The sequence below is a fragment of the Lysinibacillus sp. FSL W8-0992 genome (assembly GCF_038008685.1).
Classification (GTDB): Bacteria; Bacillota; Bacilli; order Bacillales_A; family Planococcaceae; genus Lysinibacillus.
In genome coordinates this window covers 2,765,683-2,823,353 of the sequence record NZ_JBBOZQ010000001.1, presented here as the reverse complement: position 1 = coordinate 2,823,353, position 57,671 = coordinate 2,765,683, and the positions used below count along the sequence as shown (strand labels likewise).

The 57,671-nt window shown below is 36.1% G+C and carries 61 protein-coding genes and 1 riboswitch (2 of these 62 only partly in view); of the genes, 25 read left to right on the top strand and 36 right to left on the bottom strand.

The genetic code is table 11. From position 1 onward, the window contains the following. The 7 genes from NSQ74_RS14075 to NSQ74_RS14045 all read right to left on the bottom strand — a co-directional run. On the bottom strand, positions 1 to 418 hold the 5' portion of the coding sequence (locus tag NSQ74_RS14075) for a hypothetical protein (protein ID WP_340824117.1). 92 nt of this gene lie to the left of the window's left edge; 418 of the gene's 510 nt are visible here — the first part of the coding sequence; it begins with the start codon at positions 416 to 418; its stop codon lies beyond the left edge, outside the window. A 61-nt stretch (positions 419 to 479) separates the two neighbouring features. Continuing rightward, a complete protein-coding gene (locus NSQ74_RS14070; protein WP_340824116.1) occupies positions 480 to 1,457 on the bottom strand; it encodes a helix-turn-helix transcriptional regulator in 978 nt (325 codons plus the stop codon). Positions 1,458 to 1,678: 221 nt separating this feature from the next. Beyond that, a complete protein-coding gene (locus tag NSQ74_RS14065; protein WP_340824115.1) occupies positions 1,679 to 1,996 on the bottom strand; it encodes a YbjQ family protein in 318 nt (105 codons plus the stop codon). A gap of 12 nt (positions 1,997 to 2,008) precedes the next feature. After that, the gene (locus NSQ74_RS14060) at positions 2,009 to 2,488 is read right to left on the bottom strand and encodes a nucleoside 2-deoxyribosyltransferase (protein ID WP_340824114.1); all 480 of its coding nucleotides are present in this window, start codon (positions 2,486 to 2,488) and stop codon (positions 2,009 to 2,011) included. Between the two features lie 10 nt (positions 2,489 to 2,498). Continuing rightward, positions 2,499 to 2,933: a GNAT family N-acetyltransferase gene (locus tag NSQ74_RS14055; protein WP_340824113.1), complete on the bottom strand. Its 435-nt coding sequence runs from the start codon at positions 2,931 to 2,933 to the stop codon at positions 2,499 to 2,501. A gap of 73 nt (positions 2,934 to 3,006) precedes the next feature. Then, a complete protein-coding gene (locus NSQ74_RS14050; protein ID WP_340824111.1) occupies positions 3,007 to 3,555 on the bottom strand; it encodes a hypothetical protein in 549 nt (182 codons plus the stop codon). Between the two features lie 1,035 nt (positions 3,556 to 4,590). Next, complete coding sequence (locus NSQ74_RS14045; RefSeq protein ID WP_340824110.1) at positions 4,591 to 5,571, bottom strand: ABC transporter substrate-binding protein; 981 nt, start codon at positions 5,569 to 5,571, stop codon at positions 4,591 to 4,593. Between the two features lie 113 nt (positions 5,572 to 5,684). On the opposite strand from NSQ74_RS14045, the gene NSQ74_RS14040 reads away from it, so the two are divergent. The 5 genes from NSQ74_RS14040 (at position 5,685) to NSQ74_RS14020 (ending at position 9,746) form a co-directional block, all read left to right on the top strand. Continuing rightward, a complete protein-coding gene (locus tag NSQ74_RS14040; RefSeq protein ID WP_340824108.1) occupies positions 5,685 to 6,716 on the top strand; it encodes a FecCD family ABC transporter permease in 1,032 nt (343 codons plus the stop codon). Then, positions 6,716 to 7,744, top strand: coding sequence for a FecCD family ABC transporter permease (locus NSQ74_RS14035; RefSeq protein WP_340824107.1), 1,029 nt, complete (start codon positions 6,716 to 6,718; stop codon positions 7,742 to 7,744). The genes NSQ74_RS14040 and NSQ74_RS14035 overlap by 1 nt, the downstream gene beginning before the upstream one ends. Before the next feature lie 218 nt (positions 7,745 to 7,962). Further along, a complete protein-coding gene (locus NSQ74_RS14030) occupies positions 7,963 to 8,610 on the top strand; it encodes a cupin domain-containing protein (protein ID WP_340824106.1) in 648 nt (215 codons plus the stop codon). 171 nt (positions 8,611 to 8,781) lie between these two features. Further along, positions 8,782 to 9,072, top strand: coding sequence for a hypothetical protein (locus NSQ74_RS14025; RefSeq protein WP_340824105.1), 291 nt, complete (start codon positions 8,782 to 8,784; stop codon positions 9,070 to 9,072). Positions 9,073 to 9,260: 188 nt separating this feature from the next. Continuing rightward, on the top strand, positions 9,261 to 9,746 hold the full coding sequence (locus tag NSQ74_RS14020) for a DUF3231 family protein (protein ID WP_340824104.1): 486 nt from the start codon (positions 9,261 to 9,263) through the stop codon (positions 9,744 to 9,746). A 57-nt stretch (positions 9,747 to 9,803) separates the two neighbouring features. Here the strand turns inward: NSQ74_RS14020 and NSQ74_RS14015 are convergent, their stop codons facing one another. Both NSQ74_RS14015 and NSQ74_RS14010 read right to left on the bottom strand, forming a co-directional pair. After that, positions 9,804 to 10,097, bottom strand: a complete 294-nt coding sequence (locus NSQ74_RS14015) for a hypothetical protein (protein ID WP_340824102.1) — start codon at positions 10,095 to 10,097, stop codon at positions 9,804 to 9,806. A gap of 79 nt (positions 10,098 to 10,176) precedes the next feature. Further along, positions 10,177 to 11,367: an MFS transporter gene (locus NSQ74_RS14010; protein ID WP_340824101.1), complete on the bottom strand. Its 1,191-nt coding sequence runs from the start codon at positions 11,365 to 11,367 to the stop codon at positions 10,177 to 10,179. Between the two features lie 61 nt (positions 11,368 to 11,428). Next, positions 11,429 to 11,528: riboswitch (purine riboswitch) on the bottom strand. Positions 11,529 to 11,709: 181 nt separating this feature from the next. On the opposite strand from NSQ74_RS14010, the gene NSQ74_RS14005 reads away from it, so the two are divergent. Then, positions 11,710 to 11,910 (top strand): hypothetical protein, encoded by a 201-nt coding sequence (locus tag NSQ74_RS14005; protein ID WP_340824099.1) that lies wholly within the window; start codon positions 11,710 to 11,712, stop codon positions 11,908 to 11,910. A gap of 62 nt (positions 11,911 to 11,972) precedes the next feature. Here the strand turns inward: NSQ74_RS14005 and lepB are convergent, their stop codons facing one another. From lepB to dacB, 6 genes are all read right to left on the bottom strand, one after another. Further along, positions 11,973 to 12,530 carry a signal peptidase I gene (gene lepB / locus NSQ74_RS14000; RefSeq protein WP_340824097.1) on the bottom strand — a complete coding sequence of 186 codons (558 nt, stop codon included), beginning with the start codon at positions 12,528 to 12,530 and terminating at the stop codon, positions 11,973 to 11,975. Positions 12,531 to 12,686: 156 nt separating this feature from the next. Next, positions 12,687 to 12,782, bottom strand: coding sequence for a transcriptional regulator (locus NSQ74_RS13995; protein WP_172771884.1), 96 nt, complete (start codon positions 12,780 to 12,782; stop codon positions 12,687 to 12,689). A gap of 355 nt (positions 12,783 to 13,137) precedes the next feature. Beyond that, positions 13,138 to 14,070: an LCP family glycopolymer transferase gene (locus NSQ74_RS13990; protein WP_340824096.1), complete on the bottom strand. Its 933-nt coding sequence runs from the start codon at positions 14,068 to 14,070 to the stop codon at positions 13,138 to 13,140. Positions 14,071 to 14,352: 282 nt separating this feature from the next. After that, positions 14,353 to 14,787, bottom strand: coding sequence for a MarR family winged helix-turn-helix transcriptional regulator (locus NSQ74_RS13985; RefSeq protein WP_340824094.1), 435 nt, complete (start codon positions 14,785 to 14,787; stop codon positions 14,353 to 14,355). A 29-nt stretch (positions 14,788 to 14,816) separates the two neighbouring features. Next, complete coding sequence (locus tag NSQ74_RS13980) at positions 14,817 to 15,572, bottom strand: SDR family NAD(P)-dependent oxidoreductase (RefSeq protein WP_340824093.1); 756 nt, start codon at positions 15,570 to 15,572, stop codon at positions 14,817 to 14,819. Between the two features lie 90 nt (positions 15,573 to 15,662). Continuing rightward, complete coding sequence (gene dacB, locus NSQ74_RS13975; protein ID WP_340824092.1) at positions 15,663 to 17,099, bottom strand: D-alanyl-D-alanine carboxypeptidase/D-alanyl-D-alanine endopeptidase; 1,437 nt, start codon at positions 17,097 to 17,099, stop codon at positions 15,663 to 15,665. 178 nt (positions 17,100 to 17,277) lie between these two features. Here dacB and NSQ74_RS13970 point away from each other — a divergent pair, with 178 nt between their 5' ends. Next, entirely contained in the window at positions 17,278 to 17,655 is a 378-nt protein-coding gene (locus NSQ74_RS13970; protein ID WP_340824091.1) for a hypothetical protein, read from the top strand. 291 nt (positions 17,656 to 17,946) lie between these two features. Here NSQ74_RS13970 and NSQ74_RS13965 read toward each other — a convergent pair whose 3' ends face one another. Next, on the bottom strand, positions 17,947 to 19,680 hold the full coding sequence (locus tag NSQ74_RS13965; RefSeq protein WP_340824089.1) for an ABC transporter ATP-binding protein: 1,734 nt from the start codon (positions 19,678 to 19,680) through the stop codon (positions 17,947 to 17,949). Next, complete coding sequence (locus NSQ74_RS13960) at positions 19,677 to 21,419, bottom strand: ABC transporter ATP-binding protein (RefSeq protein ID WP_340824088.1); 1,743 nt, start codon at positions 21,417 to 21,419, stop codon at positions 19,677 to 19,679. Before NSQ74_RS13960 ends, NSQ74_RS13965 begins: the two co-directional genes overlap by 4 nt. 567 nt (positions 21,420 to 21,986) lie before the next feature. Between NSQ74_RS13960 and crcB the strand changes: the two genes are divergently transcribed. From crcB to thiD, 5 genes are all read left to right on the top strand, one after another. Next, positions 21,987 to 22,349, top strand: a complete 363-nt coding sequence (gene crcB / locus NSQ74_RS13955) for a fluoride efflux transporter CrcB (RefSeq protein ID WP_340824086.1) — start codon at positions 21,987 to 21,989, stop codon at positions 22,347 to 22,349. After that, positions 22,346 to 22,678, top strand: coding sequence for a fluoride efflux transporter FluC (locus NSQ74_RS13950; RefSeq protein ID WP_340824085.1), 333 nt, complete (start codon positions 22,346 to 22,348; stop codon positions 22,676 to 22,678). The genes crcB and NSQ74_RS13950 overlap by 4 nt, the downstream gene beginning before the upstream one ends. A gap of 27 nt (positions 22,679 to 22,705) precedes the next feature. Beyond that, the gene (locus tag NSQ74_RS13945; protein WP_340824082.1) at positions 22,706 to 23,053 is read left to right on the top strand and encodes a hypothetical protein; all 348 of its coding nucleotides are present in this window, start codon (positions 22,706 to 22,708) and stop codon (positions 23,051 to 23,053) included. A 188-nt stretch (positions 23,054 to 23,241) separates the two neighbouring features. Beyond that, entirely contained in the window at positions 23,242 to 24,438 is a 1,197-nt protein-coding gene (locus tag NSQ74_RS13940; protein ID WP_340824081.1) for a DUF418 domain-containing protein, read from the top strand. Positions 24,439 to 24,701: 263 nt separating this feature from the next. Then, positions 24,702 to 25,520, top strand: a complete 819-nt coding sequence (thiD, locus tag NSQ74_RS13935) for a bifunctional hydroxymethylpyrimidine kinase/phosphomethylpyrimidine kinase (protein WP_340824079.1) — start codon at positions 24,702 to 24,704, stop codon at positions 25,518 to 25,520. 93 nt (positions 25,521 to 25,613) lie between these two features. On the opposite strand, the gene NSQ74_RS13930 is transcribed toward thiD, so the two are convergent. Beyond that, positions 25,614 to 25,925: an antibiotic biosynthesis monooxygenase family protein gene (locus NSQ74_RS13930; protein ID WP_340824078.1), complete on the bottom strand. Its 312-nt coding sequence runs from the start codon at positions 25,923 to 25,925 to the stop codon at positions 25,614 to 25,616. An 88-nt stretch (positions 25,926 to 26,013) separates the two neighbouring features. Between NSQ74_RS13930 and NSQ74_RS13925 the strand changes: the two genes are divergently transcribed. After that, the gene (locus NSQ74_RS13925) at positions 26,014 to 26,703 is read left to right on the top strand and encodes an ArsR/SmtB family transcription factor (RefSeq protein ID WP_340824077.1); all 690 of its coding nucleotides are present in this window, start codon (positions 26,014 to 26,016) and stop codon (positions 26,701 to 26,703) included. Positions 26,704 to 26,913: 210 nt separating this feature from the next. Here the strand turns inward: NSQ74_RS13925 and NSQ74_RS13920 are convergent, their stop codons facing one another. From NSQ74_RS13920 to NSQ74_RS13885, 8 genes are all read right to left on the bottom strand, one after another. Next, on the bottom strand, positions 26,914 to 27,789 hold the full coding sequence (locus NSQ74_RS13920) for a DMT family transporter (RefSeq protein ID WP_340824076.1): 876 nt from the start codon (positions 27,787 to 27,789) through the stop codon (positions 26,914 to 26,916). 206 nt (positions 27,790 to 27,995) lie between these two features. Beyond that, complete coding sequence (locus NSQ74_RS13915) at positions 27,996 to 29,183, bottom strand: MFS transporter (protein ID WP_340824074.1); 1,188 nt, start codon at positions 29,181 to 29,183, stop codon at positions 27,996 to 27,998. A gap of 138 nt (positions 29,184 to 29,321) precedes the next feature. Further along, complete coding sequence (locus NSQ74_RS13910; protein ID WP_340824073.1) at positions 29,322 to 29,783, bottom strand: VOC family protein; 462 nt, start codon at positions 29,781 to 29,783, stop codon at positions 29,322 to 29,324. Positions 29,784 to 29,962: 179 nt separating this feature from the next. Beyond that, positions 29,963 to 30,832 (bottom strand): metal ABC transporter permease, encoded by an 870-nt coding sequence (locus NSQ74_RS13905; protein ID WP_340824072.1) that lies wholly within the window; start codon positions 30,830 to 30,832, stop codon positions 29,963 to 29,965. Next, on the bottom strand, positions 30,829 to 31,701 hold the full coding sequence (locus tag NSQ74_RS13900) for a metal ABC transporter permease (protein ID WP_340824070.1): 873 nt from the start codon (positions 31,699 to 31,701) through the stop codon (positions 30,829 to 30,831). The genes NSQ74_RS13905 and NSQ74_RS13900 overlap by 4 nt, the downstream gene beginning before the upstream one ends. After that, positions 31,695 to 32,444 (bottom strand): metal ABC transporter ATP-binding protein, encoded by a 750-nt coding sequence (locus NSQ74_RS13895; protein ID WP_340824069.1) that lies wholly within the window; start codon positions 32,442 to 32,444, stop codon positions 31,695 to 31,697. The genes NSQ74_RS13900 and NSQ74_RS13895 overlap by 7 nt, the downstream gene beginning before the upstream one ends. Positions 32,445 to 32,452: 8 nt before the next feature. After that, positions 32,453 to 33,367, bottom strand: a complete 915-nt coding sequence (locus tag NSQ74_RS13890; RefSeq protein WP_340824067.1) for a metal ABC transporter solute-binding protein, Zn/Mn family — start codon at positions 33,365 to 33,367, stop codon at positions 32,453 to 32,455. A 650-nt stretch (positions 33,368 to 34,017) separates the two neighbouring features. Continuing rightward, entirely contained in the window at positions 34,018 to 34,182 is a 165-nt protein-coding gene (locus NSQ74_RS13885) for a hypothetical protein (protein WP_340824065.1), read from the bottom strand. A gap of 402 nt (positions 34,183 to 34,584) precedes the next feature. Between NSQ74_RS13885 and NSQ74_RS13880 the strand changes: the two genes are divergently transcribed. Next, positions 34,585 to 35,610 carry an S-layer homology domain-containing protein gene (locus NSQ74_RS13880; RefSeq protein ID WP_340824063.1) on the top strand — a complete coding sequence of 342 codons (1,026 nt, stop codon included), beginning with the start codon at positions 34,585 to 34,587 and terminating at the stop codon, positions 35,608 to 35,610. A gap of 228 nt (positions 35,611 to 35,838) precedes the next feature. Here NSQ74_RS13880 and NSQ74_RS13875 read toward each other — a convergent pair whose 3' ends face one another. The 4 genes from NSQ74_RS13875 to NSQ74_RS13860 all read right to left on the bottom strand — a co-directional run bounded on the left by NSQ74_RS13875 (position 35,839) and on the right by NSQ74_RS13860 (position 40,129). After that, positions 35,839 to 36,888 carry a 2,3-butanediol dehydrogenase gene (locus NSQ74_RS13875; protein ID WP_340824062.1) on the bottom strand — a complete coding sequence of 350 codons (1,050 nt, stop codon included), beginning with the start codon at positions 36,886 to 36,888 and terminating at the stop codon, positions 35,839 to 35,841. Between the two features lie 20 nt (positions 36,889 to 36,908). Beyond that, positions 36,909 to 37,547 carry a GntR family transcriptional regulator gene (locus NSQ74_RS13870; protein ID WP_340824061.1) on the bottom strand — a complete coding sequence of 213 codons (639 nt, stop codon included), beginning with the start codon at positions 37,545 to 37,547 and terminating at the stop codon, positions 36,909 to 36,911. 286 nt (positions 37,548 to 37,833) lie between these two features. Next, the gene (gene ade, locus NSQ74_RS13865; protein WP_340824059.1) at positions 37,834 to 39,579 is read right to left on the bottom strand and encodes an adenine deaminase; all 1,746 of its coding nucleotides are present in this window, start codon (positions 39,577 to 39,579) and stop codon (positions 37,834 to 37,836) included. Positions 39,580 to 39,703: 124 nt separating this feature from the next. Further along, on the bottom strand, positions 39,704 to 40,129 hold the full coding sequence (locus tag NSQ74_RS13860; RefSeq protein WP_340826464.1) for a pyridoxamine 5'-phosphate oxidase family protein: 426 nt from the start codon (positions 40,127 to 40,129) through the stop codon (positions 39,704 to 39,706). 162 nt (positions 40,130 to 40,291) lie between these two features. On the opposite strand from NSQ74_RS13860, the gene NSQ74_RS13855 reads away from it, so the two are divergent. Then, positions 40,292 to 40,918 (top strand): YczE/YyaS/YitT family protein, encoded by a 627-nt coding sequence (locus tag NSQ74_RS13855; RefSeq protein WP_340824057.1) that lies wholly within the window; start codon positions 40,292 to 40,294, stop codon positions 40,916 to 40,918. Positions 40,919 to 40,999: 81 nt separating this feature from the next. On the opposite strand, the gene NSQ74_RS13850 is transcribed toward NSQ74_RS13855, so the two are convergent. The 3 genes from NSQ74_RS13850 to NSQ74_RS13840 all read right to left on the bottom strand — a co-directional run bounded on the left by NSQ74_RS13850 (position 41,000) and on the right by NSQ74_RS13840 (position 43,670). Further along, positions 41,000 to 41,635, bottom strand: coding sequence for a 50S ribosomal protein L25/general stress protein Ctc (locus tag NSQ74_RS13850; protein ID WP_340824056.1), 636 nt, complete (start codon positions 41,633 to 41,635; stop codon positions 41,000 to 41,002). Between the two features lie 277 nt (positions 41,636 to 41,912). After that, positions 41,913 to 42,833, bottom strand: a complete 921-nt coding sequence (locus NSQ74_RS13845; protein WP_340824054.1) for an S-layer homology domain-containing protein — start codon at positions 42,831 to 42,833, stop codon at positions 41,913 to 41,915. A gap of 147 nt (positions 42,834 to 42,980) precedes the next feature. After that, on the bottom strand, positions 42,981 to 43,670 hold the full coding sequence (locus NSQ74_RS13840; protein ID WP_340824053.1) for a YjjG family noncanonical pyrimidine nucleotidase: 690 nt from the start codon (positions 43,668 to 43,670) through the stop codon (positions 42,981 to 42,983). A gap of 378 nt (positions 43,671 to 44,048) precedes the next feature. On the opposite strand from NSQ74_RS13840, the gene yfkAB reads away from it, so the two are divergent. After that, positions 44,049 to 45,161 carry a radical SAM/CxCxxxxC motif protein YfkAB gene (gene yfkAB / locus NSQ74_RS13835; protein ID WP_340824052.1) on the top strand — a complete coding sequence of 371 codons (1,113 nt, stop codon included), beginning with the start codon at positions 44,049 to 44,051 and terminating at the stop codon, positions 45,159 to 45,161. Positions 45,162 to 45,406: 245 nt separating this feature from the next. Here the strand turns inward: yfkAB and NSQ74_RS13830 are convergent, their stop codons facing one another. Together NSQ74_RS13830 and NSQ74_RS13825 are read right to left on the bottom strand one after the other, a co-directional pair. Next, positions 45,407 to 46,399 (bottom strand): LLM class flavin-dependent oxidoreductase, encoded by a 993-nt coding sequence (locus tag NSQ74_RS13830; protein ID WP_340824051.1) that lies wholly within the window; start codon positions 46,397 to 46,399, stop codon positions 45,407 to 45,409. Positions 46,400 to 46,474: 75 nt separating this feature from the next. Next, a complete protein-coding gene (locus tag NSQ74_RS13825) occupies positions 46,475 to 46,900 on the bottom strand; it encodes a hypothetical protein (protein ID WP_340824049.1) in 426 nt (141 codons plus the stop codon). Between the two features lie 216 nt (positions 46,901 to 47,116). Here NSQ74_RS13825 and NSQ74_RS13820 point away from each other — a divergent pair, with 216 nt between their 5' ends. From NSQ74_RS13820 to NSQ74_RS13795, 6 genes are all read left to right on the top strand, one after another. Continuing rightward, a complete protein-coding gene (locus NSQ74_RS13820; RefSeq protein WP_340824048.1) occupies positions 47,117 to 47,884 on the top strand; it encodes a TSUP family transporter in 768 nt (255 codons plus the stop codon). Between the two features lie 119 nt (positions 47,885 to 48,003). Next, positions 48,004 to 48,522 carry a sigma-70 family RNA polymerase sigma factor gene (locus NSQ74_RS13815; protein ID WP_340824046.1) on the top strand — a complete coding sequence of 173 codons (519 nt, stop codon included), beginning with the start codon at positions 48,004 to 48,006 and terminating at the stop codon, positions 48,520 to 48,522. Beyond that, positions 48,515 to 49,405 carry a DUF3298 and DUF4163 domain-containing protein gene (locus NSQ74_RS13810; protein WP_340824045.1) on the top strand — a complete coding sequence of 297 codons (891 nt, stop codon included), beginning with the start codon at positions 48,515 to 48,517 and terminating at the stop codon, positions 49,403 to 49,405. The genes NSQ74_RS13815 and NSQ74_RS13810 overlap by 8 nt, the downstream gene beginning before the upstream one ends. A 108-nt stretch (positions 49,406 to 49,513) precedes the next feature. Continuing rightward, positions 49,514 to 50,638, top strand: coding sequence for an endospore germination permease (locus NSQ74_RS13805; protein WP_340824044.1), 1,125 nt, complete (start codon positions 49,514 to 49,516; stop codon positions 50,636 to 50,638). Then, positions 50,638 to 52,095 carry a spore germination protein gene (locus NSQ74_RS13800; protein WP_340824042.1) on the top strand — a complete coding sequence of 486 codons (1,458 nt, stop codon included), beginning with the start codon at positions 50,638 to 50,640 and terminating at the stop codon, positions 52,093 to 52,095. The genes NSQ74_RS13805 and NSQ74_RS13800 overlap by 1 nt, the downstream gene beginning before the upstream one ends. Beyond that, positions 52,088 to 53,245 (top strand): Ger(x)C family spore germination protein, encoded by a 1,158-nt coding sequence (locus tag NSQ74_RS13795; protein WP_340824040.1) that lies wholly within the window; start codon positions 52,088 to 52,090, stop codon positions 53,243 to 53,245. The genes NSQ74_RS13800 and NSQ74_RS13795 overlap by 8 nt, the downstream gene beginning before the upstream one ends. A 70-nt stretch (positions 53,246 to 53,315) precedes the next feature. Here the strand turns inward: NSQ74_RS13795 and NSQ74_RS13790 are convergent, their stop codons facing one another. After that, positions 53,316 to 55,055 (bottom strand): ABC transporter ATP-binding protein, encoded by a 1,740-nt coding sequence (locus tag NSQ74_RS13790; protein ID WP_340824039.1) that lies wholly within the window; start codon positions 55,053 to 55,055, stop codon positions 53,316 to 53,318. A gap of 443 nt (positions 55,056 to 55,498) precedes the next feature. Between NSQ74_RS13790 and NSQ74_RS13785 the strand changes: the two genes are divergently transcribed. The 3 genes from NSQ74_RS13785 to NSQ74_RS13775 all read left to right on the top strand — a co-directional run. Continuing rightward, positions 55,499 to 56,257 carry a TerC family protein gene (locus NSQ74_RS13785; protein WP_340824038.1) on the top strand — a complete coding sequence of 253 codons (759 nt, stop codon included), beginning with the start codon at positions 55,499 to 55,501 and terminating at the stop codon, positions 56,255 to 56,257. A 205-nt stretch (positions 56,258 to 56,462) separates the two neighbouring features. After that, positions 56,463 to 57,098 (top strand): Bax inhibitor-1/YccA family protein, encoded by a 636-nt coding sequence (locus NSQ74_RS13780; RefSeq protein WP_340824036.1) that lies wholly within the window; start codon positions 56,463 to 56,465, stop codon positions 57,096 to 57,098. A 135-nt stretch (positions 57,099 to 57,233) separates the two neighbouring features. Continuing rightward, positions 57,234 to 57,671: the 5' portion of a ferritin gene (locus NSQ74_RS13775; protein ID WP_340824035.1), read on the top strand. The gene runs 72 nt beyond the window's last position; the window shows 438 of its 510 coding nt (coding positions 1-438); its start codon is at positions 57,234 to 57,236; its stop codon lies beyond the right edge, outside the window.

Sequence of the window (57,671 nt, the reverse complement as noted above, 5' to 3'; positions counted from 1 at the left end):
TTTGGAGATTTTTCGCTCGATTTAACTTTTCAGTTACTTGATCTAAAGCCGATGAAAAGCCATCTTTGTTATATGTAATGATTTGTTGGGATTGTTGAGATTCAATGTCCAACATAATCGATAACTGATCTTCTACATAATTATTTAAATTAATAAAAATACATTCCTCTAAGTCTTTAGAATGCTTGTCGATAGTAATAAACGCTTGCTTATATTGTGCATTTAGCTTTGATGTTGTCACTGTCACTTTAAATCCTTGGCTTTCTAAATGCTTTTTACTACATTCGAAAAAATGCTCAACTTCAGAGGAGATTTTTGGTTCAACAATTGTTATTTTTAATTCATCACAATTTTGATAAATTGCATCGATTTCTTCCTGTTTCTCTACTAGTAATTTAAAATTTGAAAGTAAATACATCTTAAATCCCCCTTTTTACTATAGTCGGCAAGGGAATCGTTTTTTAATCATGTTTTCATGCTTACATGTAAAGATAATTTTGTTGCATGGATTGGATTGTTTCAATCATTTCCTCTCTTAGCTCAAGTGGCTCTAACACTTCAATATTTTCACCTTGACTAAGCAGCCACATTTTAATACCACGCCCAAAAACTTCCGCTTCAAATAAGCATTCCCCAGCTTTATTTGACAAAATTTTGGCTGTTGGCAAACGATCTAAAACTGCTTGCGGTGAGCGCCCTTTAAACATAAATTTAATATGCATTAGCTCACCTGCATCCATAAATTGAATGCGTTTGCGAAATTCTCCTTCCTGAAAGCGCTCTGAGTAAGGGATTTGAAATTTCTTATCTAACTCCAGAAAATGTTGGATGCGGTCGATGCGATAGACAATCGGTAAATCCTTCTCATGTTTACTATCATAAGCAATAAGATAAAAATAGTATTCTGAGAAAATAACACCGAGAGGTTTTAATATTTTTTGTGAAGGGATTGATTCACTTTCACGTAAATAATCAATTTTAATTATTTTTTTCTTCTGAATAGCCTCTGAAATTACCCAAATTAAATGTAAAAGAGATTTTTTATGATTTAAATCAACGTATAAATGCTTTTCATTTAATATGATATTATGAATAAACTCTTGTTTATCCGCTGCAACAATTGAAATTAGCTTATCGATGATGTCGCTCATTTCTGATTTTAAAAGTGCTCTTGATTCGATTAGAATTTTAACAATCGCCAGCACTTGTTCTTTCGATAAAACATTTTCTCCTGTTTTCGTCAGCTTATACAGTTTTTCTGTTCGCACATATTTTAAATGACAATCTAATTTAGCTTTTTCAATATACACTCTTATTTGATCTAAATCCCGTTGTATGGTTTTTTCACCAACCTGATGTGTAAATGCTTCTTGCTTTTTGCTTATGCCTTGGCCATCCATCAATCTATCAAACATCGAAATGACACGATAGCCTTTATTTTGTTGTGAATCCACCATATATCCCACTCTTTCTACATAGTTACCCTCTTATTATACAAAACGAGATGGACATTATTAGTCCTTTTAACTACGAATTTTCTATATATTTGGGATAATTAGTTCATTAATAATTTTACTATTACATACACTTCACAGACAGACAGACCACGTATTTGTTATTATTATCAATATTTAAAACTAAAAGGACTTCAATCTTAGACTGAAGTCCTCTGTTAAAGTCATTTTTTTAATTTTACTGCAGTACCATAGGCTAAAACCTCGGAGGTGCCATCCATTACGGATGATGTCGAATATCTAATTGCCACTATCGCATCCGCACCTAGGCGTTTAGCTTCTTCTTCCATAGCATTTGTAGCAATTTCTCTTGAGCGAACAAGCATTTCTGCATACTCTTTCATTTCGCCACCAACAATATTACGAAGCCCCGCCATCATATCGCGTCCAATATTTCTTGATTGAACTGAATTGCCCTTGACTAAACCTAATGTTTCTTCAATTACTTTTCCAGCAACAACATCCGTTGTTGTTAAAAGCATTTGCAATCCTCCTTATTGTTGGAATTCCTGAACCGCTAATACAGCATCGTTAATAGAGGAAGTAATGACACCGTTGCGTTTTATTAAACCGATGACAAATAAATTACGGTAGACGAATTGATTTTCAATCCCATCACGAATAAGCGCTTCTATTTTCATCATATTTTCACGCCCTTGCTGACGGACATCTGTAAATACCCCAACGATTGGACGGTTGAGCATAGCAAATGCTCCTATTTCAGCTGCAACACCAGAGTCAATTTCGACGCCATCTAATACGGCGACTAATACATCGCTCTTTTGTAACATAGCTAAATCAGCCTCTGCAATTGCCAAACTATCCGCATACGCTGTCTTATCATTTATTGCATCATTCTCCTGTGGTACATATAATTCAATATCCGGTATCGCTTGTCGAATTGCCGATGCTAATCGTTCATTGACTAAACGATCCCCTAAAGAAAATAACCCGTTTGCTAAATATGCCTTCATTATAAACTCCTCAATTCAATAATTTTTCAAATACTATTTTATGTCGTCCTTTTTCATCTACAAAGGTTGAAATAATGTCAAAACCATGTTTTATATTTGTGATGAGCATTGCTTTCCGCTCGTTTCTACCGTATGTACGAACTTTATTAAAGCCAAGCTCTTGCACTTTTTCATGTTGATATCTCATCAACTGACTTGCAATTCCTTGACCTCGCATCTTTTCGTCGACGCCCCCTAGCCAGCTATAAAAAACGCCATCAGGATGTGTATAACCTAGTTTAAATCCGACCAATTCTTCTTTTTCAACTGCAAATAAACAAAGAAGTTCTTTCTTGTCTTCAAGTTTTTCAAGCTTAAGGTGTGCACCATCAAATACATGTGCATGAATTGCTTGTAACTGATGTAGCCAAACATATGGTACACCCTCAACTATAACAATTTGCACTTTTATCACCTCATCTCGTAGTCTAATAAATTATTATATCAGAAAAACGTCAATCACGTCAGATGAGAAAAATTTATCCATACAACATTGCTGGTTGACGAACATCTTGTAAATAATCTGCTAGTTTTCCAGCAAAGATTTCCTCTAAATATGGCAACTGTGCAATACAATCTGGTGTCATCAACGCTGGATTTTGATAAATCTTTAGTCCACCTATTTTTAAAAGTGTAGCTACAAACTGTGAGCAGAAATACGCACGTTCTCTGCGCACTTCTTTTTGCATCATCACACCAAATAGCCCGATAAAATTGTATTTATAACGATCTCGATTGCAATACATATAACGCACAATTCTAATCATTTCTAAGTACTGATAGGACGATACTCGACAGCGATAAATGACACAATCAGCACACTCAAAAAGTCCAGATTCAGCATTTTCTCGTAAAAACCCACCACTTAAAGGATTATTTAGCTGTCTTCGCCCAAAGCTATACATATCAAAGAGTCCATCATCAAAGGCGATCGATGCATGATTCATCTCTTTTCCAGTGTACATACCTATCGCCTTCGATAGTAAAGTACCTGTTTTAGTTAATACTATGTAAATGGTATGTGCCATATCCTCACCTACTTCAATAATGTTCTATTAATACCAATACGTTTTAATTCTTCAAATGGTTTCGTTATTTCCTTTTTTTTATATTATAGAAAATAAATCTTAATTTTTACCTTAGCTGAAACTTAAGAATTTCTTAAGTTTTTTTATTTTTTATGAGTCAATAGAAACTACTAGATATGATTCTATCAATGTTTATAAGCTCGTAGTTTTCCACTACCTTTATTTATATGTCTATACTTGTATTCTTATGTGGGATACAACCGGAGTTCAAAAAATTTTTATTTGAGGAACGAACGTGAAAATATTTACAGACCAGCTCTAGATATGAACAATCTTGTCAATTATATTATATTTTTTCCAAAAAGTACTAATTTAAATTTACATCACAATAAAATATGTCATCGTAGTAATTGTTATCGCAATAAACTTGGTTTTATGGTTAATTTTAAACTCTCAAGTAAATTCTGAAGATGAAAGCGAGGTGATAATCTATACATATCTATATCTTGTTTGGTTTCGCGGAATTATGTTCTCATTTCGCGGAATCGTGCTCTCTTTCCGCGGAATTCCGTTCTCACTTCGCGGAATTGTGCTCTCCTTCCGCGGAATTATGTTCTCATTTCGCGGAATCGTGCTCTCCTTCCGCGGAATTCCGTTCTCACTTCGCGGAATTGTTCTCTCCTTCCGCGGGATTCCGTTCTCACTTCGCGGAATTATACTCTCCTTCCGCGGAATTCCGTTCTCATTTCGCGGAATCGTGCTCTCCTTCCGCGGGATTCCGTCCTCACTTCACGGAATTATACTCTCCTTCCGCGGAATTCCGTTCTCACTTCGCGGAATTGTACTCTCCTTCCGCGGGATTCCCTCCTCACTTCGCGGAATTGTTCTCTCCTTCCGCGGGATTCTCCCTCACTTCGCGGAATTGTTCTCTCCTTCCGCGGGAATCCCCCTCACTTCGCGGAATTGTTCTCTCCTTCCGCGGGAATCCCCCTCACTTCGCGAATCCCCACTCCTTTCGCGGAATCACATTCAAATTTATTTTGTTAAAGCATTGACAATATCATCAACGATTTTCGTATTGGCAATTGCGCCTGTATATAACCAACTAGAATCTTTTGGCAGACTATGTACATTACCAGCTTGGACTGCTGGGATCGTACCCCATAATTTTTCACTTAATGCTTTGACACTTGCATCATCACCGCTATCGATAATAAACAGATGATCTGCATCTAATGTAACAAGCTTTTCAAGTGATATTTCGTTCCAGTTGGCTGTCGCGTTTGCTGAGATTTCTTGTACAACAGATGGCACAGCTAAGCCAAGATCATTGTACATCACATCTCCGCTCGAAAGATTTTGTGAAACGATGAAAAACTTCCCGCCTACAACCCAGATGGCTGCGGCTGAGATATTACCAACCTTTTGCTGAATTTGTTGTTTTGCTTCTTTCACCTTGGCATTATAGTCATCTAACACTTGTTGTGCTTTATCTTTTTGTTCAAACACTTCACCAACACGTAGAAGTTCATCACGCCAGTCATTTTTAACTTCTGCTCCAATGACATAAGTTGGTGCAATTTTGCTATATTGCACATATTTATCACCTTCCACCATAGCGGCAGAGTCCATAATAATCAAATCTGGTGAAAAGCTTTGTACTGCTTCAAACGGTAAATCAAATGGTATTGTTGGAACATCTTTCAAAGTATCTTGTAAGTAATCTTGAACGCTTGCACCATCTCGAACACTCCATTGCGCAACTGGTGTTATTCCAAGCGCGATAAGATGATCCTCTAAGTAAGAAGCTATGACCCGCTTAGGGTGAACCGGAACTTCTACTTTATTGCCTATCGCATCTGTTAGTGTTCGAGTTTCGATAACATGGTCTATTTTATGCTCCGATTTTGTATCATCTTGTGAAGCAGTAATTGTCTCGTTATTGCCACATCCCATTAGCATAAATGCTAAGACACTAGCACATGTTAATCCCCATTTCTTCGTTTTTAAAATCATGTTAATGCCTCCTAACTACGATTATGTTATAATTTAATTGATATTGAAAATCATTCTCATTTAAAAAATAAAATAAAAAATTTATTATGTCAATGCTAGGAGCTTTTACATGGATGAAGAGAAAATCATTAGCTTTCTTTAGACATCATTACCGTGTAACTTATAATATTCTCACTCTATTGCTATTCAGTTGTTTAATTTGTTTAGTAGTTATCATTTCGATTCGATTTGGCGCCAACGAACTAACTTATAAAACAATATGGAATAGCTTTTTACATTATGATGAAACTAATAATGAACATGTTATTTTACATGAGTTGCGTATCCCACGTGCAGTTGCTGGACTTCTCGTTGGTAGTGCCCTCGCTGTTTCAGGAGCAATTATGCAAGGTGTTACGCGTAATGCCCTTGCCTCCCCTTCCATATTAGGGGTTACTTCAGGTGCAGGTTTTATGTTATCTATTGCATACACGCTGTTTCAAACACCTAGTTTCCCTATGCTTATACTTTTTTCATTTATTGGTGCAGGTGCTGGAGCCGCACTAGTATTTACGTTAACTGCGGTTGCAAAAGGTGGCATTACACCTGTAAAACTAGCATTAGCTGGCGCTGCCATTTCTGCTTTTCTAAGTGCACTATCTACAGCAATTGGTCTGAAGTACGATATTGCTAAAGATTTAAGCTATTGGTATGCAGGTAGTCTTTCTTCTATTCAGCCAATACATATAAAGGTCGCTATTCCATTTGTCATCATTGGCTTACTGCTGGCAATGATATTAGCAAAATCAATTTCTGTTATGAGTTTAGGTGAAGAAGTAGCAACAGGGCTTGGTCAACGAACAACAGTTATACGTGTGCTTTGTACAGTTACTGTGCTTTTATTAACAGGTGCAGCCGTTTCCATTGCAGGTATTATCGGTTTTGTTGGTTTAGTTGTGCCACATATCGTTCGTGCAATCGTGGGGGTTGATTATCGTTGGATACTACCTATTTCAGCCATTATAGGTGGCTGCTTATTGTTAATTGCGGATATTGTAGCTCGCATCATCATGAGTCCTTTTGAATCTCCAGTAGGTGCTGTTACTGCAATTATCGGTGTGCCCTTTTTCTTATATTTAGCTCGTAAAGATGGAAGAGGTTTATAATGCATAATTTAATACGTAAACATACACATCGTTTTTCTATTTACATCGTGATTTGTTTGCTACTGCTATTTGTAGTGGCATTCATTAGTGTAAATACAGGGTATATGAAAATTTCAATTTTAAGTTTTCTTCAAACATTGCTAGGGAACGGTTCCCCAGATAATACTTTAACAATCTTTAGCTTCCGCTTCCCCCGTATTTGCATGGCCATCCTTGTTGGGTTTGGTGTTGCTGTGTCAGGTGTCATCCTACAAAGTATTTCAAAAAACCCGCTAGCAGACCCAGGCATTCTAGGCATTAACGCCGGTGCAGGGTTTGCTATTGTGTTGTATACATTCTTTATTCAAGGATTGTTATTTTCTAGCTCATGGATGTCTGTCTTTTTTATGCCCATAATCGCCTTAATTGGTGCACTCTTTGCAGCATCCATCATTTATTTTTTTGCTTATAAAAGAGGACAGGTGTCACCGTCGCGCATGCTCTTAGTTGGAGTTGGCATTAATGCTGCGTTTAGTGCAGGCATCACCATTTTCCAACTTCGCATGGAACCTATCGATTTTACTAGAACTCTCGTCTGGCTATCGGGATCTATTTGGGGCAGTACTTGGACATTTGTGCTCGCGTTACTTCCTTGGATAGTAGCGTTAATCTCCTTTGCTTGTTATAAAGCACGCGTACTGGATATTTTAGCATTGAATGAGATGACCGCTATTGGAGTCGGTATTAACGTAACAAAAGAACGTAAAAGACTTCTAGTATTGGCCGTGCTTCTAGCAGGCGCCTGTGTTGCTGTTGGGGGTGGACTTACATTTTTAGGGTTAATTGCACCTCATATAGCAAAAAAATTAGTAGGCAGTTTGCATTATCGGGTGATTCCATTTAGTGCATTAATTGGTGCTTTGCTTTTGTTAATGGCTGATACTATTAGCCGAATCATTATTGCTCCTGCGGAATTACCCGTTGGCATCGTGTTAGCCATATTAGGTGCACCTTACTTTATCTATTTACTATTAAAAACAAGAGGCTAGTTTCATCATACTCCCTACCACTATCATAGAACTATTCGTTTCGTTACAACGAGTTAACAGAAACGGAGGCTGGATTGACCTCTGCTAACAGATAACGTAAAACCTCTCACAAATAAAAGGGAGAGGTTTTCGTTTATTTAACTAACTCCATTAGGCAATCGTTTAATGCACAAATATCATTTGTCATAAACTGTGATATTGATGAACATGAGAAATATATGAAGGAAGGATGTATTGATTTGCCCAATGATTACACATCTCCATCCACACAGTTTACGTTTGATGTAAATACAAGTCCACTTTTTAGAAAGGATAATCAGAACTACATAAACATTCTTGGTATTGCTCAATTAAATAGTCTAGAAAATGTTTCTCTCCTTGATATTTTTTTAAGTGCGAATAACGTTGTAGAGCCACATTATCATCAAAATGCAGCAGAGCTTGTTTATTGTATTTCTGGGGCTGCTACCGTTTCCATTTTAAATCCTTTCACTAAACAAATTCAAAACTACCCAATAAAACCAGGACAGGTAGCAAACATTCCACAAGGATGGTGGCATTATATCGTCGCGAGTGCAGATAACACGCACATATTAGCAATTTTTGATGCACCTACACCAGAAGTTATTTTAGGTTCGGATATTTTGAAATTTACGCCTTCGAATATAATGGCACACACTTATTGCTTAGATGAAAACTTATGGAAGCAAACAATCGCCCCTGTTGTTCCTTCAACTTATATCGGACCTGCAAATAATTGCAATCAACCTTCCATTACCTCACCAACTTCAATGCAAACACATCCACAATACAACTTTAATCCTTACCATTATCCATACATGTATCAAAATGGTTCCTATTATTAATAAAGTTAGGCTGTATAAGGAAACACCTTTGCGTGTTTCCTTTATTGATTGTTTAAAATTGAATAAAGCTCACTTTGTAAACACCTCAACTACAAGTGCATAAAATTTTTAAGTCTGGGAAATCTAACTATTATTCAGCATTACTTTAATTCGTAAAAGAGGTGTATAAAAATGGACTTTCCAATTATTCATACAAATTTTTGGGATGCTGTAATTGCCGTTCCAGTTGTTATGATTATTACACAATTATTGAAAATATTTTTTCCTATTCAGCCTAAATATGTCCCAGCAATCGCGCTAGTTTTAGGTTTAATTATTTCTATTTTTATTAGCCATAAACATAATTTTTTAGCTGGTGTATTTATGGGCTTTTTTTATGGATACGCAGCCATCGGAAATTATGCTTCCTTAAAGACAACTATTAAGAGCTTTAAAAATAAGAAAAAGAAGGGTGCTCAATAAGGTAAGCTCCTGAGACTTCTGTCAAACAGAGGAACTGCTGGAGCTTCCCCAATGTCAAGACATACATAACTCCACTGCTAAGTCGAATCTATAATTGTATTATTTACAAAAATATGTATAAAAAAATCTTTTGTTTCCCATCCTAATCTCACATTCAACAACTATAAAATGAGTTAGGACGTGCAACAATGAAAATGTCAAAACGAAATATAGATTCTTTACGCTTTAAGGAAGTTTTTACAATTTGGAAACAACTTGGCGTAAACAATGGCTATATTGCAACGAACCATTTCTTTTTCAACTATGCAGTTAACAGAGACTTAAAAGTCATTATTTTGGAATTTATTCAATGTTTAAAAGAGGAAAATAAACAGCTTGAGAAGTTATTAAAAGAAAATGGTGTTCTGGCGCCGCCATTATCAATTGACCAAGGAAATTTACAAATTGCTAAAATGCGTGGAAAGGCAGCTATAAATGATTCTGAAATTAGTGCTATCCTATCCATGAATATTGCATCTTCCTTAATTTCAGTCAGTCAAGCAATGGACATGTCTTTCGAAAGTAGTCTTACGACAAAATATAGTGTTTTTCATATGAAATATGCCATTCTAGGTGCCAAGTTAATTGAGCTTAGTAATAAGAAAGGTTGGCTACTTTCTCCTTCCTCAATATAAAGCCCATAGCTTCTAGTCGTCTCGCTTCAATACGAGACGACCTAAAAGGCTATCTTTTTATTCACTTAGTTCTTTTTCCCTGTTTGTAACTAATAAATAATCGAGTGCACTCATTCTAGTTAGCTTATGTGTAAATTTAATTGCATCTGCCTGTGTGTCAAACATAAAGTTTTCGAGTTCGTCTGTTGGTATATATTGATCAGCGATTTTTCGTTTCAGTTTTCGTACAGATAAAATGTGTGAATCTTCTTCGTATAAAATGATTGCACCAACGTTTCGATAAAGCGTATGATCAACCGTTGCGACAACTTTCACATTCAATCCTTCAAATTCCGTTAAATCTACCTGCATTTATTTACCAGCCTCCCTCTCTACTCTTACATTCTCGCTTCAACAATCATAGTCCTTCTTTTTTTAGTAATTTAAGCTTTCATTGATGAACCCTTTGGATACTTCCATCTAATTGATTGCTGTCTGAAAGTGGCGCTCTCTTAATAGAAAAAATTGCACAACCTAACGCACATAAAACTAAAATTGCACCGAAACTTGATAAATGCATTACAGAGCCTGTAAGAGTAAACAACGCTCCCCCCACTGCTGATCCTATTGAAATACCAATTTGTAAGGCGGCAGTATTTAAGCTTTGTTGAATATCAGATGTTTCGGGATCTGTTTGAATCAAATAGTTTTGTAATGGTGGTGTAAGTGACCAGCTAAGCGCTCCCCATAAAACAGTTACGATTAAAAATAACGGGAAGGCTACGATTGTATACGGTATTACAAATAATACGATAGCAAAAGTTGCAATGATTAGTACGATTGATTTGCCAGTACCAATTTTATCACTTAACCAACCACCAAACGCATTACCGCTTACAGAAGCAAGACCGAATACTAAGTAACAAATACTCACCCAGGAAGAGTTTAAGTTAAATGCCTCTACTAAAAACGGCGTGAAGTAAGCATAAAGCATATAATGACCAGCAAGCATAAATAATGTTGTTAAATGCGCACTTGCAATTTTTAAATTAGCTAATGACTTAATTTGTGTTTTTAATGGGACAACCTCAACAACTGGCATTTTTTCCAGGAGCATAAAAATTAGAATCATAGATATGCTAGAAAGTAATGCAATCCCTAAAAAAACAGCACGCCAACCAAAAGCCTCAGTAATAAAAATACCCATCGGTACACCAATTACTAGTGCTGAACTTACACCTACAAAAATAAGCCCTAATGCTTTAGCACGATGTCTTGGTTCTACTATCTTTGTTGTAATTGTAAGAGACAAAACAATAACTAGAGCCGTACTCATTGCTGTTATGATTCTTGCAATCATGACAATGACAAAGGTAGGACTAAAATAGGTCATGACATTACCTAATGTAAATAAAAGTAATGAAATAAGGTATAGTTTCTTCCGCTCTACTTTAGCTGTTAACGATAAAAGGACAGGGGCAGAAATTGCATATACTAGAGCAAATATCGTAATTAATTGTCCAGCCGTTGCTACAGATACGTTCAAATCTTTAGCAATGTATGGCAATATACCTCCAACAATTAGCTCTACCAATCCAACTGCAAAAGTCGTAGCTGCCAGTATAAAAACTCTCCAATTCATTTAATCACCCTTCTGTTGTACTTCCATCTTATAGTGGGCAACAATAAAAAAATCCTGACTACAAAATGAAAGAAATTTTTGTAGTCAGGATTTTATGGTTCCTGGTAGAGACCCTCAATCCATATTATTGAGGTTATACAGATCATTATTTTACTTTAGCTATAGTAGCATATTGATTTTTACGTTACAACATTTTTCTTCTTTTCAGATTGCCCAACACACATTTATTGCATTGAATGAGTTTTGATTTTAGTTATTATATATTTTTTTGAATTTTTGCTTATATTTTTTGTCTGTCGACCATAAATAATAATAGTACACATATAGTTATGGGGTGATTGTTTGCGTATATTTGGTTTAGTATGCTATTTTTTAATGCTATTTTATGGCGCAGAATTAGTAGTAGAAGAGCTCACAATCGATCAACCATCTCCTAGATTGGACATAAAGCAAAACCCAATAAAAGAAACTGTTGAAAATTCAACAGTTTGCGTCTATTATCCTACTTATAAAATTTGTAAAGATTTGACAGAAAATAATTAAAAAATAAAGAGGCATACTCATAAAATTGGAGCTGCCTCTCTCTATTTTCATTAGTTATTTATCTATTCGCGGCCAACGTGAAAGTGCTTAAATGGATAAACAGTTATTTTAGCTTCACCATAAATAGCATCTTTACCAATTAATCCGTAATGGCGACTATCATAGCTTTTTAGACGGTTATCTCCCATTACGAAATACTTACCTTCTGGCACTTTTTTCTCATTTGTTAAACCTTCTAGTGTGAAATTCTCTGTAATACGTAATTGACTCGGATCATCTGTTTGACGATTTACATAATCTTCTTTATACGCCTTACCATTTACATACAATACATCATCTATCATTTCTACTATGTCCCCTGGAAGTCCTATAACACGTTTAATATATAATTCATCCTCAGTAGGTGATTGAAAGACAATTTGGTCAAAGCGTTCAATTTTACTCGTTTTACTTACAATAATTATGTCCTTATCCTCATATGTCGGATACATAGAAGCACCTTGTACTTTTATCGGTGCAAATAAAAATTGTTTACAGCCTAAAACGACAATTGCTGTAATAACAATAATTTTAATGTAGGATAGAATTTCTTTTTTCATATTCGTTTTTTCTGCTTGCATACTCATACCCCGATACTTTTTTTTATAGTATAGCATTTTCTATTGTATATTGACGAATAATAACACAAATTGTTTCCAAGACATGAAAAAAAGACATAGGCTCAATAGCTTCTGTCTAGGAAATTGCTTTTGTTTTTCACTTTTAGAATGGTCTCTTTATGAAGCAGAGTGATGTTGCTCGTTAAATAAATCTACTGCTAAAACAATACCTACCGGCAACGCGATGGCTAATAAAATTGTTCCAATCATCATCACAATCACTCCCTCAACCATTTCTTAACTCTATTATACACTTAATTTTCTGATATTTCAAACGAAATAAAAAATTGAATTGCATTCATAACTAAAAAAATCATTCAACTAGGCATGCATCCTACCTGAATGATTTTTTTAGCATTACATAAAGATTTTAAAACAAAATAGTTGTAACTGTTTCACCATGAATTTGACTGGACTTTTTCGTACTTTACGTTTAGGTACATAGCTTTGCATGCAATTATTTAATGCTGTATACCTAAGCACCTGGGTCCTCCCATTCATTCATCTCTCTCCCTTCGTCGACATATAATTTACAACTATTGTAGCCAATTTGTTACTTTACAAGCTCTTATTCCAAGTGCGTTTTTAACTCTGTTTTTATTTGTTGTAGCTCTGTTTCATCCGGAATATAGTACCAAATATGATTAATCATTTGACCCTCTCCTGCCTCAAATGATAACTGATCAATATTATTATCCATTTTTTTATAAATACTTTGTAGCTGGATTAAATCTTTCACCGTAAAATTCATACGGACATTGTCTCCGACAACATCAAGCATATCAGTTGCCTTCAACAACATTGAAGGTGTTGAAGCTTTTTTCATAACCGCTTCAATAATTTGTCTTTGACGAATTTGACGGCCAAAATCACCCCGTGGATCTTCATAGCGTATACGTGAAAAAATAAGAGCTTCATCACCATTTAATGTAATTTCACCCTCAGGATAATGATACGAATCATAGGTTAAATCCATATCATTTTGAATAGTTACACCACCAAGTGTATCAATTATTTGTAGGAATCCCTCCATATTTATAAATACGTAATAATCGAGCGGGATATCTAATAAATTTTCAACCGTATCCATTGCCATTGGTACGCCTCCAAATGCATAAGCATGGTTAATCTTATCCACTGTGTCATGCCCAATGATGTCTGTCCGTGTATCTCTTGGAATACTTAACATTTTCATCGTTTGCTTTTCAGGATTTACTGTAATAACAATCATTGTGTCTGAACGACCACTATCGTCCTTTCGTTCATCAACACCTAGCATCAGCACAGAAAAAGGCTCTTTTTTCGTAATTGTTTTTTGCGTTTTGTCGGAAGTATCTGTAGTTTCTACAAGTGGTGTATTTATTTTATTCATCGTCTTTTGGATAGTATAATAAGCAGTACCTATAAAAATTAGAAAAATTGCTAATAGGCTCCCTATTATCCACAGCCAAATCTTCTTTTTGCTCTTTTTTTCTTTAGAGCGTTTCATGTTTTTTTCCATACTTATGTCCTCTCTAGCTTTATAAAAAATTTGCCCATCTATTTGACGTATTAGGTTGGAAAAAAGTTTATATAGTCTACCTATATGCATATTGCACAAAAAAAAGACGTACACTAGTATTTACTAAATATACATCTTTATATTCATTAGTACCTAAAATTAGCACTACTGTTTGAAAGAAGCATGGGCTATATGCCGATTCTACAGAAAAAGACAAAATATCTTGGGAAGTAAATCCTCAAGATATTTTGTCTACAGTTTGAGCCACTTCTTAAAGAAGCGCTATTCAGCTCTGTCGTGAATTCCTTGCACTAACTTTTCTTGAATAGACAAATATTGTGCAATTTCTTCGTCATTCAATACTTCAAAAAGTTGAATAAATACTTCCTTCCCTACCTCTTGCGCTTTGATTAAAGCACCTACACCTTCTTCGGTAATCTGCAAACGAATTGTCCGTCTATCGGCATCATCGTAAAGTCTTTCTGCTAAGCCCAGTTTCACTAATTTTTCAGCAATACTTGTCATAGCACCTTTCGTATACCCAATCGTTTCCGCTAATTCTGCTTGTCTTTGAGGACCTTTTATTTTCAGTTCACTTAAAACTAAAATTGGTGAAATACCTAACGGATACGGAAACGCTTTCGTAAAGCGTATAATATTCGCATTATTCATCTGATCAATCATATGAATGAGTTTAAAAATACTTGTCTGTGCCAAAAAAAATCCTCCTCGAACATCCGAGAATATTAGTGAAGCATAATAGAGCCACCGTCAACCATAAGCGTTTGGCCTGTGATATATTGTGAGTCCTCTGATGCTAAAAATACTGCTACGCGGCCGATGTCTTCTTCAACATCACCAAAGCGTCCCATAGGAATTTTACTTTTAACAGCTTCGTAATATTCTGGTTGTGCTTTTGCCCATGCTTGTACACCTGGTGAATTCGCAATAGGGCTAATTAAGTTTACATTAATACCGAAACGTCCCCATTCATTTGCCGCTACACGAGAAATACCGCGGATTGCTTCTTTTGCAGCCGCATAGGCACCTTGTGTTTCATGTCCAGCAAGACCCGCGCCAGAAGCAAAATTAATAACATTCCCTTTTGACTCTTTTAAATGCGGTAATGCTGCTTGCATTAAATAAAATGTTGGGTAGAAACCAGTATCAAATGATAAATCTAAATCAGCTTGTGTTGTGTCTTCAATAGTTGCTTGTTTAGAAGCATGTGCATTATTAACTAATACATCTAGTTTACCGTATTTTTCAACAACTGTATCGATAATTTTATGCAAATTAGCACGATCCATTAAATTTGCTTGTAAAAACATTGATTTTGGAGAAATTTGTTGCAATTCTTTTTCCATTGCTTTTCCTGTTTCTTCATTTAAATCAACAATTGCTACAATAGCTCCTTCTTTTACCATTGCTTTTGCCATACCACTACCGATACCACCTGCACCGCCAGTAATAATTACGACTTTGTCTTGTAATTTACCCATGGATAAACATCTCCTTTTCTTAAATCCATTCAATAGTTTATCACTAAATTATTTTTAATTAAACTAGTTTGCTCAACTTTTTGAAACCCTTTACATTTCATTTGCAATTTGTTTTACTATTTCATCAATAGTGGTAATAACTGCACCTTTATTGGCTTGTGTTAAAATACTAAAAATATACCATTTACCACTTTTTCCTTGAACATAGCCACTTAACGCATAGGTTCCCGTTATATAGCCTGTTTTAGCTGAAACACTATAACCTTTCAAGCGATTTTCTAATGTAGCACCAACCAACTTTCCTTTTCGGCCTGCATGTGGTAAGGCGTCTAAATAGGAGAAGTACCAGGACTTATTACGAACTTTATATAATAATAAGCTTTCCTGCATACTACTTACACGGTTCTGATGATTTAAGCCAGAGCCATCTTCAAAGTACCATTGATCCATATTCAGTCCAGTATCTATTCCATATGTACGAATTGCCTGTATACCTGCCGACCAACTTCCTTCTCCAAGAAGTTCTCTCCCTATTTGCTTCGTCAACATTTCTCCCATACCGTTAATGCTTAGTTTTAAAAATCGAAAATTGATATCTTTTAATTGTATTGAATTGGATATTCCTATTCGTTGAGCATTATTTGGAACTTTTCCTATGTCAAGAGGCATTTGCTGAATACCTTTTGCTATTAATTTTTCTCGTAATACATCCAGCGTATACAATGTTGGATTATAAACGGTCACATATGTATTTTTCTCTGTACCAGCAGGTAAATTGCCTGTTACAACAATACGATCTGTTCCATATTCTCTCGTAATATTGATCGTCGATTTCCCACCTTTTTTTATTATCTTAGTTTTGTTAACAATTGGTATTGTGCTTGCATGTGGGAAAAGTTGAACACTTGCAGCTTGGCCAATTTTGGTGCCAGTCACTTTAACTTGGACATTACCGACATCGTACTGATCATTTGGAGAAAGAGTCAGAGCCGAAATACGAGATGCATAAGATAATGCCTCCTCCTCAGGAACAATACCTTTTGCTAAACGGTCATCATCAAACCACGTATCATCCGCAATTAATTTTCCTGTAATTTTTGTGATGCCTAATTTTTTTATTCCATTAGCGAATGATTCTAAATGGACAGGTAGCAGTGTAGGATCTCCACCACCTTGTAAATAAATATTTCCTTGTAATACACCATTTTCAACGGGTCCATCGATATACGCCTTCGTTGTAAAGCGATAATCAGGACCAAGTAAATCTAATGCTGCAGCACTAACAAGTAATTTATGTGTTGAAGCAGGACGGATCATTTTATCGCCATTATTACTGTAAATGACGTCCCCTCTTTCCATTTCTCGTACAGTAATACTATACTCATTATTTTTCCAGTTTTTCGTGATGATTGTATTGATTTTAGTCGTCATTGTTTGCTCAGATGCCCAAGCTTGTTCGACATTTATTAATGGAAAACTACTGAACAACATGAATAACATCGTATAAATAATAATTTTCTTTTTCATAGACCCTCCTGTTAGAAAAATATTCACGTATTTACCCTTTATTTTAAGTAAAATTATTTATTTTTTCAATTCCGCATTAATTCCGAATTCTTCAAAGAGGACAGTCATCTTTTTCTTTCGACAAGAATAGACTGTATTAGCTAGCTAAAAACACTTTCAGGAAAGGAGTTGTTTTTCGATGGGGGCAAAATGGATAAAAATTTCTATCTTCTATTTATTACTTGTTTTCGCGTTTGGACTGTTCATGCATTATACAATTCAACTTCAATGGAAGGCGACACATGCTCATATTGGTGTAGTAGGTTGGCTGACTACGGGATTCATAGGTTTAGTTTATTGTAATTTTAAAGAAGCTGCAGAAACAGGGCTCGCGAAGGCTCAGTTTTGGCTTTATAATATCGGTTTACCGTTCCTATTAGTTGGTATGATGATGGTTTATTTAGATGTTCCACATTGGTTATTTGAGCTGTTTGTATCTGGAGGCGGTATCGCGGTTGCACTTTCTGTCCTTTTATTTTTCATCAACGTCTTTCAAAATGTGAAGAGTACATCATAAATTAAAAATAACGGACTACTGTCGTAGATTTCCGCAACTGGCGGACGCTCTCCGTTCCAATCAACTAGAATAATTGTTTGAGTGCCTGTCACTCGCCCTTGGCACCCGTTTTGTCTTTACTCCAATAAACAAAAAAAGGCATCAAGAGTGAGCTATCTTGATACCTTTTGTCGAAACTCTGAGCCCCACTTAGCAAAGTGGGGCTTAAGTTTATTTATTTGCTAAAGACAATTTTGACACAAACGAACCACTCATGTTGAGTATCCTCTAGAAGTGTCGTAATCACTATAATTACTGCAATGAGTTAGCTTGCATTTGATACATTTTTTCATAAATTCCTCCAAGCTCTAATAGCTCCTCGTGCGTACCGCGCTCAACAATCTCCCCACGGTCTAATACAAGAATACGATCCGCATTTTTTATCGTTGAAAGACGGTGGGCAATGATAAACGTTGTTCGACCTTTTTTCAAAACATCCATTGCATGTTGGATAATTTCTTCTGTCTCTGTATCGATATTAGATGTTGCTTCATCTAATATTAATATTGCCGGATCAAAGGCTAGTGCACGTGCAAAGGAAATTAGTTGTCGCTGACCTGAAGATAGTGTACTTCCTTTTTCAATTACAGGTTCATCATAACCATTAGGCAAGTTTACTAAGACGCGATCACCACCAACTGCTCTTAAAGATTCCTCCACTTTTTCACGTGAAATTTTCGGATTATTTAAGCTCACATTTGAAGCAATCGTTCCTGTAAATAAATATGGGTCCTGTAATACAATACCCATATGCTCACGCATTGATTGACGCGCGACCGCTGTAATATCAATACCATCGATTGAAATCTTTCCTTTTGAAGGATCATAGAAGCGGAATAATAAGTTCATAATGGAACTTTTTCCTGACCCTGTATGACCTACAAGCGCAATGGTTTCCCCTTGATGAGCTTCAAAAGATAAGTTTTTCAAAACATAATCATCGTTTTTATAGGCAAAGGAAACATCCTCAAAAACGACATTCCCTTTATATCTCGGAAGACTTACTTCTGATACCGGTTCACCGTCTATATCTAACACCTCAAACACACGCTTCCCTGCAACGAGCGAGCGTTCAAGCTGAGAAAATTGATTGACAATGTTTGTAATAGGATTAAATAATTTCGTCAAATAATCGACAAATGCATATAATGTCCCTGCAGAAATTATTTGTGTTGTCGTCATCGACTGCGTCCCAAAGTAGAAAATAAAAATGGTAAACATTAAAAGTCTTAACGTATTCACTAAATTGAATGAAGTCGCCGAATCTAGCACTAATAATTTACGCTCATAGGCATAATGCTCATTATTCATATCATCAAATTCCTTCGTCATTTGTTGCTCACGGCGAAATGCTTGAATAATGGTCATACCTTGTATTGATTCGTTAATCATCGCATTGATATCGGCAATTTTAGTTCGAATAACATCGTTATACTTCGAAGCAAATTTACGATATAAAATCATCCATACGTAAATGATTGGCACCATTACTAATGCTAAACAAGCCATTTGCCAATTTAAAATGAACAGCGCTACATAGACACCTAAAATTGAGATTAAACTTGTTACGAAATTCGATAGCACCTGTACATATAAATTACGTACTGCCTCTGTATCATTCGTCACGCGTGCCACGATTTTCCCTGCCGGTAAGTTATCAAAATATTGAATTGGCAATGTTTGAATATGCTCAAAAACGTCCTTACGTAATTTTTGAACAACGCGGTTTGCTCCCATTTGTAAATAAATATACATAAAATAACGTAATATTGCTGTTGCAATCGCCAATATTAAATAAAGTATTAACAGCCATGTAATCGGCTTTATTTCTAATTTACCAATCGTCATATAATTATCGATTATATGCTTCGCAATAAAAGGCCCTACAAGCTCGGTAAATACTGCAATTGTTAAGAAAAATAAACCTAGTAATATTGGTTTTTTAAAATACATCGCATAGCGAGTTAATCGTTGACTCGTACTCATGAGGCACCTCCTTCTAGCTGTTGACGGTCAAATTGCTCTTTATACCAGCCTTGTTGTGAAAGGAGCTGTTCATGTGTTCCTTGCTCTACGATTTGCCCTTCATCAAGCACAATAATCATATTTGCATGTTGAATTCCCGACAAACGATGGGTTGTAATAATCGTAGTTCGATCCTGTCGTTCTCGTTGAATATTTTCTATAATCTTCGCCTCTGTTTTAGCGTCTACAGCAGAAAGCGAATCATCGAGTATTAAAATTTCAGGGTCTTTTATTAGTGCACGAGCAATAGATACACGCTGCTTTTGACCACCTGAAAGTGATACGCCCTTTTCGCCAACAAGTGTTTCAAGCCCCATTGGGAGATGGGCTAAATCTTTTTCAAAATATGCAGCATAAATCGCTTGTTTCAGCTCTTCTTCCGTTGCATCTTCTTTCCCAAATAAAATATTTTCTCTAATTGTTCGAGAGAATAACACATGATCCTGCGGGACATACCCAATCCAATCGAGTAATTGCTCCTTTGTTTGTGATGTTATATCAATCCCATCAATCGATAACTGGCCCGTTTCAATTGGATATTCACGAAGTAATTGTCGCAGGAAAGTCGTCTTTCCTGCACCTGTCTTTCCAACAATACCAAGTGTTTGCCCCTTTTTTAGTGACAACGAAATTTGTTGAAGATTCTTTACCTGACTCATTGGATACTGGAAGGATAAATTATCGAATCCAATGGCATGCGGAGCTGCTACCGTTTGAGGTATTGCAATATTTTGCACATCTGCTTCATAGCGCAATGTCTCCTGTACACGGTCCAATGAGGCATTCCCTTGCTGCATTACATTAATAAGTTCTCCGATTGCAAAAATTGGCCAAACTGCTAATCCTAAATAGACAGTAAACGTTACAAGTTGCCCTAACGACATCGCCTCAGTAGATACTAAGTGTGCACCGTAACCGAGTGCCACAACATAACTAATACCTGTACCGACTTTCGTAATTGGTCCGAATAAGGCATTTATTTTCGTAGTATGCATATTTTTTTCATAAACGGTTTCACTCATCTCCGCAAATGTTGCTTCGTCCTTTTTTTCTTGGACATATGCCCGTACAACCCGAACGCCTGCTACAGACTCGAGAACACTATCATTTAATTCGCCAAAGGCATCCTGTGCCTTCATATAACGCTCATGCACAATTTTCCCTAAATATTGTATAAGAATAGCCATAATAGGCACTGGTAACATGGCAAAAATGGTTAATTTCCATGAAATCATAAAGCCCATTGCAAAAATAATACATCCCATATAAATGGTTGAATCAATAAGTGTCATAATCCCAAAGCCCGCAGTTAGGGATACAGCATTTAAATCATTCGTAGCACGCGCCATTAAATCACCCGTGCGATTCTTTTCATAAAAAGTAGGCGTCATCCGTAAAAAATGTTGCATTAAATTGCGTCGTAAAATTTTCTCTAAGTTAATGGCACCTTCAAATAATCGAAATTGCCATACAAAATTTAATACATAGCCACCAACAATAATACCGCTGAAAATCAAAATATACTTCGATAAAATTGCAGTTGTCATTGTGCCTGCTGTTAAAATATCAATTATGTTCCCAAGTAAATAAGGAGGAATAACTTCTAAAGCACTAGCAATCATTAATAGCACAATCGCTACTGTGTATTGCTTCCAATATTGCTTGAAAAACCAGCTTAATTTGCTTAATACATCAAACATTTTTCATAACCTTCTTTCTCAAATTGCGTTAAATCTTCGCTACCCACTATCTAGCAATTCCTTATTGAAAATTAATTTCCTTGTGATGTTACGCATACGACATACACTCCTTTTTTAGTTCACTACAACTTTTTTGCAATAAAAAAAGACACATCCCCTCAAAAGAGCATGTGTCTCTTATAAAAGGTAAGGTGCGCCCATACCTTCTATTGCATAATAAATAACAACGTTAGACATGGACAATGTATGAAGCTGTGCTTTTGTTTTGTACTGTTAAAACCATCATTGTCATGCCCTCCTTTTTTGTTATAGTGTTATTGAAGATTATCATATTATTGAAATAATTGTCAACATTCTAACTGTTATTTTTTATATTTTACAGGAAATAATTAACGCTTTAAAGTAGTGAATTGCTTGAATTGGTAAAAAGGGGAACGTGACGTTAAAACTTACTTTCGAATAGCTACCATCCGACCTACGTCCTTGATACAATACAAAGTAATAGTGAATGTAAATGATGTACTTTACAAACAATAATGACCTTAAAAGTTAAAGGAGTCTTTAATATTGAAAACGTTTTTGGCAATAGGTATAGGTGGATTTTTCGGCGCGATGTCCCGCTATTACCTCAGCGTGTTACTTCCCAACACCGCTAACTTTCCAACTACAACACTTTTTATTAATTTAGTTGGATGCTTTTGTTTAGCCTTTCTTTTTACGACTTTTACTAACCGGACACCACTCGTACTTGGCGTTGGTACAGGCTTTTTAGGAGCCTTCACAACTTTTTCTACCTTTTCTGTAGAAACACTTTTACTCATTGAAAATAACCAATGGGTACAAGCCCTTTCTTATTGCTTAATTAGCGTATTGGGCGGTTTAGCTTGCGCTTGGCTTGGTGCTTTACTTGCAAGGGGGCGAATGCAATGATCCTTGTAGGCATAGGTGGAATTTTAGGTGCATTAACAAGATTTTACTTAGGAAAATGGATTGTCAGTACTTATCCTTGGGCAACCTTCATTATCAACATTACAGGTTCTTTTATCCTTGGTCTTTTATTTGGCAGCCATCCAAGTGAAGCATTATGGCATTTTTTAGGTATCGGTTTTTTAGGTGCTTACACAACTTTTTCGACGTTCGGCTTTGAAATGCTACAACTAGTAGAAAAGAAAAAATGGGGATTAGCTTTAGCCTATATTTGTAGTACAGTATTATTAGGATTACTCTTTGCTGCACTTGGTCTTTACATTTTGGCATAATGTCCTTAACATTCAAGAGGTGATTTTTTGACACAAGCTACAATTGAACAGCTCCAAGCGTTGGAGGCTGAAATAAAACATACTTTATATACATTAATTGACTTAGAACTGGACGAAGCCTATCAAGAAATGACTTCTCACTTTGCGCAACTGCTCGCAAAAGTACAAGCAGCTCATTTAATTGATTATAAACTTACTGTTCTAGTGGAACCTCAAGCTTATGCTACCGAGACTTGTATATTATTAGAAAGTTTACTTGAAGCAAAAAATAGACCAAATAAAAGGCATCAGTTATTAACCCATCGGATTATTTTAAAAATTTGGTTGCGTAAAAATCAACACTTTATAAATGACTTATTACCACAAATGTTTTAAGCACCTTGGTTTTCTAAGGTGTTTTTTTGTTGCCAGTCAGTTCCCCGCTAAATAAAACACATTTATTCTATTTCAATACAATAAAATGCTCATTTTATCGAAACCTTCCTTTTCACTTGGCGTTTATTAATTATGAAAGCTACATGACAATCTATTAATTCTATATAAACTGATAAGAGGTGTTTTTTATGGAGAGAATAAAATTACTAGATGTCGCTAGAGGACTCGCTATTATTGGCACACTTGGAACGAATATTTGGGTTTTTGGATCGTCTCATCATACTGTGGAAGTGGATGAAGTTGAAATTTCGAATATTGGTTCATACATATCGCATTTCACAGATTTTTTGACGAATGGTAAGTTTCTAGGTCTGTTAACGATTATGTTCGGTATTGGCATGCAATTGAAATATACTAGCTTTCAAAATCGTGAACTCCCTTGGTTTCGCCTATATTTATGGTCAATGATTTTACTCTATATTGATGGGCTTCTCCATTTTATATTTGTTTTTGAATTTGATGTACTAATGAGTTATTCGCTAACAGGTATCCTCGTTGCTTTTATCATTCAACGATCCGAGAGAATAATGAAAATATGTATGTTTTGTGCTGGTGCTATTCATGTTCTTTACCAAGTTTGGCAAGGGTTCATTAGTGTGATTATGTCTTCTAAGCTAGTAAGTATGTTATTTCCAAATAATCCTTATGCCAATATTAGTACTGAACGTGATTTAGCTGAACAAGCATTAATACGATATGATAATCAATTGCTTGAAATATCTGGGTTTACTTGGTGGGAGCAAGTCGTTTACAGGATGGAGCATTTTTGGGTATTACGATCAGAAGCCATTATGATTTTACCTATGAATGTTTTTTTATTTTTACTTGGCGTCTTCCTCGTACGAAAAGGTTTATTGAAAATGGATGAACGCGGAATTCGACTGCAAAAGCGCCTGCTATGGATTGGTTTTGGTATCGGCATTCCAATCAATGCACTATCGCTCTTCAATGTACATTTTGTCGCATTTGACCGCTACGTTTTTGCCCCTATCTTATCACTAGGCTATTTAGGCCTTGTTTTCTTAATCGCTCGCCACCATAAGTTTGTCAAAACACAACAATATATTAGTAACGTTGGAAAAATGGCGCTTACATGCTATATCACCCAAAACATCGTATCATCCTTTTTGTTCTACAATTGGGGGCTCGGTCTTTCCAAACACTATAACCCGCTTTTAATATATGCATCTTGGTTAGGCATTTCATTATTTATGATTGGATTTTCAACATTATGGTTACAAAAATATAAACAAGGACCTGTTGAAACAATTTGGCGTAAACTTGGCAATATTCCTGTGAATCGCTATAAACAAAAACTAACATAAGCAAAGCTAATTTGTTTGCATAGACAGATTAAAACTTGTATGTGCTTAGTAAATTACTTAGCACATACAAGTTTTTAATTTGCTTTATTTTTTGTACGCATTCCTTTAATAAATACTAGATGAATAAACTGACATTATAAAAACTTTACTTTCTGGCTATTTCAAAACAATGACAATTATTATTAAAATAAAATAATATTCAAATACTTTTTAACTATCGACAAACTGCCAGCTAAACGCAACAAGAAGAGGAGTACACTATTATGAAAAAAGCATGTACAATTGCTGGTTCTGCCGCGCGTGGTGGGGCTGGTATTCAAGCAGATTTAAAAACTTTTCAAGAACTAGGTGTGTACGGCACTTCTGCCATTACTGCCTTCGTGGCAACACACCCTCATACAAAGCAAGGTGTTTATACACAATCACTAGAAGTTATTGAGGCACAGCTTCATACAATTTCGTCACAAATTGGCATAGATGCTTTAAAAACAGGCATGTTATTCACCAAAGACATTATTGAGCTTGTGGCGGACTGGCTCCCTTCCGCTCAAGTCAAACAAGTAGTTATTGATCCTGTAATGTTTGGTAAAGTAGGGACAGCTTTAATGGAGGAAGGTGCCATGACCTCTTTAAAAGACAAGCTATTACCTCACGCTACCATTATGACACCAAATATGCCTGAGGCTGAGTATTTACTCGGGGGGAGAAGCCTTACTACTATAAGTGATTTACAGGACGCAGCCCGTGATTTACATAAGCTTGGTACGCAATACGTACTTGTGAAAGGCGGACGCCTCGATGGTCCCGCAACGGATGTATTATTTGATGGCGTAAACATGCTAACATTAGAAGCTCCTCGTATTGATACAATTCATACAAATGGTGCAGGTTGTTCATACTCTGCGGCGATTACTGCAGGATTAGCACAAGGTCTTAGCGTTGAGGATGCAGTAATTCAAGCTAAAAAATTCGTTACAGCGGGAATACGACGTGCGATTCCGTTTGAAACAGTTGCTGGTGCAATCGACCACCGCGCATATAAAGAGGTTGGAGAAAGTAACATTACGATTACTAGATGCTAGTTTGATGTCCTTTGATTTGAAGGTAGACTAAGAAAAAATCCGCGTAACCTTTTTATAGGTCCAGCGGATTTTCTTGTTTTCCTTTCGAATTTCTCATTCCCCTTGAAAAGAGTAGGTACGCATAACTTGGCATATTTCTACATGATAATGACTGTACCATTTTTCTTTTCCTAATTGTTGCGCTACAGCATGCTTAGCATTGACTTTCCAATTTCGGATTGCTTCTAGCGATTCCCAGTACGATACCGTAATTCCATGCCCTTCATGATTTCTTGTACTCTCAACACGAAGAAAACCAGGCTGTTGTTTTGCTAAATCCTCAATCGTATCTGCCATTTTTGCATATCCAACGTTGTCATCATTCGTCCGCTGTGATGTGAAAATTACTGCATAATAACTATCCATTTTTAGTCCCCCTTCTTCTATCTTCTCTATTGTAAACGATAAATACTTTCAATATAATCGAACTATGGAATGCAAAGGAGCTGGAATAATGAGTATTAACCCAAATATGGCTGAAGTCGCTTCTTTGCTTGGAGAGACATCAAGAGCAACAATGCTAGCTAGTTTAATGGACGGACGATATCATACAGCTAGTGAATTGGCATATATGGCTAATATTAAACCTCAAACAGCTAGCTTTCACCTAGCTAAGCTAGTAGAAGGTAACCTAATAAAAGTCGAAAAGCAGGGACGTCATCGCTATTTTCAGCTAGCAAATGAAGATATTGCACAGTTTTTAGAAACTTTTCTAGCGATTTCACCCCCACCTGAAGTGCGTTCATTAAAGCAATCAAGCCAAATACAATTACTGCAAGATGCTCGAACTTGCTATGACCATTTAGCCGGTAAATTAGGTGTTCACTTAACTGATTCAATGGTCAACTCGGGTTATTTGCAAAAAGAACAAAATGAATATGTTGTTACACCAGATGGCGTAGCTTTTTTTACACAGTTCGGTATAGATTTAGAAAAATTAAAAAGGAAGCGTCGCTCTTTTTGTCACGCATGTTTGGACTGGAGTGAACGTCGTCATCATTTAGCTGGAGCACTTGGCCACGGACTGCTGACACATTTTTTAGACTTAGAATGGATTACGCGTGTACCAACAATTCGTGCAATTAAAGTTACCGAAAAAGGACGAAAAGGCTTTAAACAAGTTTTTCATATGGATGTGAAATAGTGCCAGTCACTCAAACAATTCTCAAACAATTTACTATGCTTATAGTATTTCAGTAAAAATCCACTGAGACTCCTGCGGGAACCCACGTAATGTAAGATGCAACAGACGGTGCGATAGCAACAGTTGCGACTTACTTACATCGTGCCCCGTGGAAAGGACAGTGGATTTTTACGCTATAGAAGTAGAAGGACTTATAGGGTAGCATCGGTTTTAATAGTTGCCTGTTCTTGCAGAAGTAAAATTTCGATTGACTAAATAAATACCACTTAAAATAAATAGCCCCCCTATCAAAAGCGACGAGTGCAATGGTTCATCTAATAATATCCAGCCTGTTAATACTCCAAAGAAAGGGGCTAAGAATAAGTAAGCACTCGTTTTCCCTGGATCACTATTTTGTAAAAGATAGTACCAGCCAGCAAATTGAATGATTGAAGAAAAAATGCTTAACCATAGTAAAATAACCAATGAATGGCCATTAACGATAAAATGTGGCTGCTCCAGTACAATACTACCTAGTAAGAGCAGTAATCCCCCAAAGAGCATCTGATATGCTGATAGAACCCATGTATCAAACAGTACACCCCATTTTTTTGCTAATAACGTGGCGATGGCCCAAAAAACAGCAGAAAGAAACCCGAAAACTAGACCAATTTTCCACTCGATTTGTGCACCCATTGTAATCATGACACCGATTAAACCGAGAATAACACCGCCCCACTGATACAAACGGTAATGTGCTTTTGTAAAAATAGTTGCCAATACAACGACTAACAGTGGGTTCGTAAATGTTAGAATAGAAGATTCACTAGCTGTAATCGTTCGCAAGCTTAAAAATATACACCCCATCACGCCAGCAGTTTGAAACGTACCAATCAAAAGAATTTTCAACCAATTGGCTTTTGTCGTTGGGTGAGGTCTTTTTAAAAGAAGAACAATTACAGCCATTAATACACCAGCTACGATAAAACGCAATGCCGCTAATAATAATGGAGATGAGTAAGGTAAACCCAATTTTACAATGGCAAACGAAGAGCCCATTAAAAAAGTTGTAAGTAGTAATAAAGCGATAAATTTAATATTATTCATACAAATTCCCCTAACTTTTGGTAAAAACTATTTTATAGCCATTATAAACATAGAATAATTCAACGCCTATCGAACTATGGAATACACTGCAATAAAAAAAGCTACCTCCACATTTAGTGGAAATAGCTTTTCATTTAAATTAATAAAGAGAAGGCAATAAATTTTTTGGAAATATCTATTGCCGTGTTCAGTATGATTATGCTTCGTTATTGTGCATGCATAATTACATTCTTTTTCTTTGAAAAAAATAGAAAAGACACGGTTAAGCTTAGACTAATGATACCAAATACTAGACCCATTCCATTTAAGCCGATTAAATCAAGCATCATTCCTGTTGATAGTAGAACGATTTGGAAGACGACAGAGTCAATCATATTGCGGAAGGAAAAGAAACGGCCATAATACTCTTTCGGCACTTGCTTTTGAAAGATTACCATTGTCGTTGGGAAAAAACAACCTACAGAAAAACCAAATAGTCCAAATGTCAGTAACGCGAAGAAAGTATTATCTGCAAGCAGTAACATAAGCTCCATTAAACCAATGATAAACGCAAGTCCAAATAATAATGTACCTATATTCACTCGCTCAACAATATATTTGAGCCCTGCTGCTCCTAACATAAAGCCGATACCTTCAACCGTATACAATAAACCAGAAATAGTTGTGGACTGGTGAATTTCTGATATTTTCATAATGACTAAATTAAAAGAGCCTAAAAATAATGTAGGGATTAACATTAGAACAAGTGTCATTAAAACGACTGGATGCTCTTTTAGCATAGGTAAAACTTCCTTAAATCCACCTTTTTCTTTATCTTGAACGGACAGATTAATTGTTTCATCTAGCTTTAATCCGTTTGTTATAAAATACATTAGTATGTATACAATAAGCGAAATAATGTATAACCATTTCAACTCAAAATAACTTAACATTAAACCCGCTGCCGCTGTTCCAACAATTCGTGAAATCGTTCGAGCATTCATTTGCCATGCATTCAATGAGATTAAATCTTTATCCTTAACAACCATTGGAATAATTGATTGTAAAGCAGGCATATAAAATGCTGCCGCAATTTGCAATGTAATTAAAAAGAGAATCATCCAAATGACCGAATTTGTATAAAGTGCGATAAACATAAAAAATACGCTAATAATGCGACCCACACTAGCAAACTGAATGACCGTTTTTTTCCTTGATTGGTCAATTAGTCGTCCTGCAAGCGGCGCTACAACAAGACCAGCTAAAATTCCAATTGAAATAATTAATGATTTATGAAAATCAGACGGAACTACCTCTTGCATAAATGCTAGATTTCCAATAATCCCAGCCCATAGGCCAAGACCTACTACAAACTCACCTAATAAAATAATCCATACGTTGTGATTTTTCCACATGCTGCATCCCCTCGTTGTCCTCTATTAAATTTTAATAACACCCATCGTAACAAAATTATAAATATTCGTACATATAAAATTACAATTCTACTATTTTATCTCTACCTTAACTTGTAATTATGTATTCTTTTTCCCAATCTATATCCCCTCATTATTGTACCAATCATTTAACGACATCATTGGAAAATCTTCCTCAACATCCAGTCTCAATGGTGCAATTAGCTCAATGGAATTCCCGTCTGGATCAGCAAAATAGATTGCGGCATGTGCATGTGGATTATTTGGTAAAACAAGCGGTTGTTGTGCTGGCGTAAAACCAAATGCTGTTTTTATTTCAATGTCAATGGATTGCAGCCACTCTTTCACTCGTGCTAAATCTTCTTCATCAATTCTGAAAGCAATATGCCGAATAGAAGGATGATAATCTAATTTTGCTTCCTTACTTTCCCAAAGCCCAATCCAACTTTCCCCTTTGACAATCCAGAAAAAAGCTAATTGATTTTTCACATAAGCTAACTCAAGCCCTAGTTTCTTATAAAAAGTGATTGACTTTTGTAAATTACTTACTGGTAAATGTGCTTCATATAACCCTTTTATCATGCTATCGCTCCTTTTCATCACTGACAAAAGTATACTATTTATTTAGAAAGTGAAAATCATGCTAAAGGATGAAATGTTCACCTTATTTTTACCTTTCTCATTATTCTTTCTCGATGTTCCAAAAATAAAAAATGAAGAGATGCTGCCTATTATAAGCCTCACCTCTTCATTATTATCAATTATAAACCCTCTAATTTACCTACAAGGGATTTTCTTTTCCTATCGACGATTTTTTGAGCTAATAACGTGACGACAAATAATATGCCGACTGCTGTGGCCATCATACCTGCAATGGACGTGTCCCAAAATTTCGCCAAATAATAGCCAATAATCGCTGCTGCCCCGCCAAATAACATACTGTATAGAAACATTTGTTTAATCGATTTACTAATTAAATTGGCTGTTGCGGCAGGACCAATTAACATGGCAACTACTAAAATTGCCCCTACACTATCAAATGCTGCTACAGTTGTGAAGGAAATTGAAGTCATAAAGCCATAATGCAGAAAAATAATTGGAACGCCTATAGACGCCGCATACACTGCATCAAAGGTTGCTAGCTTCATTTCCTTAAAGAATAAAACAAGGAACCCAATGTTTATTAATAAAACGAGCAACAACATCCAGACTGCTTTTGGCATTGTAATCGATAATAATGTCCATTTATCCCAAGGGACAAAGGCAATTTCACCCATTAATACATGCTCAACGTCTAAATGAACATTGCTAGCAAACAATGTAATAAGCAAGACGCCTGCAGCAAATAAAGACGTAAAGACAACACCAATGGCAGCATCTTCCTGTATACCCGATGAATGCAGTAACTGTACTAAATAAGCAGTTAATATCCCTGCAATTGCCGCTCCTATTAGCATCCAAAAGCCATTTAATGTTTGCGTAACAATAAAAGCCATAACAATTCCGAACAGCACAGTATGGCTAATGGCATCTGCTATCATCGACATTTTACGTAATATTAGAAAAACTCCTGCTATACCACATGTTATCCCTACTAGAAGACCTGTAAAAATGACCCAAAACTCAATCACCCTACCTCACCTTGCTTTCGAAACTGTTTTTTTCTGAGAAACTTATTAATTTGCCCTGCTGGACTTATTAAATAAGAGATAAAGAAAATGCTAGCTGCTACTAATACGATAATAGGTCCTGTTGATAATCCCGTTCGCAGTGAACTAATAAAGGTTCCGACTAAACCTGATATGCCACCAATCGTAGCACTCAGTACAATCATGGAACTTAATTTTGTCGTCCATAGCCTAGCACTTACAGCAGGAATGATTAACAGTGCCGACATTAAAATAACACCAACGGATTGGATACCTGTTACAATTGTCAAAACAATCAATATCGTCAATACAGCTTTTAACGCTTCAACCGGCAAGCCAATGCCCTTTGCATAAACAGGATCAAAGATTAAAAGCTTCCATTCCTTATAAAATAATAGACTAACTAAAATGATGATTGTTGCACTAATAAATAACCATGTTAAATCAACTTTTGTCATTGTTGCAGCTTTGCCGAAAATAAAATCATTGAGTCCGCTTTGATTTCCTAGCGGACTATGATTCACAATTGTCAAAAATACGACCCCTACCCCAAAAAATACGGTCAATACTAAACCAATAGCAGCATCTGCTTTCATTTTAGAAAATGAAACAATCCATTGAATACAATATACGGATAATGCTGACGTAATTGCAGCCCCTAAAATTAAGATTGGTAAATCTTTTTGGCCCGTTAATAAAAATGCTATAGCAATACCAGGCAACGCTGCATGTGCTGCAGCATCCCCAACTAAACTCTGTTTTTGAAGAAAGGAAAAGGTCCCCGTTATTCCAGCCGCAATGCCAAGTAGCATCGTACCGAGCAACACCCAAAGTAAGTTACCGCTTAACATACGCTGTTCGCTCCTAACGTGTCTTGCATCATAAATAATTTACCACCGTATGTTTTTTGTAATTGTTCAGCAGTAAAAACATCTTCAGTTGCACCTGATGCTAAAATCGTCTTATTTAATAAAATTGTGTAATCAAAATATTCTTTTACTGTTTGTAAATCATGATGCACAACAAAAATACTTTTCCCCTGTGCCTTTAAGCTTTTTAAAATATCGATAATCGTTTTTTCTGTTGCGGCATCTACACCAGCAAATGGTTCATCTAAAAAATAGATATCTGCATTTTGCGCTAGAGCCCTTGCTAAAAACACACGCTGTTGTTGACCACCGGATAATTGACCAATGGAACGCTCTGCAAAATCTTGCATTCCTACACTTTCCAAAGCTTGATTAGCAAGCAGCTTATCCTGTTTGGATGGCCTTTTAAATAAACCTGTATGTCCGTATCGCCCCATTAACACAATATCGAGGGCATTTGTTGGGAAATCCCAATCGACTGCATTGCGTTGTGGTACATAGCCAACAATTAGACTTTTTGGATCAAAGTTCTTTCCTAGTATTTCTACTTTCCCAACCTTATTTGGTAATTGATTTAAAATTGCCTTTAAAAATGTTGATTTGCCTGCTCCATTCGGACCAATTATTGCCGAGAGTCTGCCTGTAGGCACTGTAACGTTGGCATTTTCCAACACTGTTTTCTTATCATAAGCAACCGATAAATTTTCAACTGTTAATGCATTCATTTTTCCACCTACTTCAGTGCATCGACAATTGTGTCGATGTTATGTTGATACATCCCAATGTATGTGCCTTCTTTTGTTCCTTCAGCACCCATAGCATCTGAAAATAACTCTCCACCAATAACAATGTCATGCCCTTTCTGTTTTGCTCCTTCTATTACGGCTTTCATCGCTTTATCTGAAACGCTTGACTCTACAAAAATAGCTTTGATTTTGTTATCAACTAAGAAATCTACCATTTCCTGTACGTCTTTCACACCATATTCTGCTTCTGTACTAAGCCCTTGTAAGCCACGAACTTCAAAACCTTGGCTCTCACCAAAATAGTTAAACGCATCGTGGGCCGTTACTAATATACGTTGTTTTTCTGGAATTTCATTAATACGCTCTTTCGCGTAAGTTTGCAATTCATCTAATTTTTTCAAAAAAGCTGTTTCATTTGCTTTAAAATCATCCTTATACTCTGGATATTCTTTCACAAGTGTTTCCGTTACCGCTTCTACAACTTGTTTCCAAAGGTCAATGTTAAACCATATATGCGGATCGTGTAGTAGCCCTTCATCTTCACTATCAAGTAGCTTATCTTTATCTAACTTATCACCAACAGCTAATACCGTTTTATCTTTTGACATTTGATCGAAAATATCGAGCATTTGGCCTTCCAATTGTAAACCGTTATAAAAAATTACTTCAGCGTTTTCTAATTTTGATAAATCACTTTGTGTTGCCTTGTACAAATGTGGATCAACACCAGGTCCCATTAAAGCTGAAACAGTTAAATGGTCACCGCCAATTTCTTTAATAACATCGCCAATATGCCCTGTCGTTGCAACAACGACCCCTTCCCTTTTTCCAGTTTCATTTTTTTCTGCGCTACAACCAAAAAGTAACATCATTAAAACAAATACACCTAATAAACGTTTCATTTACCATTACCGTTGTCAAAACCTTCTAAAACGTTATAAGTTTACGTTTACCTCTTGCTTCATCGTACTCATTTTTACCGAAGCTACTTTCGTTTGTCTTAGCAGCACCACAAGCTGATAGTGCATACAACGAATACATATTAGCCGTATCTTCTGCATTTTGACGACTAATAGAAACTACATAGATGGGCGCAGGATTTTCATCTTACTATGCTACACCCATCACCTTTAGAGATTCTTTCAAATAGTGAAAACTTCTACATAAAGCGATTTCCACTATAGATTTCAGAAGAAGGATAACATTTAACTGTTTCAATCAAATATACGCTAGAAACTCGTACAGCTTTTGTTGCCCAAATGAACTTGAGAAAGATGTTATTATTTATCTTTCTCAGTAGGATTACTTCTCCAAATCGGTGCTAGAAAGTTTATCTTTATTGTTAGTCGCTACTTAATGAAGATGATGATACGGGTATTCGTTAAGCGATGTTGAAGTAAACGTATTACTTTTTTTGTTTTATAGTGTTGCTTGTTTTGACTAAACGGCTTCCCTCCTTAAATTTTATAATTTACGAGAAATGCTTCGCTGCAACTTGCGTAAACATTTCTCTTATTTCCGCATTACTGTTGATGCAACTTTGTCTCTCAAATTAATTATTTATCATAAATTTCTTCATAAGCTGTTTCCAGCCCATCCAAAATACAACAATTGAAATCGCTACACCTACAGATTGGGTCATTTTCCACAACATCGTCAGAAACACTAGTATTCCTAGTGGAAGAATCGTTAGTTTTAATTCATCTAACTTTTTCATTGACTCACTCTTCTTTCGTTTACGATATTTTGTTTCCCTTAGGAAAAATATATGCTTAAAGTGAATAAATTTCAACTGTTTTAACAAAAATTTTTAAAAAAAATTTTTTTCTTGCACATCTTTTGTATTTAGCCTACAAAAAAACACCGCCAATTTTTGTACATGTTCTACAAAAATTAGCGATGCCTATCTTGGTTAAAAAAAAGATGAAAAATTGATGTTCGTTTTCGCCGTTTAACTGTCCTATATCGCTGATAGATTCTTCGATATTGCCAATAAAGTCTGACTACTTTTTGACTAGTAAAAAGGACATGCACTTGAAAATATCTAATGGAAACATTTGCAGTTTCCATCTATATCCTGCAAACTAAATAGTATAATTGCTAGAAAGGAAGAATGCTAATGAAACAATTATTGAGTATAGTATTGCTTTCATTACTTATCGTTGCTGGTAACCTCAAAGTAGAGGCAGCTGGTTTTACAGATGTGACCGAAGACCATTTTGCTTATGAGGCCGTCATGTGGGCAGAGGAATATGACATTATTGATGGCTATGCTGACGGCACGTTCAAGCCGAATGCGACCATTACCGAGCAACAATTTGCAAAGTTACTTGCAAATTATTATGAACTAGAAACTCCATTTGATGAGTTGAAAAAGCAAACCCCTGCAGCGAATTGGTCAGATGAGTATTATAACCGCCTTGCAAGTTATGGTGTACCTCTTAACGGCTACTTTCATAACAATATCCGAGCAACTGCTATAAAACGTGGGGTTGTTGCACAGGCTATCACTCACCTAGCCGAGGGTAAACGTGGTCTCAATGAATCCATTCAATTTTTACTCGATTCCTATATTTCCACTGGTCAGAACGAGCAATATGAAAATCGTGATTTGCAAAAGTTTTTCGGCGTTGCAAACAATATGACACGTGCACAAGTCGTCACATTACTCCATCGCATGGATTCGAGAAATTTTTATACTATTTCTGAAGATGCACAAAACATTTATGATAATCCGAGCAATGCTTCCTTAAATTCACGAGCGATCAATGGACAACATCAGCTAGATAAAACGATGCAGCAAGTGCCTCCTTCAAATAGTGCGTGGGAAGGGACTTATACGTACTACTATAAATGGGGCAAAGGGGCGAATGAGTTTAATCGACGCGACGCCATTATTTCTAATGTCACAAGCAAAACGTTTAACATTTCTTTAACAGCAAGTGATGGTCAACAGTTAGGTAGTGTAGATGGGACAGCTACCATTACATCTAACACTAAGGCTGTAATGAACAGATCTGAAAATGGAAACCGCTGTGTTCTGGAATTCGAGCAACTTAAAAATGCGCTAAAAATAATCGAGGTTGATTGCAGTTCAGAGCGCAATGAAGGTACGAATTTTTCAGGCACATTAAAAAAACAATAAAGTCAATAAGTCACGCCTGTGAAATGAACTTATTAGCTACACTCAAACGCAAAAGAGCATAGACTAACACGTTTATTTTGAAAGATTTTAACATTGTGCACATTCATCATTTACGACATGCTGAACATCAATATGTTAAAGGAATAAAAGAAAGAGAGAACTATAATTAGTTCTCTCTTAAAAGATAAATGAGCTTACACTAGTATAAATTCACTAGTTGGCGTTGTATTATTTTTCTCCACTTAACTCAACTAATATTTTAGATTGAGTTTTGTCGTTTGTTAACGCTTCAAAGCCTTTATCAACGATATCATCTAATTTTATTTGGCTTGTGATAATGCCTTGTGGATTTAGCTGACCAGCACCCATTGCATCTATTGTTCTTTGGAATATTGTTGGTGTATAAACAATTGAAGAAAGAAGATTCACACCAGTGTTTGTAAGATGAATTGGATTCCACTCGATTGGTCTCGCAAAAATAGAAACAATCATCATATTACCACGCGCTTTTGTTACATCAATAGCTTGTTTAAAAGTAGGAGCAACTCCAGCAACTTCAAAAGAAACATCTACCCCATCTGCTACAATCGCTCGAACAGCTTGTACAGGGTCTTCTTTACCTGAGTTAATAATATGTGTTGCACCTAACTCTTTTGCTTTTTCTAATCGGTTATCAGATAAATCTAATACGATAACTTTGCTTGCTCCAGATGCTTTAGCAGCAATGACTGTCAATAATCCAATTGGACCAGCACCAAACACTGCAACTGAATCTCCTAAAGTAACGCCAGCATCTTTTACAGCTTGTACAGCAACCGCCATCGGTTCTACTAATGCACCATCTTGTAATGTTAAATTATCAGCTAAACGGTGTATATTTGTTTCAGGCACGTTTGCATATTTTGCAAACCCACCGTTTCCATGTAATCCGATAAAATTAAATCCATCATAACGATCGATATCTTCATGTTTGTTTCTATATGTTAAAGTAGGATTAATTACTACTCGGTCTCCTACTTTAAAATTTGTAACCTTAGAACCAATTTCTTCGATTACGCCAGCAAATTCATGTCCCATTGTTAGCGGAGCAATTTCACTCGTTAAATCAGCTTTTGCATCAACCGGTATGAATACTGGACCTTCTTGATATTCATGTAAATCACTTCCACAAATACCTGCCCAAGCTACTTTTACTTTCACTTCATCTTCTCTTAAAGCTCGTAATTCAACCTCTTCTACTCTAATATCTTTTACGCCGTGCCAAACTGCTGCTTTCATATCAATTTCCCCTTTAAAATTTAATTAAAATGATGCCATAAAATAACATCTTTAATAGCATTTCGGGCATTTTCAAAATCCGATATTTCTATACACTTGATAAACGTATGAATGGACATATGATAGGATTCAACGAGATTCATTTTCCATTTTGTTTGTGCAGCTACATTTGTAACAAATATGGTTTCTTTAAAGAAACGTAGCATCGCAATATTTCCAGTAATATCGAAAAACAATTCTAACAGGTGGGCAAACGATACAACATATTCGTAAATATTTTTTACGGACTTTCGTTGTTCCATCGTTTCAAAACGAAGTAAAAGTTCATTTTGAAATTCGGCAGTCCATTTTGTTTCACAATTTTTAAGTGCAAGATCCAACAGGTAATAAAGGGTCTCTAAATAATCCTTCAATTCCTGATCCGAAATAATTTTTACACTTACACCTTTATGTTGTATTTTTTCAACTACACCATCTTTTTGTAAAAGATACAGAGCCTCTCGGACAGGTGCATGACTTACTTGTAACTCTTTTGCAATTTCCGACTCTATCAAACGCTGTCCTTGTTCATATTGACCTGAAAATATGCGAAATAATAATTGCTCAGCTATTTGTTCTGCTATCGTTTTCTTCGAAATTGAATTTTCATTAAACCCCATCTAACCACTCCAATAAATTTATATCCTCTTATTTTAATAGTTCCGTGTATATGGTGGCTAGTAAAAATGTTATCCATTATAGATTATCGATAATCTATAAATGTTATTCTAATATGAAAACGCTTCGATTTCAATAATTTTGAATCAGGCGCAGTAATATTTTTATTCAATAGTACGCAAAAAATGATTATAATCGTATTGTTTAGCCGCATGAAAAGCAGCTTAAGGCATGGATAACAACTAAAAAACGACCTGATTGCATGCTGCTTTCAGGTCGTTTTTATCATTATGCTTCTACCGAAATATGTTGGAATGTTGTGACATCAAATAGTCCTGAATCCGTTAATTTTAAAGATGGGATAACAGGCAATGCCACAAATGAAAACGTTAAAAGAAAATGAAAATCTAAATTAGGATTTAGCTCATTTAGTGCAGTGTGTAGACTCGCTAATTGCATTTTGGCATCATGTGCTGTTGCATCTGTCATTAGCCCACCAATTGTTAATGGCATTTCTGCTAATATTTTGCCGTCTGCTACGATCACAAATCCCCCTTGAATTTCTTGAATACGATTAAGGGCCATGACCATATCATCATCATTCGTTCCAACGACTAGTGCATTGTGAGAGTCATGTGCTACTGTCGTTGCAACCGCACCTTTTTGCAATCCAAAACCTTTCACAATACCAAGACCTGTTGTGTGCAAATGATGGTGGCGCTCGATTACAGCCAACTTTAGTAAATCCTGCTCTACAGATGGAATAAATTTACCCATCGTAACCGGTACATCTACTACTAAATGATTGGTAATAAGCTGATTAGGAACAATCTCCATTACATTAGCTTTTGATCCTTTTGTAAATGGAATGGCAATCATGTCCGTAGTAATAGGTGGCAAATGCACAGAGCGATGGATATGAGCAGGCACTTCGGGTTCTACACGCGCCGTTAGCATTGTACCTTTTTCAGCAACTTTGATGCCATTTTTCCAGACAGCTTGCGCTCGCATTTTCGTAACATCTTCCACTAAGACAAAGTCGGCTTTATAGCCTGGTGCTATTGCCCCTCGATCGTATAAACGATAGCACTCAGCTACGTTAATTGTAGCTATTTGAATAGCTTGCAATGGCTCCATTCCTTCTTCAATCGCCATCTTGATATCAAAGTTGATGCTTCCCTCTTCCATTAATTCGTCAACATACTTGTCATCTGTACAAAAACCAAAGCGACGCGCATTAATTGTATTTACAGCCGGTAATAAATCACGTAAATTTTTAGCTGCTGAGCCTTCACGTATTAATACATACATTCCTTGCTCTATACGATCTAACGCTTCTTCCGCTGTCACACACTCATGATCAGTATGAATGCCTGCCGCTCGGTAACCTGTAATTTGTGTGCTAGTCAATCCTGCACAATGTCCGTCTACAACAAGGTTAGCTTGTTGTGCTAACCTAATTTTTTCAAGCATGTTCTTTTCGCCATTCAGCACAGCTGGAAAATCCATCACCTCTGCTAATCCACGTACATTATCATTGGTCATAAAAGGGGCTAAGTCTGTAGCAGTAAGTGTGGCCCCTGCATGTTCAAAACGAGTGCCTGGCACGCTGGAAGGCAGCATTACAAAAATATCCATTTCCGCTTTTTTCGCATCATCTAGCATAAACTGGATGCCTTCAGCACCTGCAACATTTGCTATTTCATGCGGATCTGTGATGACAGTCGTCACGCCGTGAGGAACAAGCACGCGACTAAATTCAGAAGGCGTAAGCATTGATGATTCAATATGTATATGCCCATCCATTAAGCCTGGGATAACATAATGCCCTTCAGCATCTTCCTCATCGTGAGCAATAAAACGATTTTGTGTATCGAGAGCTACAATTTGCCCATTCTTCACAACAATATCTGCATTCTTCCACGTTAAAGTAAAAACATCTGCAACTTGTGCATTACGCAAAATAAAATCTGCCTCCATTTTCCCCTGTGAAGCCTGTATATTTTCTGCTAGCTGCTGTACTTTTTCTACCATTTTGAGCACTCCCTTTTCTTTTATGACCTATCATGCATGAATGACGAAGGAGTTTCAAGTCATGTTGATTGTTTCGTCTTCATTTTTTTATATACCTTATTACTAGTATGAAAAAAACGACCATTTATAAATGGTCGTTTGTAAATTCTAACTCTTTAGGTGGCTCACCTTTTTTGTTCATCAATCGCATACGAATAGGCTCAATTTTAAGTGTCACCATTTCATCTTTGTTGCCAATGAAAATACCTGTAAAAAATTCTGCTAATTTATTTTTCAAGCCTTCCTCTTCAATTTCTGTAAGCTTCCCTTCAATTTCTACAAACGAATCACCAAAGCCTCCATTATCGTAGCCATATAAAATATGTGTATAAGGATTTTTCAATAGCTCATCGATTTTCTCAGAGTGCTTATTTGTCACTGTATATAATACGAAGTCTTCATTTTGAAATGTCATATAACGTGAATATGGCTTGCCATTTTCAACGGTTGCCATCGTTCCTATTTTTTCTCGATTTAATACTTCTAAAATTTCATCACGTACTGAAGTCATTTCATCCCATCCTTTCATATTCATTATTATTTTACCCCTCGTTCTTAAAGCTAAACCGCCTTTTTTTGAAAAATATGAAATGACTATTTTCGGCGTTTTTCTAAAACTATTGCTATAATACTTTGTTGGACAATATGAATTTTTCAGAATGAGGTTTTAAATATGAAACAAGCTTTTTTTACACGATGTCTATTTTTCATTGCTGGCATCTTAGTTCTATCCTTTGGCATAACTTTAACTATTAAAGGACAATTTTTTGGCGTTGGTTCATGGGATGTTTTACATATAGGGTTAGCCAAAACATTTGGTCTTACAATTGGCACTTGGTCTATACTAATTGGTTTAGCCATTTTAGCATTTGATATGCTAGTGACAAAGAAATTTCCTTTACCAGGTACATTTATAGATATGTTTTTAGCTGGCATTTTTATTGATATTTTCAACTTTTGGCTCCCAGATATTGAGGGCTTTTGGATGCAGCTACTTGCCTACTTAACTGGATTGCTTTTACTTGGTTGGGGCTGTGGCATGTATATGGTAGCGAATTTAGGCATTGGCCCACGAGATACATTAATGCTCTTGATGGTTCATAAGCTAGGCTGGAGTGTTACACGTGCTCGTACGTTAATGGAAGTAACAGTTGCTATTATTGGCTTTTTACTTGGTGGTCCAATTGGAGTAGGAACAGTGCTAATGGCTTTCGGCCTTGGCCCAATTGTACAATTAGCATTAACTTACAATGAGAAATTATTTACAAAATGGACTGGTGTTAAGAGCGTTGTCGTTTAAAAAATATATAAATTCAAAAAGCTTGTGAAATGTAATACTTCACAAGCTTTTTCATGACTAAATTAGTTATTTGAAAACTCTTTATTCTCTCGGTTCAGCTGTATTTTGCCCTGTCGCTTCTATTACTTCAGGTGTGCCATCTACTGTTTCCTCTTCTTGTACATTTTCTGCTGCTGGAGGCGTGATTGTCACTAATGTATAGTCGTCTTCATTTAAAATTTCAAAGTGTATGTTTTGACGAATATCTCCAACATACAGTGAGGTACCAATTGCAACATTGGTTACGTCGACTTCTACCGTTTCTGGTATTTCCGAAGGTTTCACTTTAATACGAATTTCACGATTTGGTTGTAACAAGAAACCTCCATCTTTAACACCGATAGCATCACCTACTACGGTAACAGGGATATCGACTTCTAGCTCTTCTGACATATTGATTGATTTAAAGTCTACATGCTTTACAAAACCTTTTAACGCACAACGTTGTACTTCTGTTAATACTGCATTTACTTTTTTTCCTTCGACATCTAATTGAAATACACTTTTACTACCAATTTCGCTTAAAACTTTAGCAAATGTTCTGGCATCAAGTGATATCGAAGTGGGCTCCATTTGATAACCGTAAACAACGCCAGGAATGGCACCACTTTGTCTTAGTTTTGTTAATGTTGAGCGTTGTCCTTTATGACGTTTTGTAGCATTTAATATAGTACTCATCAGCATTTTCCCCTCTCGTGAAAACTAGTCTCATAAATGGTTTTGCCCGATCGTTTGTTTTTTATACCTTTTTATAGTTTTAATGTGCTCAATTTCGCTTACAATATTTTGTTCTTTTTATCGAATATTTCACATAATAAAAACACCTTTTCTTCCTATTAAGGATAAAAAGGTGTTCAATCGCCGATTAGTTTGTAAATTTCGCCGTTAAAATTGCGTTAATCGCCGATAGTTCTGCCAATACCGCCGATAGAGTGCCAGGCACTTAAAATGGCACTTATAATCTGCCTGCTGCTTGCAAAGTGACAGCCAACATTTTTGCGAATTGACCTCGTGTAATATACTGATTCGGGTTTAAATTTGCATTGTCATCTAAAGCACCGATTGTATATAGTGTCTGCGTGTGACGTAATAACTCTCCTTGGAATGTATAGCTATCTTCAAAAGGTAAAATGGTTGTATCATCTTTATCTTCTAGCACAAAATCAACTGCATCCAATGTGCGTCCTAGCATCAATATCGCCTGCTGACGTGTAATTTTGCCATTCGGTTCAAAAGTAGTTGGCGTTTTGCCATGAATAATGCCTAATGAATGTAAAGCACCTACATGACCACCGTACCACGATGTTTTTAGATTTATGTCTGTAAACTGTTTCGTTGGCTCCTGCTGAAAGCTAAATGCACGGACGAGCAAAGCACTAAACTGTGCACGTGTTAAAGAATCATTTACACCGAAATTATCTGGTGTACGCCCACGAATAATTCCTCGCTCTGCCAAAGTTTGAATGTAGGAGCTAGTTGATGTCTTTGCTAAATCTCGGAAATAGAGTTGCTCAGGTTGCACAAACTTCAACTCTGCATTGTTGTGAATTATCGCAACCACACGATCTCCTTCATCTCGATAGGCAACGGGTTCCATTCCTTTTTTCAATACTTGCTGTAGCACACCGGATTGTCCATTTTTAAAAATGACAACTTCAAGCGGTTGACGGTTATTGACGATATTCGCTTTAATGCTATAGACTCCATTTTTTTCAGCTGCAGAAATTGTAGCACCATAGGCGGAATAGATTGTCATATTTTCTGTTTTCGTATGTACGTAGTGCGTCGGTTCTTCATAGGCGGAAGCTTCTATCGGGAAAGCGATTGATGCCCCCAGCAATACGAGGATAGTCGTTGTTTGAAATATTCTTTTCATATTGCTCCTCCCTTTTATTATTTTCTATAACTATCATAATAGATTTAATTGTTTAAAAATATAGTATTTTTAGCACATGCTCCTACAGTTACCTACCTAAAAAAACTTCGCCTACTATCAAATAGTAGAGCGAAGTTCCTTCATGAATCATTTATTTAATAACATATGCAACTCATGTAATTTTTTAATTTCATAATGAGGCTTTATATCAGTTGTGTTTTGCATATCGCGAATGTTAAACCAGCACGTATCAATCCCTGCTAGTAAACCGCCTTTCACATCAGATGTTAGTGAATCTCCCACAATTAAAGTCTTATCTTTATTTAATCCGTCAATACGGTCAAAAACATAATCAAAAAATGCTGGCATCGGTTTCTGATAGCCCGTTTGCTCTGAAATAAAAATACCTTTAAAATATTTTGCTAAATCTGCATCTGCTAATCGTTTATTTTGTGTTTTTGTCAAACCATTTGAAACGACGTATAAATCGTAACTGTCTGCAAGTTGTGCAATCAGCTCATATGCCCCATCTACGTAATGATGTGCTTCCTGCAAATACTTTTGGAAAACAGTTTCAACATACTCGCCGTCTACCTCTATGCCAAATTCCTTTAACGCGATTGAAAATCGAGTATTATGTAGAGAAGTTTTCGTTACTTCGCCTCGCTCAAAAGCACGCCACATTGACTCATTAATTTCTTTATAGCGGGTAATCATAGTCGGTGTAGTCGCAATTTTTTCTTGTTCAAATAAACGGTTTAGTGCTGCATCTTCAGCTAAATTAAAATCTAATAAAGTGTCATCTACATCAAATAATAGTATTTCATACTTACTCAAAACAAATTCCTACTTTCTTCGTTACGGTCTTCCCGCCTTGCTTTCTCTATCATAACGTTTTTTCAGAAAAATAGCAGTGTAAACACTCATTCTTTTCTTTGCATTCGCGTATTAAAAGAAACCCGTTTTTGGACAATATGCTGCCATTGTGTACATGCAAAAGTATTCTAAACATAATACCACATGCCTATTTCGTTCATCATTGTAGTTTTCTTCCAAAGATTGAAAAGCGGTGAGATTATTTAGAAGCGTTTTTTATATCGATACACGAATAAAATTTCCAAGAAAGGACAAAAATATGCTCTTTCAATAATTTCATATTTGAAAATATCACTGAATATGAGACAATAGAATGCTAGAAAGGAAGATGTACGAAAAATGACGACCTTACAAAAAATTACGCCCAGCTTTGATCCGTGGGAAGCATATTTAGATGTCGAACAACATGGGCACATGACCCTATCAAATATTGAATTTACAACAACAACCCTTTGTAATATGCGCTGCGCTCACTGTGCTGTAGGCTATACATTGCAAAATAAGGATCCAGAGGCACTGCCAATGGACATAATCACGAAACGCCTTGATGAAATTCCACACTTAAAAACACTTAGTATTACTGGTGGCGAACCGATGATGTCTAAGAAATCAGTTCAAAATTATGTACTACCCCTATTAAAATATGCACATGCACGTGGAGTTCGTACGCAAATCAACTCGAACTTAACAATCGAGCCAGAACGTTATTTACTCATTGCACCTTATTTAGATGTTTTACATATTTCTCATAACTGGGGTACAGTTGATGAATTTGTTGAAACAGGATTTGCAATGATGGCACGTAAGCCTACCTATGAGCAACGTGCAGCTCTTTTCCAACGCATGATTGATAATGCGCGTATGCTTGCTGAGCATGGCGTTATGGTTTCTGCTGAAACAATGCTCAACAAAAAAACGTTGCCTTACTTAGAGCACATCCACAACCAAATTATTAATGAGATGCAATGTGCTCGTCATGAAGTACATCCGATGTATCCGTCTGACTTCGCAAGTTCGCTAACATCTCTTTCTCTAGAGGAAACACGTGCAGCGATCCATCATTTACTTGATGTACGCGATGAAAATACTTGGATGCTCTTTGGTACATTGCCGTTTTATCCTTGTAGCACTAATGAGGAAGATCAAAAACTATTAAAACGGTTACGAGAGACTAAAAACGTCACAATGCGTAATGATCCAGACGGTCGTTCACGACTAAATGTCAATATCTTTACAGGTGATGTCATCGTTACAGACTTTGGTGATGCATCAGCTCTCGGTAATATCGTTCATGATAAACTACCAGCAATTTTCGACAAATGGATGGCTACAGATTTAGCAAAATCTTTAAACTGCCACTGTCCAGCTGTGAAATGTTTAGGTCCGAATGTCTTAGTTAAAAATATGTATTATCAAGACACGACTTTTATGAGCGGCTCAGCGAAACTTTAACTATAAAAAATGTCCAATGCAACTGAATGCATTGGACATTTCTGCTGTAGATAAACTTTCATAATTCGTTGATTTCCGTTCCCTCTGCACCCTTTCCGCGGACACACACAGAACGTATGACGTTGGCACCTCGCAAGTTAGCGAGCGGACAACAACGGTACAGCAGAAAAAGTGTTAGATTGATGGCCGTCAATCTAACACTTTTTTCTCTTTTGTCTCAATTTATTTCTTAATATAGCTATTTGTTAAATCAATTCATTTGCCAGTAGTTTATAGCAATTCAAGCGACTTTCCTGCGCATATTGATTGCAGTTTAGCATCACTTCATCAAAGCCATATTGTTCCTGCTCTGCTACTAAAAATGCTGCAACTTCCTTCGGTGTGCCTACAATATTTGCTTTGCGGTTGTTGGCAATCATCATTTTATCCATCTCTGTTAATGGATAATCCTTCGCCTCTTCTGGTGACATCGCCTGAATAATTTGCCCCTTCATAAGCTGAAGGCGCGTAATATCAATTGGCTTAGCTAAGTATTCCGCTTCCTCTAACGTATCAGCAACCGTTGTTGCATAGGTAACGATAATTTGCGGTTTTTCCATATAATAAGAAGGTGTAAAATAAGATCTATACGTATCAAAAATATCTTTGGACATATTACCCGTAAAGAACTGAGCATACGAATAACCTACACCACGTTGCCCTGCCTGCATGGCACTTTGACCACTTGAGCCGAGCAACCACGCTTCTGGTAATTGTATGTTAGTAGGCGAAGCAATCACTTGATCATAGACAGACTCGCCCGTTTTTTGATTATTCATCAATTTTAAAATGATATCGAGCTTATCATATTGTTCATTAAAATGTTGTCTACGTCCCTCTGCTAATGCATAGATTGATGCATGGTCTCCACCAGGAGCACGGCCAACACCAAAGTCAATGCGATTCGGTGCTAGTGCACTTAATGTTTTAAATACTTCTGCCAGCTTGTAGGGAGAATAATGCATCATCATGACGCCCCCTGTGCCAATCCGCAGACGTTTTGTTTTCGCCGCTAAAAAGGCTGCTGTAATTTCAGGTGCTGAGCTTGCTAGTGATTCGCTACTATGATGCTCTGCTAACCACATGCGATTAAAGCCAAGTTCTTCCCCTAAGAGCGCTAATTGTTCTGTACGCAAAAAGGCCTGTTCAGCAGTATGACCTTTCGGTACAGGAATTTGATCTAAAATACTTAATTTCAATGAAAACACCCTCTCTGTCTGTATGCTCTCCTTTCTACTGTAATATAGTCATCCCTTTTTACAAAGCAAAAGCACTTACTGATATGCGAGCTGTTTCATTTCCCAAGTTTCATAAACAATGCCAACAAGCATTCCTTTTTGTTTTGAATCAAGTACAACATCGTTAAACTTCATTGCAAAAAGCTTAAATTCAGTTACTTCCTCATTCACTATGAATTGCAATATGGCATGTCCTTTTTCGTCTGAAAATAGAATATCCCCTGAAAGCTCCACGACATGTTGACCCGTTTTCGCCTTATAATAACGCCAATACGGCTCTGTAAAAGCATAATTAAAGGCATCACGGACTTTCACGTCAGCAAAATCAACCAAATATCCTTCCTTTACTGTATCGATATATACATTATCCGTAATATCTTTTTTCGCATTAAACACATACCCTACGAGCACACCCATAAATACAACACAAACAAACACTCGAAAATGATTTCCTAAAGACAAATGTCATCACGTCCCCTTTACGCAAAAACACCATTTCCTTCATAATACATTAAAATAATTACATAAAGTAGAATATTTTTGTATTTTGTAGATTTTTATAGTTCCTCAACAAATGATGCATACTAAACGTGGTAGCTAAAAATTAATACAAGCTATTTACAGTCACTCCGTGTTCCTTTAATATCAGATTATTATTAGAGAAAAGAGATGACGTTTGTGCCCTTCGATTTAGACCCAAATATATTATTAATTCTTATTATTTTTGGCTTTTTGGCTGCATTTATCGACTCTGTAGTTGGTGGTGGTGGGCTCATTTCATTACCTGCTCTCCTATTTGTAGGATTACCACCATCCGCAGCTGTCGCAACAAATAAACTAGCGGGTACAATGGGATCTTTAACTAGTACCATTACGTTTTACCGCTCTGGGAAGCTAGATATTAAATCTGTCTATAAGCTGTTTCCTTTTGTTTTTTTCGGCTCCATGATTGGCGCATGGATTGTCCATTTAATTGATCCAAGTGTTTTAAAGCCTTTAATGTTAATCATGCTAGCGGCTGTAGCTGTTTATACGATTTTCAAAAAAGACTGGGGTAGTATTTCCACATATAAAAAGCTAACACCTAAACGATATGCTTTTTTCGTCCTTATTATTACTTTAATTGGCTTCTATGATGGTTTTTTAGGCCCTGGTACCGGATCATTCTTACTGTTTGCCTTTTTAATCGTTGGCTTTGACTTTTTAAAATCAGCCGGCAATGCCAAGTTTTTAAACTTTGGAAGCAATATAGCAGCGCTTCTAATGTTTATATACTTAGGTCAGATTCATTATACTTACGGCTTCGCTATGGGACTAGCTCAAATTGCAGGTGCGATAGTCGGTTCAAAATTTGCTATTAAACGCGGGAGTAGTTACGTGCGTAAACTATTTATCGTTGTTACCATCCTATTATTGCTGAAAAATACATACGACTATTTTTCGTGAAACAATTCTTACCTCTATTATGAGGTAAGTTTTTTTTCATTGCTTCAACTTTTTCCCCACTTTCATACGTCTAGTAGTTGTATACAAATTGAAAATGTTAAAAAGGAGCTTCTTTGGACATGAAAACAAGAAATGCATTTCAACATGAAGAGGTGTTTGTCCAGTTAATTCGTGAACAGAAAGAACGATTTTATTTGCTTGCCTATAGCTATACGAAAAATGAGCAGGATGCACTTGATATAGTACAAGACAGTATTCAAAAAGCCATGCTTTCTCTCGATCGATTAGAGCATGTGGATTACATGAAAAGCTGGTTTTACAAAATTGTTGTACGTACAGCCATTGATTTTTTGCGCAAGCATAATCGCTTACAAGTGACGGATGATAACACTTTACAATATTTAACTCCTGCTCAAGAAGATATTTACGAGAACATCGATTTAGAGCATGCTTTAGAGGAATTACCTCAAATGTACCGTGAAGTCGTGATTTTACATTATTTCGAAGATTTAAAGTTAGCTGATGTTGCCAACATACTGGACATAAAGCTAAGCACAGCTAAATCACGCCTATATAAAGCTTTAAAACTGTTAAAAATACAACTCCAAGATGGGAAGGGAGAAACAGCACATGGATAAAAAATTAGAAGAGTTAAAAAAACATTATAATGACGTTCCAATACCAAAAGAGCTTGACTTTGTAGTTGAAAGTGCACTAAAACAAGGAAAAAGGAAGAAAAAAAATCGAGGACCGCAATGGTTACTTGGAACAGCGGCAGCTGCTATGCTATTTACAGCTAGTTTAAATATTAGCCCTGCAATGGCACGTACATTGTCTGATATTCCTGTAGTAGGGAGTGTCATAAAAGTACTGACATGGACAGAATATGAAGTAGCTGATGACACATATGACGCTACTATTAAAGTACCTTCTATTGAACATTTAGAAAATACAGATCTTGCAAATGCTTTAAATGAAAAATATCGTTCAGAAGGAAAAGCACTTTATGATGACTTTATTGCAGAAGTTGGCGATTTGAAAGCAAATGGCGGTGGTCACTATGGAATAGATAGCGGCTATGAAATTAAAACGGATAACGACCAGATTTTATCGATAGGACGTTATATTGTCAATACAGTAGGATCATCATCTACCGTTATGCACTATGATACGATTGATAAACAAAACGAAATTTTAATTACGCTGCCAAGTCTATTTAAAGATGATAGCTATATTCATGCTATTAGTGAGAATATTAAAGAACAAATGCGTGAACAAATTGCTGCAACAAACGAAGATAAAGTGTATTGGATTAAAGGAGCGGGCTTGCCTGATGAAGATTTAATGGAAGTGTTTACTACGATCAATAAGGAACAACAATTCTACATTTCTGAAAAAGGAAAACTCGTTATTTCATTCGATAAATATGAAGTAGCACCTGGCTATATGGGTGTAGTGGAATTTGAAATTCCAACAGACGTTCTTCAAAATAGTCTTGTAAGTAATAAATATATTCATTAATCGCAGGCACTATCTCATTTAATGTGAGATAGTGCTTTTTTATGACTTATAATCTTTCAACTTTTTGTCAAAGCTAACTTGTATCAAAACATGTTAGAGGGTTTTCAAATGAAAGGTGTAGGATCAATTAGTATTTTACATGTTGTCTTCCTAGCAATGACCGTTATTGGCTTAAAAAATCACGTTACAATTATGCCTCCGTTATTGGAAACTGCAGAAAGAGATAGCTGGCTATCTGTAATTTTTACATCGATTTTAATGTTTCCTTGGCTCTTTCTTTTAGTTTATATTCATAGAAAATCGAATCAAGAGCCTTTAAAAGATTGGCTACCACAAAAAATCGGAAAAATCGGTTCTAAAATCGTGATTTATACTATTGCAATTTATCTTATCATTATTGCGGCCTTTACAATGATTGAAACCTTACAGTGGGTAAATACCACTTTTTTACCTAGAACGCCAAGGTTAATCTTGCTTGCTATATACGTCGTTCTTTGTATCCTACTTGTTACGACAAGTTTACAAACGATCGTCATCGTCAATGTATTCGTTTTATTAGCTGTAGTCGTTTTTGGATTTTTTGTTGCCTTTACAAACTTACAAGTTAAGGACTATGACCTACTACGTCCTTTTTTTGAACATGGATTTACGCCTGTTTTACAGGGGCTCATCTACCCCGCCTCGGGATTTTCGGAATTAATATTATTTTTACTCATACAACACCAAATTAAAGATCGTATGCGTTGGCATCACTTTGCCATTATACTCCTAATTTTAGCAGGGCTAACAATGGGTCCCCTCGTTGGTGCCATTACAGAGTTTGGACCAGCAGAGGCCTCAAAACAACGCTATCCGGCTTACGAAGAATGGGGCTTAGTAACAATAGGACGCTATGTGGAGCATCTAGACTTTCTTTCAATTTATCAATGGTTAACTGGCACATTTATTCGAGTCGGATTTATTTTATATATTGTTACAGATTTATTGGGCATGGCAGGAGATCACCGACGTATTTGGAAATTCATTGCACTTCCATTCTTTTTTATATGTCTACCACTAATGTTATTAAATGAACACATATTTCTACAACTTAAAGGAAATTATATGTTAGCAGGTACATTTATTTTCTTTTTCTTACTATCCATATTTTTAATGATTGTAGCTTTCATGTCAGGAAAGAAAGGAAAAAAATCTAAAGCCGATACCCAAGACACGGAAAGTGGTGACACTTGATGCCTTCAACAGAAAAGCCCTTAGTTTTATCAACCTTAAAGCAGTTATTTGAAAAGTCTGTTGATGTTCATTTTCAAGAATATGCATTCCAGCAACATAAAGTACAATTTGTCATCTGTGAGGCGATGATTGATCAACAACTTCTCAATGATGTCATTGTCATGCGTGTTCAAGCTCTTTTTGATAATTTAAAGGACGCATCACTACAAGATGCTATTAATAAACAGTTACACATCCCTGGCCTACAACAAGTAACAGACCAGTCAGAAGCCATTACACTTATTTATAATGGCCATTTACTTCTTTTTTTTGAAACGGATGATCTGCTTTATGCCAGTAATATTGCCAGAAAGCCTAATCGTAATCCTGAAGAAACTAGGATGGAAGTACTCGTTAAAGGACCTAGAGATAATTTTATTGAAGATATCTCGGTCAATATTGCATTAATACGAAAACGACTACCTACGAATTCCTTATGTGTAGAAAAAATGGAACTTGGGAAACGCTCAAAGACAACCGTTGCTATACTTTATTTTGGCGACATTGCGAACTTGGAAATTTTAAATAGTATAAAAGTACAATTACAATCAGTCGATACGGATATTGTATTTAGCGGTGATTTACTAATGGAGCGTGTAAACAAAAATACAAGGTTTTTCCCAAAAACTGATTATACAGGACGGCCAGATTTTGCAATTCAATCATTGATACGAGGACGTTTTTTAATTTTTGTAGATGGCGTAGCTTATGCTGTCATTACACCTGTTAATTTATTTTTACTGTTAAAGTCAGGGGAAGATAATGAATACCCGATTGTTTTTAGTTCACTTGAACGTTTACTACGTATATCTGGAATTTTTATCGGCCTACTGTTACCTGCTTTTTGGCTTGCTTTAACAACCTATCACCAAAATCAATTACCTTTATTGCTTTTAGCAACTGTTGTCCAAGGTCGAACCGGCCTACCCTTCCCCTCTTCGCTTGAAATGCTATTGATGCTATTAATGTTTGAGCTGTTTAGAGAAGCAGGCTTACGTCTACCATCTGTAATCGGTGGAACGATAAGTGTCGTTGGTGGTTTAATTATTGGCGATGCAGCAATACGTGCAGGTGTTACAAGTCCAGAAATGATTGTAATTATTGCCGTTTCTACCATTGCTTCCTTTACACTCGTTAATCAATCGCTCGTTACGACAATCAGTATTTTCCGCGTTGGCTTCATTTTATTAAGCGGCTTTTTTGGTTTATTCGGCTTTTTTATTTCACTATACGTAACCCTTCTTTACTTATGTAATATTAGAATATTCGGTAACTCTTATATGCAAATTGGCGCTGATTTAGATTGGTCAACCATTAAAAAAACACTGTTACGCTTATCACCAAAAGGTTATACCAAGCGTCCAAACTATATTGCACCACAAGATCAAACCCGTACGAGTGAGGATAAAAATGAATAAAAAAATACTCAGTATAATGTTGTTAGTATTCACTACACTGTTATCAGGGTGTTGGGATGTCACTGAACCACAAAGAATGTACTATGTCCATGCGCTTGGTATAGATTATAAAGATGGCAATTATGAAACTTACATGCAAATTATTGATTTTGCCAATATAGCCAAATCCGAACAGCCAAATAATCCGCAAGCTCAACAGGCTGAAATTGGACATGCAAAAGGTAAAACAATTGAAGATTCTCTTTTCGATTTATATCATTCCATTGATCAAAAAGCGTTTTGGGGACATATCACCTATATTATACTTTCAGAAGAAGTAATGAAGAACAACAAGGTAAATCAAGTGCTCGATTTTTTAACTCGTTATCGTGAAACACGATATCAAATTTGGGTTTATGGCACAAAAGAGCCACTCGATGATTTACTTGTAGTTACACCGATAAATAATAAGGCTCTTACATTATCTAAACTCGGTGATCCGTTAAATTCTTTTAAACAAGAATCTTTTGTCGCACCGATTAACTTACGAAAATTAGTGATCGGTCTAAATGAGCCAAGTCATGAAGTTTATCTTCCATTAGTATCAATTGATAAAGGATGGGTATCTTCCAAAGGACAGTCGGAATCAGTGGAAATAAAAGGTATTACACTACTATCTAAAGAAGGATTAAAAGGATTTCTCACCGAAGAAAACGCAAATGGTATTAAATGGATGACCAATGAAACAATACGCAGTGAAATAACCGGGCAAATTGGAGCGAATAAACAATTCGTAACCGTTACATTAGATCATTTAAAAGTTCATATTTCTCCAGTCGTAAAAAACGAAAATGTACAATTTGATATCGAAATAAAAATGGAGGCTAACGTTCTTGGTATTACAGAAGAAATTACGACCAAAGAAATTCGTCAATTGGTCAAAAAACAGGTAGAAAAAGAAGTAAGGGAAACATTTAAGGAATCGTTAGCATTGAATACAGATATTTACCGTTTATCTGAACAGCTATATCGTAAAGATGTTAAAACATGGAAAAAATTAGAGAATAACGGTAAAATCGACTTAACGGAAGATTCTATTCGCAACATAAAAATAACAGTAATCAAAGTAAACCCTGGTAGGGAATCTTTTATTGAAACAATTACAAAATAGCAAGTAAATTAAAACAAAGGCATCGAGTATTGATTTACTCGATGCCTTTTGAATATGTTTAACATCTAAACTATTGTACTACTTTTTCAATTTCTGTTTTACGAAATTGAATATGATGTAATTTTGCGAAAATACCGTCTTGTGCCACTAGTTCCGTATACGTACCATCCTCTTCAATACCATTTTGTGTGACAACAAGCACCCGATCCGCATTACGGATAGTCGCTAGACGATGCGCAATGATGAGTGTTGTTCGATTTTCAGCAAGTTCCGCTAACGATTGTTGAATAATCATTTCCGTTTCTGTATCTAGCGCAGAAGTTGCCTCATCCAAAATTAAAATCGGTGGATTTTTCAAGAACATACGTGCAATGGCAATACGTTGCTTTTGCCCACCAGATAGCTTTAAGCCACGTTCACCAATCTGTGTCTCATAACCATCTGGAAGCTCTGCAATAAACGATTCTAAATGCGCCCTTTTAGCTGCTTTTTCAACGTCTTCATCACTTGCACCTAAACGACCATAAGCAATATTTTCTCGAATTGTCCCTGTAAATAAAAAGACATCTTGTTGTACAATGCCAATTTGTTCTCGTAGAGAGGCTTGTGTCATATTACGTACATCCAAGCCATCAATCGTAATCGCCCCTTTAGTGACATCATAAAACCTTGGAATTAAAGAACAAATTGTCGTTTTTCCAGCTCCAGATGGACCAACAAAGGCAATTGTTTGTCCTGCATGCACATCAAATGAAATACCTTGTAAAACAGCTTTTGACGTATCATAATTAAAATCAACATTTTTAAACGAGATGTCTCCACATAAATGTGTTACTTGCTTTGCTCCCTCACGATCCTGAATTTCTGGCTCCTGCTCTATTAACTCACGGAAACGCTTAAAGCCTGCCATCCCTTTCGGATACAGTTCTAACAACGCACTAATTTTATCGATTGGTTTAATAAGAACATTTGTATACAATACAAAGCTTACAAGTCCTCCGTACGATAATTTCCCATTAAAGCTTAACCAGGCTCCTACTACTAGGACAACTAACGTTAACAAACGAGTCATCATATAAATACTCGAATGCGCCCCTGCCATAATCTTATAGGCGTATAATTTTGCCGAACGGAAAAAACCATTTTGCTCCTTAAAACGTTCCATTTCATACGCTTCATTTGTAAAAGATTTCACAACGCGCACACCTGAAACGCTATCCTCCACACGACCGTTTACATCTGCAATTTTAACGTACAACGTCTTCCATGCATTGTTCATCTTAATGTTACTAACTGTTACAAGCCACATTAAGAACGGCACCATAATCGCTGCAATTAATGCAAGTGTTGGATTGACATTAAACATAATAACGAAAGCACCCACAAACGTCATAATAGCAATAAATAAATCTTCTGGACCGTGATGGGCAAATTCACCAATATCAAATAAATCATTTGTAATTCTGCTCATAATATGCCCAGTTTTCGTATTATCAAAGAAACGGAATGATTGGCGCTGGACATGATTAAACAGTTCTTGTCGCATATCGGTTTCAATATTTATACCAAGTTTATGCCCTAAATAATTGACAATAAAGTTTAGTACGGTGCTAAGTACGTATACTAGCAATAGCAACATACTTACTTTGACAATCATACTCCACTCCCCTGTAGGCAGTAGTTTGTCAATGAACCATTGAACAGCTAATGGAAAGGCGAGCTCTAGTATTGCTACAATAATCGCACTAGAAAAATCGACAACGAATAATCGTTTATGTGGTTTGTAGTATGAAAAAAACTTTTTATACATATATGTCTCCCTTCTAAGTTGCTAAAAAATTTCACTTAACATCAATAGTACCACTTGTGATAATAATTCGGAAAATAATTTTTAAATAGAAGATTACTTTTCATTTGCATTTAGTTCACTACATGCTATAATCTTTGTAAGAAGAATTGAATAGCTTTTGACATTTTTGTCAAAGGGGAGTAGCTAGCAGATGTGAGCGATACATCTGATTTCACATTCGTCATTACATGGCAGTTGCCATCGGGTGTGATAGCAAGCTCATCTAATAGATGAGTGCTGTACCGATAATTTTCGGTACTAATTATTATTTGGAGCTTCCAAATAGTTGTGCTTAGCAAGACCTTTGCCTATTTTTTAGGCATGGGTCTTTTTCTTTTGCCTAAAATTAAAAATAGGAAAGAGCATTATATTCATTTCTGTCCAAAATAAAGGAGGAAACACATTTGGAAGCCATTTTATTAGAATACGCATGGGTATTAGTTGTATTAATTGTACTAGAAGGACTTTTAGCAGCGGACAATGCAGTCGTTATGGCGGTAATGGTTAAACATTTACCAAAAGTACAACAACAAAAGGCATTACTATACGGATTAGTAGGTGCATTCATTTTCCGTTTTGCCGCTTTATTCTTAATTACTGTACTCGTGAATTTTTGGCAAATTCAAGCTTTAGGCGCTGCTTACTTGCTATTCATGTCGATTAAGCATATTTACGATTCACGGAAAGCTGCAGGGGACTCAGATGAAATTAAAGAACCTAAAAAACAATCTGGTTTCTGGATGACAGTTGTTAAAGTTGAGCTTGCAGACATCGCCTTTGCAGTAGATTCTATTTTAGCAGCAGTTGCGATCGCAGTTACATTACCACATTTAGGGAATTTCGATGTTGGTGGCATTAACGCAGGTCAATTCGGCGTTATGTTCCTTGGTGGTATTATTGGGGTCGTAATGATGCGATTTGCAGCACGCTGGTTCGTACGTGTACTCGAAAAATTCCCGTCACTCGAAACGGCTGCCTTCCTTATCGTTGGTTGGGTTGGTGTGAAGTTAGCTGTCTTAACTTTAGCACATGAAAAATTAGGGGTTATTCCGCATGAATTCCCACACTCAACACTTTGGAAAGCTACATTCTGGATTGTATTAGTTGCAATCGCTCTAAGTGGCTACTTAGTAGGTGTAAAAAACCAAAAGAAGGAAGCTTAAACGCTTATAATAAAATTCGCCTAGACATAATGTCTTGGCGAATTTTTTATAATAGTTAATGGCGATTCGCTCGAGTTTAGTATCGATTTCTCCTAGTTTAGTGGCGATTTTACTTTGTTTAATGGCGATTGCCCTACTCTATCACGATTGCTACAGTATAATCGGGTATTGGACTAAGAAAGCTTAAAAAGAAAGGAATTTTTAAATGGCTTACGCTAACCGTAATCAAAACTTAAACAAAATTTTAAAACACTTTACCTTTATGTGGGTATTGACCGTGGTAGGAATATTTATCGCCACTTTATTACCATCGACTGTAATAATGCCGCTTTCGATTCTTTGTATAATTCTTCTAATCATTGCCTGCTTTGTTCGAAGCTTAAAACTAGCTAACTCTATTATGTATGCAATCCCCTTTTTAATGGGTATTTTACTATTTTGGACAACACAATTTTTTATTGATCAGCTCGGACCGCAATTAGTTTTATTAGTTTTCGGAGCAACCGTTATTATTTTTGTCATACTAGCACTTGTAGGTATGATGATGAATAAAGATATTTCAAATTGGGGAAGCTATTTATTCACTGTGCTTATCGTCGTGCTTGTGTTTTCGCTTCTTTTTATGTTTATACCAGTAAGTAATATTATTGGGCTTATTATTGCCGCTATTTCTGTCTTACTGTTTAGTCTTTTCACAGTGTATGATTTTAACCGCATTCGACATCATCATGTGTCAGACGAGGAAGTCATTGGGATGGCATTAAATCTATATTTAGATTTCATAAATTTGTTTACGAATCTATTAGAAGTGATTTGGCGTTTAAAAAATGAATTTGACTAATTTTTCTAATTGAGAACGAATATCAATTTATTTTTGCACCATTTAGGGCGAAAAAAATATTTTTCTGTATGATGGCCATCTTTCGCTATATACTATGAGAAGTAGTAGGTATTTACTGCAAAGGGAGGAACATTTATGTTATCTGAAAAACTACACACAGCACTAAACGAACAAATGAATTTTGAATTTTACTCCGCTCATGCTTATATGGCAATGGCTGCATTTTGCACAGACCAAGATTACGATGGCTTTGCGAATTTCTTTTTAGTGCAAGCTGAAGAAGAACGTTTTCATGCAATGAAATTTTATAATTTCTTAAGTGATATGGGCTATCGTGCATCAATACACGGATTTGACAGTCCTGAAAATCATTTCGACTCTATTTTACATGCTTTTAAAACAGCTATGTCTCATGAAAAAGAAGTGACTCGTCGTATTTACAACTTATCTGATATTGCATTAGATGAACGTGAGCACGCAACTATGGCATTTTTAAAATGGTTTATCGATGAGCAAGTTGAGGAAGAATCAACATTTGATACGTTAATACGTAAAATTGAACGTATTCAAAAT

Excerpts from the sequence above, each read along its gene's own strand:
- NSQ74_RS14070 (WP_340824116.1), bottom strand. The coding sequence starts at position 1,457 with ATGGTGGATTCACAACAAAATAAAGGCTATCGTGTCATTTCGATGTTT.
- NSQ74_RS14065 (WP_340824115.1), bottom strand. The coding sequence starts at position 1,996 with ATGCTTTTAACAACAACGGATGTTGTTGCTGGAAAAGTAATTGAAGAA.
- NSQ74_RS14060 (WP_340824114.1), bottom strand. The coding sequence starts at position 2,488 with ATGAAGGCATATTTAGCAAACGGGTTATTTTCTTTAGGGGATCGTTTA.
- NSQ74_RS14050 (WP_340824111.1), bottom strand. The coding sequence starts at position 3,555 with ATGGCACATACCATTTACATAGTATTAACTAAAACAGGTACTTTACTA.
- NSQ74_RS14045 (WP_340824110.1), bottom strand. The coding sequence starts at position 5,571 with ATGATTTTAAAAACGAAGAAATGGGGATTAACATGTGCTAGTGTCTTA.
- NSQ74_RS14040 (WP_340824108.1), top strand. The coding sequence starts at position 5,685 with ATGAAGAGAAAATCATTAGCTTTCTTTAGACATCATTACCGTGTAACT.
- NSQ74_RS14035 (WP_340824107.1), top strand. The coding sequence starts at position 6,716 with ATGCATAATTTAATACGTAAACATACACATCGTTTTTCTATTTACATC.
- NSQ74_RS14030 (WP_340824106.1), top strand. The coding sequence starts at position 7,963 with ATGAAGGAAGGATGTATTGATTTGCCCAATGATTACACATCTCCATCC.
- NSQ74_RS14025 (WP_340824105.1), top strand. The coding sequence starts at position 8,782 with ATGGACTTTCCAATTATTCATACAAATTTTTGGGATGCTGTAATTGCC.
- NSQ74_RS14020 (WP_340824104.1), top strand. The coding sequence starts at position 9,261 with ATGAAAATGTCAAAACGAAATATAGATTCTTTACGCTTTAAGGAAGTT.
- NSQ74_RS14015 (WP_340824102.1), bottom strand. The coding sequence starts at position 10,097 with ATGCAGGTAGATTTAACGGAATTTGAAGGATTGAATGTGAAAGTTGTC.
- NSQ74_RS14010 (WP_340824101.1), bottom strand. The coding sequence starts at position 11,367 with ATGAATTGGAGAGTTTTTATACTGGCAGCTACGACTTTTGCAGTTGGA.
- lepB (WP_340824097.1), bottom strand. The coding sequence starts at position 12,530 with ATGCAAGCAGAAAAAACGAATATGAAAAAAGAAATTCTATCCTACATT.
- NSQ74_RS13995 (WP_172771884.1), bottom strand. The coding sequence starts at position 12,782 with ATGATGATTGGAACAATTTTATTAGCCATCGCGTTGCCGGTAGGTATT.
- NSQ74_RS13990 (WP_340824096.1), bottom strand. The coding sequence starts at position 14,070 with ATGGAAAAAAACATGAAACGCTCTAAAGAAAAAAAGAGCAAAAAGAAG.
- NSQ74_RS13980 (WP_340824093.1), bottom strand. The coding sequence starts at position 15,572 with ATGGGTAAATTACAAGACAAAGTCGTAATTATTACTGGCGGTGCAGGT.
- dacB (WP_340824092.1), bottom strand. The coding sequence starts at position 17,099 with ATGAAAAAGAAAATTATTATTTATACGATGTTATTCATGTTGTTCAGT.
- NSQ74_RS13970 (WP_340824091.1), top strand. The coding sequence starts at position 17,278 with ATGGGGGCAAAATGGATAAAAATTTCTATCTTCTATTTATTACTTGTT.
- NSQ74_RS13965 (WP_340824089.1), bottom strand. The coding sequence starts at position 19,680 with ATGAGTACGAGTCAACGATTAACTCGCTATGCGATGTATTTTAAAAAA.
- NSQ74_RS13960 (WP_340824088.1), bottom strand. The coding sequence starts at position 21,419 with ATGTTTGATGTATTAAGCAAATTAAGCTGGTTTTTCAAGCAATATTGG.
- NSQ74_RS13950 (WP_340824085.1), top strand. The coding sequence starts at position 22,346 with ATGATCCTTGTAGGCATAGGTGGAATTTTAGGTGCATTAACAAGATTT.
- NSQ74_RS13940 (WP_340824081.1), top strand. The coding sequence starts at position 23,242 with ATGGAGAGAATAAAATTACTAGATGTCGCTAGAGGACTCGCTATTATT.
- thiD (WP_340824079.1), top strand. The coding sequence starts at position 24,702 with ATGAAAAAAGCATGTACAATTGCTGGTTCTGCCGCGCGTGGTGGGGCT.
- NSQ74_RS13930 (WP_340824078.1), bottom strand. The coding sequence starts at position 25,925 with ATGGATAGTTATTATGCAGTAATTTTCACATCACAGCGGACGAATGAT.
- NSQ74_RS13925 (WP_340824077.1), top strand. The coding sequence starts at position 26,014 with ATGAGTATTAACCCAAATATGGCTGAAGTCGCTTCTTTGCTTGGAGAG.
- NSQ74_RS13920 (WP_340824076.1), bottom strand. The coding sequence starts at position 27,789 with ATGAATAATATTAAATTTATCGCTTTATTACTACTTACAACTTTTTTA.
- NSQ74_RS13915 (WP_340824074.1), bottom strand. The coding sequence starts at position 29,183 with ATGTGGAAAAATCACAACGTATGGATTATTTTATTAGGTGAGTTTGTA.
- NSQ74_RS13910 (WP_340824073.1), bottom strand. The coding sequence starts at position 29,783 with ATGATAAAAGGGTTATATGAAGCACATTTACCAGTAAGTAATTTACAA.
- NSQ74_RS13900 (WP_340824070.1), bottom strand. The coding sequence starts at position 31,701 with ATGTTAAGCGGTAACTTACTTTGGGTGTTGCTCGGTACGATGCTACTT.
- NSQ74_RS13895 (WP_340824069.1), bottom strand. The coding sequence starts at position 32,444 with ATGAATGCATTAACAGTTGAAAATTTATCGGTTGCTTATGATAAGAAA.
- NSQ74_RS13890 (WP_340824067.1), bottom strand. The coding sequence starts at position 33,367 with ATGAAACGTTTATTAGGTGTATTTGTTTTAATGATGTTACTTTTTGGT.
- NSQ74_RS13885 (WP_340824065.1), bottom strand. The coding sequence starts at position 34,182 with ATGAAAAAGTTAGATGAATTAAAACTAACGATTCTTCCACTAGGAATA.
- NSQ74_RS13880 (WP_340824063.1), top strand. The coding sequence starts at position 34,585 with ATGAAACAATTATTGAGTATAGTATTGCTTTCATTACTTATCGTTGCT.
- NSQ74_RS13875 (WP_340824062.1), bottom strand. The coding sequence starts at position 36,888 with ATGAAAGCAGCAGTTTGGCACGGCGTAAAAGATATTAGAGTAGAAGAG.
- NSQ74_RS13870 (WP_340824061.1), bottom strand. The coding sequence starts at position 37,547 with ATGGGGTTTAATGAAAATTCAATTTCGAAGAAAACGATAGCAGAACAA.
- ade (WP_340824059.1), bottom strand. The coding sequence starts at position 39,579 with ATGGTAGAAAAAGTACAGCAGCTAGCAGAAAATATACAGGCTTCACAG.
- NSQ74_RS13860 (WP_340826464.1), bottom strand. The coding sequence starts at position 40,129 with ATGACTTCAGTACGTGATGAAATTTTAGAAGTATTAAATCGAGAAAAA.
- NSQ74_RS13855 (WP_340824057.1), top strand. The coding sequence starts at position 40,292 with ATGAAACAAGCTTTTTTTACACGATGTCTATTTTTCATTGCTGGCATC.
- NSQ74_RS13850 (WP_340824056.1), bottom strand. The coding sequence starts at position 41,635 with ATGAGTACTATATTAAATGCTACAAAACGTCATAAAGGACAACGCTCA.
- NSQ74_RS13845 (WP_340824054.1), bottom strand. The coding sequence starts at position 42,833 with ATGAAAAGAATATTTCAAACAACGACTATCCTCGTATTGCTGGGGGCA.
- yfkAB (WP_340824052.1), top strand. The coding sequence starts at position 44,049 with ATGACGACCTTACAAAAAATTACGCCCAGCTTTGATCCGTGGGAAGCA.
- NSQ74_RS13815 (WP_340824046.1), top strand. The coding sequence starts at position 48,004 with ATGAAAACAAGAAATGCATTTCAACATGAAGAGGTGTTTGTCCAGTTA.
- NSQ74_RS13810 (WP_340824045.1), top strand. The coding sequence starts at position 48,515 with ATGGATAAAAAATTAGAAGAGTTAAAAAAACATTATAATGACGTTCCA.
- NSQ74_RS13805 (WP_340824044.1), top strand. The coding sequence starts at position 49,514 with ATGAAAGGTGTAGGATCAATTAGTATTTTACATGTTGTCTTCCTAGCA.
- NSQ74_RS13800 (WP_340824042.1), top strand. The coding sequence starts at position 50,638 with ATGCCTTCAACAGAAAAGCCCTTAGTTTTATCAACCTTAAAGCAGTTA.
- NSQ74_RS13795 (WP_340824040.1), top strand. The coding sequence starts at position 52,088 with ATGAATAAAAAAATACTCAGTATAATGTTGTTAGTATTCACTACACTG.
- NSQ74_RS13790 (WP_340824039.1), bottom strand. The coding sequence starts at position 55,055 with ATGTATAAAAAGTTTTTTTCATACTACAAACCACATAAACGATTATTC.
- NSQ74_RS13780 (WP_340824036.1), top strand. The coding sequence starts at position 56,463 with ATGGCTTACGCTAACCGTAATCAAAACTTAAACAAAATTTTAAAACAC.